At 70.4% G+C, this 56,937-nt stretch carries 54 protein-coding genes, 1 tRNA gene and 2 riboswitches (2 of these 57 only partly in view); of the genes, 28 read left to right on the top strand and 27 right to left on the bottom strand.

The window, feature by feature from the left end; translation table 11 throughout:
* A protein-coding gene (locus tag FHR32_RS22505; RefSeq protein WP_184756107.1) for a response regulator crosses the window boundary here: on the bottom strand, positions 1-435 show its 5' portion. Its footprint begins 231 nt before the window's first position; 435 of the gene's 666 nt are visible here — the first part of the coding sequence; its start codon is at positions 433-435; its stop codon lies off the left edge, out of view.
* A gap of 160 nt (positions 436-595) precedes the next feature.
* Positions 596-1,798: a sensor histidine kinase gene (locus FHR32_RS22510; RefSeq protein WP_425584195.1), complete on the bottom strand. Its 1,203-nt coding sequence runs from the start codon at positions 1,796-1,798 to the stop codon at positions 596-598.
* Positions 1,799-2,059: 261 nt separating this feature from the next.
* Here FHR32_RS22510 and FHR32_RS22515 point away from each other — a divergent pair, with 261 nt between their 5' ends.
* Positions 2,060-2,494, top strand: a complete 435-nt coding sequence (locus FHR32_RS22515; RefSeq protein WP_184756109.1) for a hypothetical protein — start codon at positions 2,060-2,062, stop codon at positions 2,492-2,494.
* 185 nt (positions 2,495-2,679) lie between these two features.
* On the opposite strand, the gene FHR32_RS22520 is transcribed toward FHR32_RS22515, so the two are convergent.
* Together FHR32_RS22520 and bcp are read right to left on the bottom strand one after the other, a co-directional pair.
* Positions 2,680-2,753 (bottom strand) — tRNA-Leu (locus FHR32_RS22520).
* 53 nt (positions 2,754-2,806) lie between these two features.
* Entirely contained in the window at positions 2,807-3,271 is a 465-nt protein-coding gene (bcp, locus tag FHR32_RS22525) for a thioredoxin-dependent thiol peroxidase (RefSeq protein WP_184756110.1), read from the bottom strand.
* Positions 3,272-3,382: 111 nt separating this feature from the next.
* On the opposite strand from bcp, the gene FHR32_RS22530 reads away from it, so the two are divergent.
* A complete protein-coding gene (locus tag FHR32_RS22530; RefSeq protein WP_184756111.1) occupies positions 3,383-3,721 on the top strand; it encodes a DUF3618 domain-containing protein in 339 nt (112 codons plus the stop codon).
* 22 nt (positions 3,722-3,743) lie between these two features.
* Here the strand turns inward: FHR32_RS22530 and FHR32_RS22535 are convergent, their stop codons facing one another.
* Complete coding sequence (locus FHR32_RS22535) at positions 3,744-4,937, bottom strand: amino acid deaminase/aldolase (RefSeq protein WP_184756112.1); 1,194 nt, start codon at positions 4,935-4,937, stop codon at positions 3,744-3,746.
* 151 nt (positions 4,938-5,088) lie between these two features.
* Between FHR32_RS22535 and FHR32_RS22540 the strand changes: the two genes are divergently transcribed.
* Positions 5,089-5,703: a DUF6286 domain-containing protein gene (locus tag FHR32_RS22540; RefSeq protein ID WP_184756113.1), complete on the top strand. Its 615-nt coding sequence runs from the start codon at positions 5,089-5,091 to the stop codon at positions 5,701-5,703.
* Positions 5,704-5,888: 185 nt separating this feature from the next.
* Here FHR32_RS22540 and FHR32_RS22545 read toward each other — a convergent pair whose 3' ends face one another.
* From FHR32_RS22545 to FHR32_RS22580, 8 genes are all read right to left on the bottom strand, one after another.
* Entirely contained in the window at positions 5,889-7,712 is a 1,824-nt protein-coding gene (locus FHR32_RS22545) for a hypothetical protein (RefSeq protein ID WP_184756114.1), read from the bottom strand.
* Between the two features lie 209 nt (positions 7,713-7,921).
* The gene (locus FHR32_RS22550; RefSeq protein WP_184756115.1) at positions 7,922-9,298 is read right to left on the bottom strand and encodes an L-serine ammonia-lyase; all 1,377 of its coding nucleotides are present in this window, start codon (positions 9,296-9,298) and stop codon (positions 7,922-7,924) included.
* A 79-nt stretch (positions 9,299-9,377) separates the two neighbouring features.
* Complete coding sequence (gcvH, locus tag FHR32_RS22555; RefSeq protein ID WP_184756116.1) at positions 9,378-9,767, bottom strand: glycine cleavage system protein GcvH; 390 nt, start codon at positions 9,765-9,767, stop codon at positions 9,378-9,380.
* Entirely contained in the window at positions 9,764-10,855 is a 1,092-nt protein-coding gene (gene gcvT, locus FHR32_RS22560) for a glycine cleavage system aminomethyltransferase GcvT (protein WP_184756117.1), read from the bottom strand. The genes gcvH and gcvT overlap by 4 nt, the downstream gene beginning before the upstream one ends.
* Positions 10,856-10,888: 33 nt before the next feature.
* Positions 10,889-10,983: riboswitch (glycine riboswitch) on the bottom strand.
* Positions 10,984-11,082, bottom strand: a riboswitch (glycine riboswitch).
* Positions 11,083-11,170: 88 nt separating this feature from the next.
* Positions 11,171-11,866, bottom strand: coding sequence for a gamma-glutamyl-gamma-aminobutyrate hydrolase family protein (locus FHR32_RS22565; RefSeq protein WP_184756118.1), 696 nt, complete (start codon positions 11,864-11,866; stop codon positions 11,171-11,173).
* Between the two features lie 141 nt (positions 11,867-12,007).
* A complete protein-coding gene (locus FHR32_RS22570; protein ID WP_184756119.1) occupies positions 12,008-12,772 on the bottom strand; it encodes a 3-oxoacyl-ACP reductase in 765 nt (254 codons plus the stop codon).
* 5 nt (positions 12,773-12,777) lie between these two features.
* A complete protein-coding gene (locus FHR32_RS22575; RefSeq protein ID WP_184756120.1) occupies positions 12,778-14,121 on the bottom strand; it encodes an aldehyde dehydrogenase family protein in 1,344 nt (447 codons plus the stop codon).
* Between the two features lie 2 nt (positions 14,122-14,123).
* Positions 14,124-15,467: a glutamine synthetase family protein gene (locus tag FHR32_RS22580; protein ID WP_312882602.1), complete on the bottom strand. Its 1,344-nt coding sequence runs from the start codon at positions 15,465-15,467 to the stop codon at positions 14,124-14,126.
* Positions 15,468-15,553: 86 nt separating this feature from the next.
* Between FHR32_RS22580 and FHR32_RS22585 the strand changes: the two genes are divergently transcribed.
* From FHR32_RS22585 to FHR32_RS22605, 5 genes are all read left to right on the top strand, one after another.
* A complete protein-coding gene (locus FHR32_RS22585) occupies positions 15,554-16,273 on the top strand; it encodes a FadR/GntR family transcriptional regulator (RefSeq protein ID WP_184756121.1) in 720 nt (239 codons plus the stop codon).
* Between the two features lie 12 nt (positions 16,274-16,285).
* On the top strand, positions 16,286-17,065 hold the full coding sequence (locus FHR32_RS22590) for a hypothetical protein (RefSeq protein ID WP_184756122.1): 780 nt from the start codon (positions 16,286-16,288) through the stop codon (positions 17,063-17,065).
* Positions 17,066-17,087: 22 nt separating this feature from the next.
* On the top strand, positions 17,088-17,735 hold the full coding sequence (locus tag FHR32_RS22595; RefSeq protein WP_184756123.1) for a nucleotidyl transferase AbiEii/AbiGii toxin family protein: 648 nt from the start codon (positions 17,088-17,090) through the stop codon (positions 17,733-17,735).
* A 472-nt stretch (positions 17,736-18,207) separates the two neighbouring features.
* Positions 18,208-18,516, top strand: coding sequence for a helix-turn-helix domain-containing protein (locus tag FHR32_RS22600; RefSeq protein ID WP_184756124.1), 309 nt, complete (start codon positions 18,208-18,210; stop codon positions 18,514-18,516).
* A gap of 88 nt (positions 18,517-18,604) precedes the next feature.
* Positions 18,605-20,134: a sensor histidine kinase gene (locus FHR32_RS22605; protein ID WP_184756125.1), complete on the top strand. Its 1,530-nt coding sequence runs from the start codon at positions 18,605-18,607 to the stop codon at positions 20,132-20,134.
* 83 nt (positions 20,135-20,217) lie between these two features.
* Here FHR32_RS22605 and FHR32_RS22610 read toward each other — a convergent pair whose 3' ends face one another.
* Complete coding sequence (locus tag FHR32_RS22610) at positions 20,218-20,388, bottom strand: hypothetical protein (RefSeq protein WP_184756126.1); 171 nt, start codon at positions 20,386-20,388, stop codon at positions 20,218-20,220.
* A gap of 137 nt (positions 20,389-20,525) precedes the next feature.
* Here FHR32_RS22610 and FHR32_RS22615 point away from each other — a divergent pair, with 137 nt between their 5' ends.
* The 3 genes from FHR32_RS22615 (at position 20,526) to FHR32_RS22625 (ending at position 25,243) form a co-directional block, all read left to right on the top strand.
* The gene (locus FHR32_RS22615; protein WP_184756127.1) at positions 20,526-22,253 is read left to right on the top strand and encodes an ABC transporter ATP-binding protein; all 1,728 of its coding nucleotides are present in this window, start codon (positions 20,526-20,528) and stop codon (positions 22,251-22,253) included.
* Between the two features lie 339 nt (positions 22,254-22,592).
* A complete protein-coding gene (gene hutU / locus FHR32_RS22620; protein WP_184756128.1) occupies positions 22,593-24,248 on the top strand; it encodes a urocanate hydratase in 1,656 nt (551 codons plus the stop codon).
* Positions 24,249-24,394: 146 nt separating this feature from the next.
* Positions 24,395-25,243 (top strand): MurR/RpiR family transcriptional regulator, encoded by an 849-nt coding sequence (locus tag FHR32_RS22625; protein ID WP_312882605.1) that lies wholly within the window; start codon positions 24,395-24,397, stop codon positions 25,241-25,243.
* 18 nt (positions 25,244-25,261) lie between these two features.
* Here FHR32_RS22625 and FHR32_RS22630 read toward each other — a convergent pair whose 3' ends face one another.
* The 3 genes from FHR32_RS22630 to FHR32_RS22640 form a co-directional block, all read right to left on the bottom strand.
* The gene (locus FHR32_RS22630) at positions 25,262-26,011 is read right to left on the bottom strand and encodes an ABC transporter permease (protein WP_184756130.1); all 750 of its coding nucleotides are present in this window, start codon (positions 26,009-26,011) and stop codon (positions 25,262-25,264) included.
* Positions 26,012-26,029: 18 nt separating this feature from the next.
* Positions 26,030-26,989: an ATP-binding cassette domain-containing protein gene (locus tag FHR32_RS22635; RefSeq protein WP_184756131.1), complete on the bottom strand. Its 960-nt coding sequence runs from the start codon at positions 26,987-26,989 to the stop codon at positions 26,030-26,032.
* Positions 26,990-27,091: 102 nt separating this feature from the next.
* Positions 27,092-27,622 (bottom strand): PadR family transcriptional regulator, encoded by a 531-nt coding sequence (locus tag FHR32_RS22640; RefSeq protein WP_184756132.1) that lies wholly within the window; start codon positions 27,620-27,622, stop codon positions 27,092-27,094.
* A 38-nt stretch (positions 27,623-27,660) separates the two neighbouring features.
* Between FHR32_RS22640 and FHR32_RS22645 the strand changes: the two genes are divergently transcribed.
* The 6 genes from FHR32_RS22645 to FHR32_RS22670 all read left to right on the top strand — a co-directional run bounded on the left by FHR32_RS22645 (position 27,661) and on the right by FHR32_RS22670 (position 33,645).
* On the top strand, positions 27,661-27,987 hold the full coding sequence (locus FHR32_RS22645; protein WP_184756133.1) for a hypothetical protein: 327 nt from the start codon (positions 27,661-27,663) through the stop codon (positions 27,985-27,987).
* Positions 27,988-28,082: 95 nt separating this feature from the next.
* Complete coding sequence (locus FHR32_RS22650) at positions 28,083-28,769, top strand: SDR family oxidoreductase (RefSeq protein WP_184756134.1); 687 nt, start codon at positions 28,083-28,085, stop codon at positions 28,767-28,769.
* 60 nt (positions 28,770-28,829) lie between these two features.
* On the top strand, positions 28,830-29,993 hold the full coding sequence (locus tag FHR32_RS22655; RefSeq protein ID WP_184756651.1) for an allantoate amidohydrolase: 1,164 nt from the start codon (positions 28,830-28,832) through the stop codon (positions 29,991-29,993).
* Positions 29,981-31,339, top strand: coding sequence for a formimidoylglutamate deiminase (locus FHR32_RS22660; protein WP_184756135.1), 1,359 nt, complete (start codon positions 29,981-29,983; stop codon positions 31,337-31,339). The genes FHR32_RS22655 and FHR32_RS22660 overlap by 13 nt, the downstream gene beginning before the upstream one ends.
* Before the next feature lie 7 nt (positions 31,340-31,346).
* Complete coding sequence (hutI, locus tag FHR32_RS22665; RefSeq protein WP_184756136.1) at positions 31,347-32,492, top strand: imidazolonepropionase; 1,146 nt, start codon at positions 31,347-31,349, stop codon at positions 32,490-32,492.
* Positions 32,493-32,706: 214 nt separating this feature from the next.
* Complete coding sequence (locus FHR32_RS22670) at positions 32,707-33,645, top strand: sigma-70 family RNA polymerase sigma factor (RefSeq protein WP_184756137.1); 939 nt, start codon at positions 32,707-32,709, stop codon at positions 33,643-33,645.
* Positions 33,646-34,081: 436 nt separating this feature from the next.
* Here the strand turns inward: FHR32_RS22670 and FHR32_RS43065 are convergent, their stop codons facing one another.
* The 4 genes from FHR32_RS43065 to FHR32_RS44630 form a co-directional block, all read right to left on the bottom strand.
* Entirely contained in the window at positions 34,082-34,522 is a 441-nt protein-coding gene (locus FHR32_RS43065) for a hypothetical protein (protein WP_221465513.1), read from the bottom strand.
* On the bottom strand, positions 34,519-35,160 hold the full coding sequence (locus FHR32_RS22680) for a PadR family transcriptional regulator (RefSeq protein WP_184756138.1): 642 nt from the start codon (positions 35,158-35,160) through the stop codon (positions 34,519-34,521). The genes FHR32_RS43065 and FHR32_RS22680 overlap by 4 nt, the downstream gene beginning before the upstream one ends.
* Positions 35,161-35,272: 112 nt before the next feature.
* Positions 35,273-35,674 (bottom strand): cupin domain-containing protein, encoded by a 402-nt coding sequence (locus FHR32_RS22685; protein WP_246466274.1) that lies wholly within the window; start codon positions 35,672-35,674, stop codon positions 35,273-35,275.
* 24 nt (positions 35,675-35,698) lie between these two features.
* A complete protein-coding gene (locus FHR32_RS44630) occupies positions 35,699-35,911 on the bottom strand; it encodes a hypothetical protein (protein WP_246466276.1) in 213 nt (70 codons plus the stop codon).
* A gap of 75 nt (positions 35,912-35,986) precedes the next feature.
* Here FHR32_RS44630 and FHR32_RS44635 point away from each other — a divergent pair, with 75 nt between their 5' ends.
* Together FHR32_RS44635 and FHR32_RS22695 are read left to right on the top strand one after the other, a co-directional pair.
* A complete protein-coding gene (locus FHR32_RS44635; protein WP_376773355.1) occupies positions 35,987-36,265 on the top strand; it encodes a hypothetical protein in 279 nt (92 codons plus the stop codon).
* A gap of 245 nt (positions 36,266-36,510) precedes the next feature.
* Complete coding sequence (locus FHR32_RS22695; protein ID WP_184756654.1) at positions 36,511-38,085, top strand: bifunctional NAD(P)/FAD-dependent oxidoreductase/class I SAM-dependent methyltransferase; 1,575 nt, start codon at positions 36,511-36,513, stop codon at positions 38,083-38,085.
* 100 nt (positions 38,086-38,185) lie between these two features.
* On the opposite strand, the gene FHR32_RS22700 is transcribed toward FHR32_RS22695, so the two are convergent.
* The gene (locus FHR32_RS22700; RefSeq protein ID WP_184756139.1) at positions 38,186-39,115 is read right to left on the bottom strand and encodes an ABC transporter substrate-binding protein; all 930 of its coding nucleotides are present in this window, start codon (positions 39,113-39,115) and stop codon (positions 38,186-38,188) included.
* A 263-nt stretch (positions 39,116-39,378) separates the two neighbouring features.
* Here FHR32_RS22700 and FHR32_RS22705 point away from each other — a divergent pair, with 263 nt between their 5' ends.
* From FHR32_RS22705 to FHR32_RS22735, 7 genes are all read left to right on the top strand, one after another.
* Positions 39,379-40,698: an ammonium transporter gene (locus tag FHR32_RS22705; protein ID WP_184756140.1), complete on the top strand. Its 1,320-nt coding sequence runs from the start codon at positions 39,379-39,381 to the stop codon at positions 40,696-40,698.
* Positions 40,695-41,033: a P-II family nitrogen regulator gene (locus tag FHR32_RS22710; protein ID WP_184756141.1), complete on the top strand. Its 339-nt coding sequence runs from the start codon at positions 40,695-40,697 to the stop codon at positions 41,031-41,033. Before FHR32_RS22705 ends, FHR32_RS22710 begins: the two co-directional genes overlap by 4 nt.
* Before the next feature lie 3 nt (positions 41,034-41,036).
* Positions 41,037-43,322, top strand: coding sequence for a [protein-PII] uridylyltransferase (locus tag FHR32_RS22715; protein ID WP_184756142.1), 2,286 nt, complete (start codon positions 41,037-41,039; stop codon positions 43,320-43,322).
* A 221-nt stretch (positions 43,323-43,543) separates the two neighbouring features.
* Positions 43,544-46,270, top strand: coding sequence for a sensor histidine kinase (locus tag FHR32_RS22720; RefSeq protein WP_184756143.1), 2,727 nt, complete (start codon positions 43,544-43,546; stop codon positions 46,268-46,270).
* Positions 46,267-46,689 (top strand): roadblock/LC7 domain-containing protein, encoded by a 423-nt coding sequence (locus FHR32_RS22725; protein WP_184756144.1) that lies wholly within the window; start codon positions 46,267-46,269, stop codon positions 46,687-46,689. Before FHR32_RS22720 ends, FHR32_RS22725 begins: the two co-directional genes overlap by 4 nt.
* Positions 46,690-46,716: 27 nt before the next feature.
* Entirely contained in the window at positions 46,717-47,079 is a 363-nt protein-coding gene (locus FHR32_RS22730) for a DUF742 domain-containing protein (protein WP_184756145.1), read from the top strand.
* A complete protein-coding gene (locus FHR32_RS22735) occupies positions 47,060-47,647 on the top strand; it encodes a GTP-binding protein (RefSeq protein ID WP_184756146.1) in 588 nt (195 codons plus the stop codon). Before FHR32_RS22730 ends, FHR32_RS22735 begins: the two co-directional genes overlap by 20 nt.
* Positions 47,648-47,695: 48 nt before the next feature.
* Here FHR32_RS22735 and FHR32_RS22740 read toward each other — a convergent pair whose 3' ends face one another.
* Genes FHR32_RS22740 through FHR32_RS22755 form a run of 4 tightly spaced genes read right to left on the bottom strand, consistent with a single transcriptional unit; the run spans position 47,696 to position 52,608 of the window.
* Entirely contained in the window at positions 47,696-48,625 is a 930-nt protein-coding gene (locus tag FHR32_RS22740; protein ID WP_184756147.1) for an ABC transporter substrate-binding protein, read from the bottom strand.
* A gap of 16 nt (positions 48,626-48,641) precedes the next feature.
* Positions 48,642-49,631: an ABC transporter substrate-binding protein gene (locus tag FHR32_RS22745; protein ID WP_184756148.1), complete on the bottom strand. Its 990-nt coding sequence runs from the start codon at positions 49,629-49,631 to the stop codon at positions 48,642-48,644.
* Entirely contained in the window at positions 49,628-51,583 is a 1,956-nt protein-coding gene (locus FHR32_RS22750; RefSeq protein WP_184756149.1) for an ABC transporter permease, read from the bottom strand. The genes FHR32_RS22745 and FHR32_RS22750 overlap by 4 nt, the downstream gene beginning before the upstream one ends.
* Positions 51,580-52,608: a quaternary amine ABC transporter ATP-binding protein gene (locus FHR32_RS22755; RefSeq protein WP_184756150.1), complete on the bottom strand. Its 1,029-nt coding sequence runs from the start codon at positions 52,606-52,608 to the stop codon at positions 51,580-51,582. The genes FHR32_RS22750 and FHR32_RS22755 overlap by 4 nt, the downstream gene beginning before the upstream one ends.
* 431 nt (positions 52,609-53,039) lie before the next feature.
* Here FHR32_RS22755 and FHR32_RS22760 point away from each other — a divergent pair, with 431 nt between their 5' ends.
* Together FHR32_RS22760 and FHR32_RS43070 are read left to right on the top strand one after the other, a co-directional pair.
* A complete protein-coding gene (locus tag FHR32_RS22760) occupies positions 53,040-55,607 on the top strand; it encodes a sensor histidine kinase (RefSeq protein ID WP_312882608.1) in 2,568 nt (855 codons plus the stop codon).
* 3 nt (positions 55,608-55,610) lie between these two features.
* Positions 55,611-56,150 carry a DUF742 domain-containing protein gene (locus tag FHR32_RS43070; protein WP_184756152.1) on the top strand — a complete coding sequence of 180 codons (540 nt, stop codon included), beginning with the start codon at positions 55,611-55,613 and terminating at the stop codon, positions 56,148-56,150.
* 27 nt (positions 56,151-56,177) lie between these two features.
* On the opposite strand, the gene FHR32_RS22770 is transcribed toward FHR32_RS43070, so the two are convergent.
* On the bottom strand, positions 56,178-56,937 hold the 3' portion of the coding sequence (locus tag FHR32_RS22770) for an SIS domain-containing protein (protein WP_184756153.1). Its footprint extends 248 nt past the window's final position; only the last 760 of its 1,008 coding nucleotides appear in the window; its start codon lies off the right edge, out of view; it ends in the stop codon at positions 56,178-56,180.

Raw genomic sequence — 56,937 nt, forward strand, 5'->3', positions numbered from 1 at the left:
CTCCGCAGACGGCAGATGCACGGCAAAACGCTCCAGCAGCCGCCGCGTCGTGCTCGGCGCCACCACCGCATCCCCGCTGTGCACCGAACGGATCGCACTGAGCAGATCCGACGGCGGCACATCCTTCAACAGGAACCCCGAAGCCCCCGCCTTCAACGCCGCGAACGCGTAGTCATCCAGATCGAACGTCGTCAGGATCAGCACCCGCGGTCTGTCACCCGCCGCGCAGATCAGCCGGGTCGCCTCCACCCCGTCCATCACCGGCATCCGCACGTCCATCAACACGACGTCGACCTCGACCCCCCGCACCGCCTCGACCGCCGCAGCCCCGTCACCCGCCTCCGCCACGACCTCGATGTCCGGCTGCGCGCCGAGCACCATGCGGAACCCCGTCCGCAGCAACACCTGGTCATCCACCAGCATGACCCGGATCATCAGCCGCTCACCGTCCCCCACCCGTGACGCCGACGGCCCCAGCCCGTCGACGACCCGCTCCCCGCACGCCCCCCGGACAGGCCATCCACCGCATGGCGACCCCTGCCCGCAGACGGCCCGACCCCCACACGGCGACCAGGCACACCACGCCAGACCCCCCTCATGCGGCCCGGCTCCGCCCGGTCTCGCCCACCGGCAACCGCGCGACCACCCGGAACCCGCCACCCGGCTGCGGCCTGGCCTCCACACTCCCCCCGAACAACGCGACACGCTCCCGCATCCCCACCAGACCATGCCCACCCGGACGCTCCGCCGCCGCCGCCCCCCGGCCATCGTCGGTCACCCGCAGAAGCAGCTCACGCACGCCGTACTCCATCTCCACCACAGCCCTGGCACCCGGACCGCCATGCTTGAGCGTATTCGTCAGCGCCTCCTGAACGATCCGATACACCGTCAGCTGCTCACCCTCCGGAAGACCCTGCGCAACCCCCGCCACCCGGAAATCAACCGGCAACCCCGACGAGCGCACCTGCGCCACCAGCTCATCCAACTGCGCCAGACCCGGCTGCGGGGCGTACCCGTCCACCGTCTCCCCCTCGGCCTCCGTCCGCAACACCCCGACCATCCTGCGCATCTCCGCCAACGCCTGCCGGCCCGTCGCGGAGATCGCCTGCATCGCCCTGCGCGCCTCCTCCGGAGCGCCGTCGATCGCGTAACCCGCCCCGTCAGCCTGAACGATCATCACACTCACGTTGTGCGCCACCACGTCATGCAACTCACGGGCGATCCGAGCCCGCTCCGCCGCCGCCGCCAACCGCGCCTGCTGATCCCGCTCCCGCTCCGCCCGCTCCGCCCGCTCCTCCAACCCCTCCAGGTAACGGCGCCGGGTGTTGGCATAGATCCCCGCGATCCACACCGCCACGACGAACACCGAAGCACTCGCGAAACTCCCAAGATCCGGATCCCTGGTGATCTGACCGAACGAGAGCGCCAGCCCCAGCTCCGTCACCAGACCCGCCGCGACCGCCCAGGGCACCGAACGCAGCGACGCCACCGCATACATCGCGATGATCACCGCCGCATTGAACGGCGTCGTCTCCACCCCCGACAGCCACTGGCAGAAGCTCACCGCCGACACGACCGCGAACACCGTCAACGGCCGGCTACGCCGCCAGAACAACGGAACCACCAGCACCACGCCCAGCGCCAGGTAACCCCGGAGAGTGAACCCGCCCTGATACAAGCTCTGATCCATGCCAAGCATGACCACCGTGCTCAGGCAGGCCAGCACGAACGGCGCCAGCCACAGGGTGTCCACAACACCGGGATGGCGCCGACTCCGGGCGCGCAAACTACCGAACACACCACCACGATACGTATCCGCAGATCATCGCCCTTCCCCCTCAAGGGGGAGCCTCATCTACGACCCAGGTCGCACACCACCCGCTGCTTACACCCTCTTTACCCTCCCTTGGGCATCATGGTTTCTGGGAGCGCCCTCCGGGGTGAGCAAAGGGAGAATGTTTGTGATGGCGGATCACAACCACGCCGGGTCGCGCGGTGAAGAGGATGCACCGCGCGACCCGGACGGCTGGGCACCCTCCGCCGGCTGACCCCCGGACCGGTGCGGTGCCATCCGCGGACCGGCGAAGACCCCCGCGCCTACGGCGACCTCACCACCACCCTGCACGCCGTACGCCGGCACCTCCGCCCCGGGGGACTCGCACTGGTCGGAGAGTGTTTCTGGGAGACACCCCCCACACCGGAGGTGCTGACCGGACTCGACGCCCGGCTCGACGACTACGCCGATCTTCCGGGTACCGTGGCCCGCGCCGAGAGCACCGGATACGCCACCGTCTACGCCCACACCAGCGAACGTGGCGAGTGGGACGAATACGAATGGTCCTGGACCGGCACCCTCACCAACTGGGCCCTCGACCACCCCGGCCCCGACGGAGACGCCGCCCTCGCCGCCGCCCGTGACCACCGTGACATGTGGCTCAACGGCTACCGCGACACCCTCGGCTCTGTCACCCTCTTGCTCCGCCAAACCGGCTGAGACACGAGGAGCCTTCCGGCGGAGCATGGGATGCGTGCGGAGAGTCCGATTCAACCGGGGGAACGCATGGATGGGGATCCTGCGAATCCTGTTGCCGATGAGCGCTGTGGCGACCGCGCGCTTATTCGAGGTGGGCTTTGGATTCGATGGCCGCCGGTGCCGGGGTGGCCACTGGTCCTTGTCTGTGGGGCCGGCGGGATTCGAACCCGCACTGTCATGATCCTAAGTCATGCGTCTCCTGCCGTTGGACTACGGCCCCGTCCACTTGGCTGGCGCCATCCTAGTTCAGATGGAGGCGCCAGCCGTACCGCATTAATCGAGGCCGAGTTCGCGGCGGAGGCGGGCTACGTGGCCGGTGGCCTTCACGTTGTAGAGGGCCCTTTCGATTTTGCCGTCGGGGCCGATGACGAAGGTGGAGCGGATGACGCCGAGCGAGGTCTTCCCGTACATCGTCTTCTCGCCGTAGACGCCGTAGGCCTTGTGGACCTCCAGGTCGGGATCCGACAGGAGGGGAAAGGTCAGGGCGTCGCGTTCGACGAACTTGGCGAGTTTGGCGGGGGTGTCCTTCGACACGCCGAGGACGACGAAGCCGGCGGAGGTCAGGGAGGCGAGGCTGTCGCGGAAGTCGCAGGCCTGCTTGGTGCAGCCGGGGGTCATCGCGGCGGGGTAGAAGTAGAGGATGACGCGCTTGCCGCGGTAGGTGTCCAGGGACACGGTGGTGCCGTCGGCGGCGGGAAGCGTGACGTCCGGGGCGGCGTCGCCTGGCTCGAGTTTCATCTTGCTCCTCTGCGGAATTGTTCCCGGGCCAACTTACCGGCCTGCCGGAAGTGTCGGGGGAAGGCCGGACCTGACAGACTGATCAATGTCAAGGGCGATGAGGGGAGAGTCATGGCGGATACCGATCCCGCGGAGTTGGAGCGGCGGATCGAGCGGACCCGCGCGGAGTTGGCCCAGACGGTTGACGCCATCGCCGATCGGGTGAGCCCGAAGAACGTCGCGAGGCGGACCGTCGCGAGGGCGGAGTCCAACGCGAAGCAGTTCCTGCTCTCGGTGGGAGACCGGGTGAGGGACGCGGTGGGGGTTACGCCGCGTCCGGTGATGGTGGGGGATGAGCCCGATGATCTGTGGGCGGAGGAGCGGCAGGATCTGGCACCGATCCTGATCGGCCTGGGGGCGGTGCTGGCGGTCAGTGCGGTGATCATGCTCTGGCGGCGCCGGAGCCGGTGATCCGGTCCGCCGGTGCCGATGTTCAGAGGAAGGTCTGGCCCTCGCCGCGGTAGGTGGGGGCCTCGTCGGTGATCTCGTCGCCGTCGATGAGGTGGAGGCGGTCGAAGCGCTCGCAGAGCTCGCCGGCCTTGGCGTGCCGGAACCAGACGCGGTCGCCGATGCGGAGGTCTTCGGCTGCCTGGCCGAGGAGGGGGGTCTGGACCTCGCCGGCGCCTTCGTCGGGGGCGTAACGGAGCCCGCAGGGCAGGTAGGGCTGGGGGAGGCGGTCGGGGCCGGGGGCGCCGGAGGCGTGGTAGCCGCCGCCGAGGACGGTGACGATGCCGGGGGCGGGGCGGCGGACGACGGGGAGGGCGAAGAGGGCGGCGGGGCGGCCGGTGAAGTCACGGTAGAAGTCGAAGAGGCGGGGGTGGAAGAAGCCTGATCCGGCGGCTATTTCGGTGATGGCTTTTTCGCGGGTGGTCTTCTCGATGCTTCCGGTGCCACCGCCGTTGACGAATTCCAGATCGGTGATCTGGGCGACGGCTCGGACGATGCGGCCCCTGCGCGTGATGAGTTCGCGCTGTGACCGGGTCTGCATCCAGCGGATGGCCTGGGTGAGGGCGGGGTTGCCCGGGGGGTTGTCGCCGACTCCGGCGATCTGGGCTTCGTAGGACATGAGGCCGACGAGGCGGAAGCCGGGGCGTTTGGCGACGTCGGCGGCGAGATCGGTGGCCTGGTCGGTTTCGCGGATGGGGGAGCGGCGGGCTCCTGCTCGAAATCTGCCACCGAGGGCGATGAATCCGGCGTCGATGTCGAGACATATCCGGATCTCGTGGCGGTCGCGGACGTCGGAGACGGCCGATTCGATGAAGTCCAGGTGGTCGGTCCGATCCACCATCACCGTGATCTCCTGGGCGGCGCGGGTGTCGGCGGCCAGGGCGGCCAGTGCCGCGCGGTCCGCGGTGGGGTAGGCGACGAGCACGTCCCGTAGTCCGGTGGAGACGAGCCAGAGCGCCTCGGGCAGGGTGAAGGCCATGATGCCGGTGAAGCCGTCCATGGCGAGGATGCGTTCCAGGACGGGGCGGGAGCGGATCGACTTGCTGGCGACCCTGATCGGTTTGCCGCCGGCCCGGCGGGCCATGGCGGAGGCGTTCGCGCGCAGGGCCGCCAGGTCGAGCACGGCGAAGGGGGGATCGAGGTGTGCGGTGGCCCTGTCGTAGCGCCGGCGGTCATCCATGACGGCAGGATAACTCCGCCGGACCGAATGTGAGTTTGGTTCATGTTGATGGCCGGGCGGTAAATTCTCCCGCCAGGACGGCCCCAAGATCGTGCAAGTGGCAGGTCGGGCCTCACGTGGGGTGCTCGCGCCGCGTAGACCTGGGCGGGTGATGAGCACTCTCCAGGACATCCTGACGAGCGCGGGCGGCACGACGGGCGAGAACCTGCACGCGATCCGCCGCCGGTCGCTGCGGTTGCTGAGGCCGGGCAGGACCCCGGCCGGTGTGGTGGTCGCCCTGACGGCGTCCCTGGCGCTGTCTGCCGCGACCGGGGCGACGGTGGGCCTGGTGACGGGTTCGTCGTTCGGGCGGATGCCGTACCGGCAGCTCGCCGCCTGGGCCGGTACGGCGAAATGGTCCGACTCCGGCCCGCTCGCCGTGGCGCTGGCCGCGACGGTGGCCGGGGTCGTGATGCTCGCGCTCGCGGCGCTGCCGGGGAGGACCCGGCTCGTGCCGCTGGAGTCCGCCGATCCACGGCTGGTGATGGGCATGACCAGGTCCGGGCTCCGCCGTACGCTGCGGGCGGCTGCCCGGTCGGTCGACGAGGTGGACAGGGCGCGGGTGCGCCTGGGGTGGCGGAACGTCGAGATCACGGTGGTCAGCGACACGGACCGGACCGGTGTCCTGCTGCGTCAGGTCGGCGCGGCGGTGGGCGACCGGATGGCGAGTCTGGGCGCGCTGTGCGGGGGCGAGGTCGTGGTACGGCTGCGCAGGCGGGGGATCTGATGAAGGCGTATCTGGGCAACCGGATCGGTCTGGCCGTCACCGGAGCGGTGCTGGCCGGGGCGGGGCTCTATGGCTTCCTGCGGGGGCACGGCAAGATCCACCAGTCACGTGAGGACCGGATCCTGGACAGGGGGCTCCCCGGCCATCTGGTGGAGCATCCCTGGATGGGCTGGCTGGCCGCGCTGCTACTGATGGCGCTGACGCTGCTGGCGATCCGGTGGCTGATGGGCGCCCTGGGGTGGGGGCGGTGGGGCAGCAGGACCGGGAGCGGTACGGCGATGCTGGGGGTTGCGATTAAAGAAGTCGAAGACCTCAGGCGCATCCACGTCAGGTCGGTCGGGGGTGACCGGCTGCGGATCGGGGTGAGCTGCGGGCCAGAGACGGACGTTGCCAAACTCGTGGCGCGGCTGAACAAGGACGCCGTCGGCAAGGTCCGCAGGACGGTCGGGGACGACGGGCTCGGCGCGGTGGTGCGCCTGCACGTCCGGCGGCGCTGACCGCCACGGGCCGGCTGCCCGTACGTCCGGCGGTTCCGGCCACGGCCGGTCGTCCGCCTGCGTGTCCGGTGGGTCGTCTGTCCGTCCGCCGGCCGGGGCGGTCTGTGTCCGCCTGCCGAAGGCCAGTCCCGCGGCCAGGCAGAGCAGCGGCAGGGCGGGCACCACGTAGCGGTGGTCGAAGGCCGCGATGAAGGGCGGCAGGACCAGCAGCATGGTTCCGGCGGCCCACGGCATCAGTACGGTGCCGCCGAGCCGCCGCCAGCGGGCCAGGACGCCGACGAGGCCGATCAGCAGGATCACGGCGATGAACGGGCCGCGCAGGGAGCCGTACGCCTGGTAGGAGCGTAGCCAGCCGGCGTACGGCTCGACGAGGGAAGGCGCGCCGGAGGCTCCCTGGTAGGCCGCCGTCAGCTCCTCGGCGGTCTTCCCCCGCGACGCGGTCCCCTTGGGGAAGGGCTTGGCCTCTGCGGGGAAGACGTAGGCGCTCTGCGGGCCGGGGGTGGGGTAGACCCTGCGGGTCCAGTCGAAGATGTGGGCCACGTCGGTCAGGCCGGCCCGCAGGAAGTCCAGGGGCTGGGCCTTGATGGCCTGCATGGCGAAGTCGCCGGCGAGCCTGTCGCGTTCGGCCCAACTGCCTTTGATCTTGTTGAGCGGCGAGTCGCCGTCCCAGATGTAGACCGGCGGGGCTTTGCGCTCGCTCACCGGGTCGGTGGGACAGAGCGCGGCCTCCGGCCCGGCGGGTCTGATCGTCGCGCAGTCGGCGAAGGTCACCGTGCGGGCCCACAGGAAGGCGTTGCCCCGGGTCAGCCCGTAGGTGCCGTGCTCGGATTCGAACCAGACGGCGTAGGCGCCCAGGCCGATCGCGGCGGCCAGCGCGGTGGCGGTGACCGCTTTCCAGCCGGCACGGCCGATCAGCAGGCAGACCAGGACCACGGCGATCAGCGGCAGCCCGATCGTCCGGGTGGCGGTCGCCGCGGCCAGCAGGGATCCGGCCAGGAGGGCGGTCCAGACCGGCGGCCGGCGGCGCCACAGCAGCAGCGTGACCGCCAGGATCGCCAGGGACTCCATCAGGAGGTCGGCCATGACGAGGTGTTCGAGCTGGATCTGGTGGACGTCCAGCAGCGCCGGCAACGCGGCGAGTGTCGCGCCCCAGCCCGGCAGGCCGCCCAGGCGGCGCAGCAGGAGGTAGACGCAGGCGGCCACGGCCAGGCCGAGCAGGTGCTGGACGACGGCCACGGCCTGGATGCTCGACAGCGGCTGCAGCGCCCACAGGAACAGCGAGTAGCCCGAGGGGCGTGACTCCATGGGGCGCGGGTCGAGGCCTCCGCCGAGGTAGACGAAGGAGTCGGCCCAGAACCACAGGGCGGGCCGGTAACCGAGCACGGCCAGGGCGCGTAGGCCGCCTCCGGCCAGCAGGGCGGCCAGGAAGAGCCAGTGGGCGCGGAGGAAGTGGAATGAGCGGTTCGCGGGGCGTTCTCCCAGCGAGTCCGCCGGGTGTGCTCCCGCTGGCACCGCAAACCTCCCGTGTCTCCGCGACAAGGCCACCCAGCATAGGCGCGGGGCCGGGCGGTCCTGTACGAAATGGTGAAGCTAACGCCAATTGACGTGTTTGTCCGCAAGGTGGCCGGCCCGCAGTCCGGGCTCCTCGGCGTGACCTCCGGGCACCGCGGCCATGCGGCGGTCCGCCGCCCCGCGGGTGCCGCCTACCTCCGTGACCCCGCTCAGCACTCGATGACGTTGACGGCCAGGCCGCCTCGGCTCGTCTCCTTGTACTTGTCGAGCATGTCCCTGCCGGTGTCGCGCATCGTCTTGATCGCTTTGTCCAGGGCGACGAAGTGCCGGCCGTCGCCGCGGAGCGCGATGCGGGCGGCGGTGATGGCCTTGATCGCGCCCACCGCGTTCCGTTCGATGCACGGGATCTGCACCAGGCCGCCGATCGGGTCGCAGGTCAGGCCCAGGTTGTGCTCGATGCCGATCTCGGCGGCGTTCTCCACCTGTTCCGGAGTGCCGCCCAGCACCTCGGTGAGCCCGGCGGCGGCCATCGAGCAGGCCGAGCCGACCTCGCCCTGGCAGCCGACCTCGGCGCCGGAGATGGAGGCGTTCTCCTTGAACAGCACGCCGATCGCCCCGGCGGTGAGCAGGAAGCGGACCACGCCCTCGTCGTCGGACTGGGGGGTGAAGCGGTCGTAGTAGGTCAGTACGGCCGGGATGATGCCGGCGGCGCCGTTGGTGGGGGCGGTGACGATCCGGCCGCCGGCGGCGTTCTCCTCGTTCACCGCGAGGGCGTACAGCGTGACCCAGTCCATGGTCTGCAGCGGGTCCTTCTCCGGGGACTCACTCTGCAGCCGCCGGTGGAGCTGGTGGGCACGGCGTCTGACCTTCAGCCCGCCGGGCAGCACGCCCTCCTTGGCGGTGCCGCGCCGGACGCACTCGCTCATGACGTGCCACAGGTTCAGCAGCTGGTCGCGGATCTCCCGCTCCGAGCGGCCGAAGGCCTTCTCGTTCTCCAGCATCAGCCCGGAGATCGACAGGCCGGTCTCCGCGCACTGGGCGAGCAGTTCGGCGGCCGTCGTGAAGGGGTGGGGAAGGATGGTGTCGTCGGGCTTGATCCGGTCGGCGCCGGTGGCGTTCTCGTCCACGACGAAGCCGCCGCCCACCGAGTAGTAGACCTTCTCCCGGATCGGTTCGCCCGTCTCGGAGAAGGCCGTGAAACGCATGCCGTTGGGGTGGTGCGGCAGCGAGATCTTGCGTTCGAAGACGAGGTGTTCGCCGACCACGAAGGGGATCTCGCGGGAGCCGTACAGGGAGATCGTCCCGGAGGCGCGCATGGCGGCCACCCGGCCGTCGACGGTGTCGACGTCGACGAGTTCGGGCTTCTCGCCGGACAGGCCGAGGAGGACGGCCTTGTCGCTGCCGTGGCCCTTGCCGGTCAGCCCGAGTGAGCCGTACAGGATCACCTCGACCCGGGTGGTCTTCTCCAGGAGCCCGTCCTGGTCGAGCCCCCGGGCGAACTTGTGCGCGGCGGCCATCGGTCCGCCGGTGTGCGAACTGGACGGGCCGATTCCGATCTTGAAGAGATCGAAGACACTGATCGCCATTGATCTGGTCCCTGCTTTCACATCGCCGTGATCATGCGCGCCCGGTGGCGCGCATGATCACGGCACGAGAGAAGAATTCTCAGGACTCGCCTGAGGTGAGTGCCGTGTACTCCTCGGCGGACAGCAGGTCGTCGGCGTCGCCCTCGAGGCGGATGCGGAACAGCCAGCCCTCGCCGTAGGAGTCGCTGTTGACCAGGGACGGGTCGTCCACGACCGCCTGGTTGACCTCGACCACCTCGCCGCCCACCGGGGCGAAGAGGTCGCTCACCGACTTGGTCGACTCGACCTCGCCGACCGCGTCGCCGGCGCCGACCGCCGAACCGACCTCGGGGACCTGGACGTAGACCACGTCACCCAGTGCGTCGGCGGCGTAGGCGGTGATGCCCACGGTGAGGGTCAGGCCGTCGTCGACGCCCGCGACCCACTCGTGCTCCTTGGTGTACTGCAGGTCCTCGGGAATGCTGCTCACTTTTTCCTCCTGTAGAAAGGCAGTTCAACGATGTCGACCGGTTCGTGATTACCCCGGATGTCCACCGCCAGACCGTCGGACAGGCCGCTGTCCACGTAGGCCATGGCGATGGGCTTGCCCAGTGACGCCGACGGCGCTCCGCTGGTGACCACGCCGGCGACGGCGCCGTCGCCGGCGACGACCACCGGGTATCCGTGCCGGGGCACCCTGCGGCCGGTCGTGACCAGTCCGACCAGGCGGCGGGCCGGCGGGACGTCCTTGAGCGGTTCCAGGGCGGCCCGGCCGACGAAGTCACCCGGCTTGTCAAACCTCACCACACGGCCGAGCCCCGCGTCGAACGGAGTGAGGTCGGCCGACAGCTCGTTTCCGTACAGCGGCATGCCCGCCTCCAGACGGAGGGTGTCGCGCGCGGACAGCCCGGCCGGCCGCAGCCCGTACGGCTCGCCGGCCTCGGTGAGCGCGGCCCAGAGCGGCTCGGCGTCGCCGGCCGCGATGAACAGCTCGAAGCCGTCCTCGCCGGTGTATCCGGTGCGGGCGACGAGGGCGTCGCGGCCGGCGACGGTGGCGGGCAGGCCGGCGTAGTACTTGAGCCCGCCGAGGTCGGCGTCGGTCAGCTCGCCCAGGATGGCGCGGGAGCGCGGGCCCTGGACCGCGATCAGCGCGTACTGCTCGGAGCGGTCCTCCACCACGGCGTCGAAGGCCGTGGCGCGCTCGGCGAGCTCGGCGGCGACCCGGGGGTAGTTGGAGGCGTTGGCGACGACCATGAACTCGTCGTCGGCCAGGCGGTAGACGATCAGGTCGTCCAGCACGCCGCCCGCCGGATCGACGATCATGGTGTAGCGGGCGCGGCCCGGCTCCAGGGCGGAGATGTAGCCGACCAGGGCGTAGTCCAGGGCCTCGCCGGCCTGGGGGCCGGTCACGAAGATCTCGCCCATGTGGGACAGGTCGAACAGGCCCGCCGCCTGGCGGACCGCGTTGTGCTCGGTGGACTCGCTGCCGTAGCGGAGCGGCATCAGCCAGCCCGCGAAGTCGGTCAGCGTCGCACCGAGGGCCTCGTGGACGTCGCGCAGCGGCGTAGGTCGGGACATGTTCGCACCTCAAGCAGGGGACAGATGAGAGCATCCTCCCCCTCTGTCATCGATGCCTGAGAGCTTCGCCCGGTTTTTACCGGACTTTCACCTTCGGCGAGGCCGCCGGGCCTGCTTTCCAGAGAGCACCTACCCGCACGGTCCTTTGCCTTGAGAGGTTCGCGGGGAGGGCTTGCTCCTTCAGGGGTCCTGGTCTGGATGTCAGGACGCTCTCCCGCACGGGATTCATCGGTGTCGTGGCCAGCCTAACCGTCCGCACCGGCCGAGCGAAATCCCATGGCGGCGTGTTCTCTCCGCCGGAGGCGACCGCACAGGTCAGGAGCGGGCCTGCCGTACGAGCTCCTCGAACAGCAGGGACTCGTCGTCGGCCTCGGGGTGCCACTGGACCGCGACGGCGAACGGGTGGTCCTCCAGCTCCACGGCCTCGACCGTGCCGTCCTCGGCGTGGGCGGTCGCGGTCAGGCCCGCGCCCAGCCGGTCGGCGGCCTGGTGGTGGTAGTGGGCCACGTCCACGCTCTCGAAACCGAGGATCTTGGCGAGCCGGCTGCCGGGGACCGGCCGTACCGGCATGCGGCCGAACCGCCCGGGGGCCGGGGCGTGCCCGCCGTGGCCGACCACGTCGGGCAGGTGCTGGCGCAGGCTGCCGCCGAGGGCGACGTTGAGGACCTGCAACCCCCGGCAGACGCCGAGGAACGGGATGCTCCGCTCCAGGACCGCCCGCGCCAGCCCGGTCTCGGCGTCGTCGCGGAACGTCCGGACGTGGCTGGTCCGCTCGTGCGGGGCCGCGCCGTACCGGGCCGGATCGACGTCTCCGCCGCCGGCCAGGATCAGCCCGTCCAGCCGTCCGGCCAGCGCGGCCGGGTCGCCCGCCGGGGGCAGGATCACCGGCTGCCCGCCTGCGCGGACCACGTGGTCCACGTAGGTGTACGGCAGGAGCGCGGTGGTCATCTCCCAGACGGTGAACTTCGCGGGCTCGACGTAGCAGGTGATGCCGATGACGGGGCGGGACATGGTCTCTTTCTCGCAGGGGTCCGGGACGTGGAGTGCCTGCCCACGTCCCGGCCCATTATCGACGGGGGCGGGTATGGCACCGGCAAAGCCGTCCATCGGGCGTCCGGGCTGCCGGGCATGACAGCGTCCGGGCTCGGCCGGTTACAGCGGCGTGACGTAGGCGCCGGAGATGCCGCCGTCCACCAGGAACTCCGATCCGGTGATGAAACTCGCGTCGTCCGACGCCAGGAACGCCACCGCGGCGGCGATCTCGGAGGCCTCGGCGAACCGGCCAACCGGGATGTGCACCAGGCGGCGCTGCGCCCGCTCGGGGTCCTTGGCGAACAGCTCCCGCAGCAGCGGCGTGTTGACCGGTCCCGGGCACAGGGCGTTGACCCGGATGCCCTCCCGGGCGAACTGGACGCCGAGTTCGCGGGACATGGCCAGCACCCCGCCCTTGGAGGCGGTGTAGGAGATCTGGCTGGTGGCGGAGCCCATCACGGCCACGAAGGACGCGGTGTTGATGATCGACCCCTTGCCCTGGCGTCGCATGTAGGGGATGGCGTGCTTGCAGCACAGGTAGACCGAGGTGAGGTTGACCTCCTGGACCCTGCGCCAGGCGTCGAGGCCGGTCTCCAGGATCGAGTCGTCCTCCGGCGGTGAGATGCCCGCGTTGTTGAACGCGATGTCCACGCTGCCGTAGGTGTCGAACGCGGTCTGGAACATCCGGATGACGTCGTCCTCGCTGGTGACGTCGGCCCTGACGAAGAGGCCGTCCACCTCGGCCGCCGCCGACGACCCGGTCGCCTCGTCCAGGTCCACGCACACGACGCGGGCGCCCTCCTCGGCGAACCGGCGCGCGGTGGCCAGGCCGATCCCGCTCCCCGCGCCGGTGACGACGGCGACCCGGTCCTGCAAACGCTGCATGGCTGTCAATCCTCCGAAATGAAGACGTTCTTGGTCTCGGTGAACGCGGACAGGGCGTCCGGGCCCAGCTCCCGGCCGAGCCCGGACTGCTTGAAACCGCCGAACGGGGTCCAGTAGCGGACGCTCGAATGGGAGTTGACGCTGAGGTTGCCCGCCTCGATGCCCCTGGCCACCCGGAGCGCGCGGCCGACGTCCCGGGTCCAGATGGAGCCGCTGAGGCCGTACCTGGTGTCGTTGGCCAGCCGTACGGCGTGCGCCTCGTCGTCGAACGGCACGACCGCCACCACCGGGCCGAAGATCTCCTCGGTGAACGCCGGGTCGGTCACCTCGGGGGTGAGGACCGTCGGCGGGAACCAGAAGCCCGGCCCCTGCGGGCACGTCCCCCGCAGGTGGACCGGGCCGGTGACGAAGGAGGCCACCCGGTCGCGGTGCGCGGCGCTGATCAGCGGGCCCATCTCGGTGCCCTCGTCGCGCGGATCACCCACCTTGACCCTCAGCACCGCCGCCGCGAGCCGTTCCAGGAAGTCGTCGTAGACCGAGCGCTCCACCAGGATGCGGGACCGCGCGCAGCAGTCCTGGCCCGCGTTGTCGAACACCGCGTACGGCGCGGTCGCGGCGGCCTTCTCCAGGTCGGCGTCGGCGAAGACCACGTTGGCGTTCTTGCCGCCCAGCTCCAGAGTGATCCGCTTGACCTGCGCGGCGCATCTGGCCGCGATCTCCTTGCCGACCTCGGTCGAGCCGGTGAACACGATCTTCGCCACGTCCGGGTGCTCGACCAGCCGGACCCCCGCCACCTCGCCCGTCCCGGGCAGGACCTGGAGCACCCCCTCCGGGAGGCCGGCCTCCCGGGCCAGCTCCGCCAGGCGCAGCGCGGTCAGCGGCGTCCATTCGGCGGGTTTGACGATCACGGTGTTGCCCGCCGCCAGCGCCGGGGCCACCCCCCAGGTCATGATGACCATCGGGAAGTTCCACGGCACGATCACGCCGACGACGCCCAGCGGCTCCTGGAAGGTGACGTCCAGCCCGCCGGCGACCGGGATCTGCCTGCCGTGGTCGCGCTCGGGAGCCCCGGCGTAGAAGTTCAGCACGTCACGGACGTTGCCCGCCTCCCAGCGGGCGTTGCCGACCGTGTGCCCGGCGCCCGCGACCTCCAGCTGGGCCAGCTCCTCGGCGTGCTCCTCCACCAGCGAGGCGAAGGCGCGCAGCAGCCGGGCGCGGTCGCCCGGGCCGACGGTGCGCCAGGAGGTGAAGGCGCGCCTGGCGCGCTCCACCGCCCGGTCCACCTCGGCGGCGTCCACGGCCCCGACCTCGGCGAGCACCTCTTCGGTCGCCGGATTTATGATCTTCACGTTCACATCCGTTCGAATCCCCGGAACAGCTCCCAGTCCGTGACCGCCGCGTCGAAGGCGGCCAGCTCGACCCGGGCGTTGTTCGCGTAGTGCGCCACGACGTCCTCGCCGAAGGCGGTGCGGGCGATCTCGGAGCCCTCCCACAGCTCCAGGGCGTCCCGGAGTGTGCGTGGCACGGTCTCCGCGTCCGAGGCGTAGGCGTTCCCGGCGAACGGCTCCGCGAGCGGCAGCCCGTTCTCGATGCCGTACAGCCCGGCCGCGACCAGCGCCGAGACGGCCAGGTAGGGGTTGACGTCGCCGCCGGGCACCCGGTTCTCGATCCGCAGCGACTGCCCGTGCCCGACCAGCCGCAGCGCGCAGGTCCGGTTGTCCACGCCCCATCTGACCGCGGTGGGGGCGAAGCTGCCCGCCACGTACCGCTTGTAGGAGTTGATGTTCGGGGCGTAGAGCAGCGTGAGCTCGCGCAGGCAGGCGAGCTGCCCGGCGATGAAGTGCCGCCCGGTCTCCGACAGCCCGTGCGGGCCGTCCCCGGCCATGACGGGCGCCCCGCCGGAGTCCCGCAGTGAGATGTGGACATGGCAGGAGTTGCCCTCGCGCTGGTTCGGCTTGGCCATGAAGGTGATCGACATGCCCTCCTGGGAGGCGATCTCCTTGGCGCCGTTCTTGTAGACGGCGTGGTTGTCGCAGCTGGTCAGCGCGTCGGCGTAGCGGAAGGCGATCTCGTGCTGGCCGAGGTTGCACTCGCCCTTGGCCGACTCCACGTACATCCCGGCGCCCTCCATGCCGAGCCTGATCCTGCGCAGCAGCGGCTCGACCCGGGCGGTGCCGAGGAGGGAGTAGTCGACGTTGTAGAGGTTGGCCGGGGTCAGGTTGCGGTAGCCACGCCGCCAGGCCTCCTCGTAGGTGTCGTTGCAGACCACGAACTCCAGCTCGGTCCCGACGAACGCGTCCCAGCCCCGCTCGCCCAGCCGGCCGAGCTGCCGCCGCAGGATCTGCCTCGGCGAGGCGGTCACGTCCGAGCCGTCCTCCCACACCAGATCGGCCATGAGCAGGGCCGTGCCCTCCTGCCACGGCACCCGGCGCAGGGTGGACAGGTCGGGCCTCATCACGAAGTCGCCGTATCCGCGCTCCCACGACGACATGGCGTAGCCGTCCACCGTGTTCATGTCCACGTCCACGGCGAGCAGGTAGTTGCAGCCCTCGGAGGAGTGCTGCAGCACCTCCTCCAGGAAGTAGCGCGCGGACAGCCGTTTCCCCTGCAGGCGGCCCTGCATGTCGACGATCGCCAGCAGCACGGTGTCGATCCGTCCCGCCCGCACCTCGTCGTGAAGCTCGCCGACGTCCACGCAGCCCTCCTTGCCGGAGCCTTATTGGGCTAATGTCAGACCATTGAGTTCCACAAGAGGATCTCTTGTCAAGGGCGGAGACGAGATTGGACGAGTCGCAGCGGCTGACGACCGTGCTGCGGCCGGTACGTGCGGGAAACGCCTTCGAGGAGACCGTGGAGCGCCTGCTCCAGGCGATCAAACTCGGTGTGGTGACCGAGAAGCTGCCGCCGGAGCGGGAGCTCGCGGTGCAGCTCGGGATCAGCAGGGTCACCCTGCGCGAGGCCATCCGCGCGTTGCAGGAGGCGGGCTACCTCACCGTACGGCGCGGCAGGTACGGGGGCGCGTTCGTCACCTACGCCCCGCCCCGTCCCAGCCGGGGAGACCTGCGCAGGGCCGTGACCGACATGGGGACCGACGACCTGGCCGACGCCCTCACCTTCCGGATGGCGGTGGAGTGCGGTGCCGCCCAGGTGCTGGCCACCGCGGAGCTGAGCGAGGCGGGGCGCGACACGCTGCGCCGGCGCCTGCGCGAGGTCAACGAGGCCGGGCCCGACGACTACCGCCGCCTCGACACGGCCTTCCATCTGGCCATCGCCGAGCTGACCGGCTCCCCGCTGCTCGCCGCGGCCTGTGCGGACGCCAGACTCCGGGTCACCGACCTGCTCAACGCGATCCCGGTGCTTCAGCGCAACATCGAACACGCCGCCACTCAGCACGAGGCGATCGTAGCCGCGGTCCTGGCCCAGGACCCCGACGCCGCGCGGCGTGCGGTGGCCGAACATCTTGAGGGCACCGCCGCGTTGTTGCGAGGGTTTCTCGCATAATCTGGTGAACCAGTGGGGGATCTCTTCGGGCAACGGATCGTGGACGCAGGACGGCTTCCGCTGTTCTGCTTCTTCGTCGCGCTGATCGTCGCCTTCGTGTTCACCCGGATCAACGTCCGGCTCATCCGCGCCAAGATCGGCTGGTTCCGCAACGTCGGCGTCGGCGAGATGCACATCCACCATGTGGTGTTCGGCGTGGTGCTCACCCTGCTCGGAGGGGTGGCGGGCCTGATCGTGTCGGGCATCTCGCAGAGCTGGTACGCCGTGACGGCGGGCATCTTCGGCATCGGCGCCGCCCTGATCCTGGACGAGTTCGCGCTGATCCTGCACCTGCGCGACGTCTACTGGGAGGAGGAGGGCCGTACGTCGGTCGACGCCGTGTTCATCGCGGTCGCGATCACCGGCCTGCTCCTGATCGGTCTGCGCCCGCTCGGGTGGGAGGGCTCCTACGGCACGCCGCCGGGCACGTGGCTCGCGACCGGGATCATCGTGGTCAACCTCGTGCTCGCGGTGGTCACGCTGCTCAAGGGCAAGATCTGGACTGGTCTGGCCGGCCTGTTCATCCCCTTCCTGCTGATCCCCGGCGCCCTGCGGCTGGCACGCCCGGGATCGCCCTGGGCTCACTGGTTCATGGCGTCCGGCGCCCGGCGTCCCCGGCCGCGGAAGATGGCCACGGCCGAACGCCGGGAGGAGCGCTGGCGCCGCCCGGTGATCCGCGCCAAGATCGCGTTTCAGGAGTTCGTCTCGGGCCGCCACGACCTCCCCTCCACTCGCCGCAGGGTCCGCCGCTGAGCGGGCGGGCATACTGGGGGGCGTGAGTGCGCTTCCATCCCGCTGGGACGGCGTCGAGCAACGGGTCCCCGGCTCCCTGACCGACCTGCGTGGTCGCCCTGCCCGGTTCGCGACCGCCGCCGAGACGCCGTTGCCCGAGGTCGCCGACGGGGTCGCCGAGGCCTTCGGGGAGGCGGGGCTGGAGGCCACCGTGGTCGAGGTCACACCCCGGATGGGCCGCCTGGTCGTGAGCGATCCGGTGACCGGGCAGAGCTGCGAGTTCGACCTGCTGAGGGAGGCCTTCCAGCGGCAGCCCGTGATCGTCGGCGACCTGTCCGTCGTCTCTCTGGACGACGCGGTGGGCCTCAAGATGCGGGCCCTGCACGAACGCAGCCTCGCCCGCGACGTCATCGACATCGCCGCCGTCTCCCACCTGTACGGCTTCCGCGAGCTCGAACAGCTCGCCCGCCTGCACAACGAGGAGTTCTCCCTCGCCGAACTGGTGATGCGGCTGGAGTTCGTCGAGCTGATCGCCGACGACGATTTCGAGGCCCACGGCGTGGACGGGCGGCGGATCGCGGAGATCCGGCGGCTCTGCCTGGCATGGGTGGAGGACATCAAGCTCCGCCGGGCCGACGAGGGCGACGCCGAGTACGGTGCCGACTACGACGACGTCCCCGACCCCGACTGACGGCGTGACGTCCGCCGGAGCATCCCCAGGCCGAGGACGGACGCCTGCCGGGTGGGGCCGGGCTCCCGGATCGAACCCGGTGGTGCGGTGGGGTTCAGCGGGGGCGGGAAGGCCCCGGCCCCTCACGGATGGGTCATCGCTGAATGGGCGGAGGTTTGAGGCCTTCGCCGGTAAGGCTTTCTCCGCCCATCTGGCCGGTGGCGCGGGACCCATTTCGATCGACGGATCCTGGCAAACAGTGGATAATCGGAAATCCTCGATCAGGTAAAGCCCGATGTCATCTCGGCATGGCCTCTGGCCTGGCCACCAGACATGAGAAGTGCTCGGCAATTCCCTGGTGTGCGGATGCGCAGGTTGAAGCATGGGGCCACCGCTGAAGCCGTGCCGCCTGTGACGCTTGTCAATGGTAAACAATGAAGGTGAGAGTAAATACGACCACCTTATTTGCCGATTTCCGTAATAAAGTCATGAAATGAGCAGTGACAAGCTTCTGGGTGAGTTCCTGCGCGCTCGGCGCGAGGTCACCACACCCCGCCAGGTGGGGCTGTCGCACTCCGGCCGCCGCCGGACGCCGGGACTGCGCCGGCAGGAGGTGGCGATGTTGGCCGCCGTCGGCACCGACTACTACGTCCGGCTGGAACAGGGGCGGGAGCGCCATCCGTCCGAGCGGGTGCTCGATGTCCCGAGGGTGCTGAACCTCGACCTCGGGCCGACCTTGGGCGCATATCGGGCGACTGCGGATGTGCGCCCCTTTGCCGTTATCGGCTCGTGCGGCGAATAGCGCAGAGGCGTCCACGCCCTATCAGATCTTCATCGCTCCGCTGACGACCTGATCGTGAGCAGCAGATATCTGAAAGGAAGACATGGTGATGCCAGTGCCGCGTATGCGCTCGATCCGGGCGCGCTACACGACCGTCGTGGCAGCGCTGTTGCTGGTCATCCTGACCACGGCCGGCGTGGGCTTCGACCTAGCGATCCGATACAAGCTGCAGGACGACATCTTCGGCGATGTCGAGCCGGTCGCCAGCCAGTGGAGTGCGGTCGCGCGCAGCGGCAGCGTGCCGCACGTGATCCCCACATCCGCCAACGTCGGCCTCGTCCAGGTGGTGGACGCCCGCGGCAGGGTCGTGGACTCCAGCAGGCAGGCGGAGGGCAGGCCGTCGATGAGCACGGTCCGGCCGCCGGCCGACAACCGGTTCCAGAGGCTGGCCGAGTGCTCCGCGCAGGGTGGATGCGTCATGATCGCGGCCATCCGGGTCTCTCCCGCGCCGGACGCCCCGGTCGTCTACGCCGGCATGGCGGAGCCGCACATCCTGCGCATGCACAACCTGGAGTACATCCTCTCCGCCAGCGTGCTCCTCCTGCTGGTCCTCGGAACCTGGATGACGTGGGGTGTGGTCGGCCGGATGCTGTGCCCGGTGGCGGCGATCCGCGCGCGGATGGCCGAGATCACCGTCAGCGACCTGAGCCTGCGGGTGCCCACGCCGCCCGGGGAGGACGAGATCGCGCTGCTGGCCCGTACCGCGAACCAGACCCTGGCCCGGCTGGAGGGAGCGGTGGAACAGCAGCGCCGGTTCGCCTCCACCACCTCCCACGAGCTGCGGACCCCGATCGCCGGGCTGCGCGCGCAACTGGAGGAGGCGCTGCTCTACCCCGGTGACGTCGATCTGCGCGAGACCGTCCGGGGCGCGCTGTCGACCACCGGCCGGCTCCAGGCGATCGTCGACGACCTGCTGCAGCTGGCCCGGCTGCGCGCCGCCGACCCGGCGCCGCCCGAGCCGATCGACCTCGGCGCGCTGGTGAGGCAGGAGGCGGCCCAGCCCGGTGGTGTGCCGGTGGATGTCCAGGCGGCCTCCGGCGTGCAGGTCCAGGGCTCCCGGATCCAGCTGATCCGGGTGATCGGCAACCTGCTGAGCAACGCGCGACGGCACGCCGACACCGCTGTCAGGGTCCGCGTCGAGTCCGTCGGCGGCCAGGCCGTCGTGGCCGTGGTCGACGACGGCGCCGGCATCGCGCCGGCCGACCGTGAGCGCGTCTTCGAACGGTTCACCCGCCTGGCCGACGGACGCCGCCGCGATGCCGGCGGCAGCGGGCTCGGACTCGCCATCTCCCGCGACATCGCCAACGCCCACCACGGGACCCTGCGGGTCGAGGACTCGCCGCGAGGCGCCCGGTTCGTCCTCCGGCTGCCGCTGTCGGGCGCCGAGCACGTGGGCGCCGAGCACGTGGACACGGAACCGGCCGTCACGGAGCGTCCTGTCTCGTGCTCCCGGGAAACCGCCGGCTGGAGGCTGTTCTGGAACAAGGCCGACCCGGGTGGACCGATCCGTAAGGCCATCCGCCTTCGGAGGTTCTGGGCCTCGTCGCGGAACGGCCGGTCAGGCGGTTGCCGGCCGTAGGAGGAACGCGGTCTCGGCGTCGTGCAGACCGCGGTTGAGGCGGGGGACCGCGAGGACGATCGCGATGGCCCGGCACCAGAGCATCAGGCCCCGGGGTCCACGTCGAGCTGGGCGACGTTCTCCCGGAGCGAGGGCCTCTCGTCGAGGCGGCCGACCGGCGTGCCGGGCTCCACAGCGTCCAGGAGCAGGGCTCCGGCCTCGACGTCCGCCCGCCGCACCCGGAAGATCCGCGAGGTGTCAACCATGATTGACATAAATGTCGTGTCAACCTATGTTGACGTCATCGACTTTCGTCTGCGAAACCGGGCCGGGCGCCCAGAACGAGTAAAAGCGCGGTAGATAGGAAAGGCGGCGACCGGGGACCGGTCACGCCGGTTCAGAGGAGTTGAAATTGGCCGAGACCGCCTCCTGGCGACTCCTGCTCGCCTCCATCCGCCCCCATCGGCGGGCCCTGCTCACCGGTGGGATTCTCAGCCTCGTCGGCTCGCTGGCCGGGCTGTCCATGCCGTTCCTGGCCAAGGTGGTCATCGACGCCTTCGGCGAGCAGCGTTCCCTGGTCGGACCGGTGCTCGGCCTGACCGCCGCCGTGCTGGTGGGGGCCGGAGTCGGCGCGCTCGGCAGATACGTGCTGGAGCGCATGGGCGAAGGCGTCGTGTTCTCCGCCCGGCGCAGCCTGGTGGACCGGATGCTGCGGCTGAGGGTGTCGGAGGTGGACCGGCTCAAGCCGGGGGACCTGCTGTCGCGGGTGACCTCCGACACCACCCTGCTCCGGGCGGTGTTCACCGACGGTGTCGTCGAGATGGTCAGCGCGGCGTTCATGCTGGTCGGCGCTGCGGTGATGATGGCGCTCATGGACGGGCTGCTGCTGCTCATCACGCTGGCGGTCCTGGCCCTGGTCGGCTCGCTCGTGGGCCTGGTCATGCCGCGTATCCGGCGGGCCTCGACGCAGGCGCAGGTCGCGGTGGGCGAGATGGGGGCGGTGCTCGACCGGGTGCTGCAGGCCTTCCGCACCGTCAAGGCCAGCGGCGCCGAGGACCGCGAGATCGCCGCGGTCGCCGAGGCGGCCCGGGAGGCACGGGACCGGGGCATCGCGGTCGCCTGGTGGACCTCCATCGCCGGAATCTCCGCGTGGGTCTCCGCGCAGCTCGCCTTCGTCGCCGTGCTGGGCGTGGGCGGCGCGCGGGTCGCGTCCGGCGCGCTGGAGGTGTCCTCGCTGATCGCCTTCCTGCTCTACCTGTTCTACCTGGTCGCCCCGGTCGGTCAGCTGATCCAGGGCGTCACCCAGATGCAGAACGGTCTGGCGGCGGTGAAGCGGATCCGCGAGATCGAGGAGCTCCCGGCGGAGGAGGCCGAGAAGGCGGACGGGGCGGTCGGCGCGGCTCCCGCGGGGGTGAGCTTCGAGGGCGTCGCGTTCCGGTACGGCGACGATCGGCCGGTGGTCCATCACGACGTCTCCTTCACGGTCCCGGCAGGCGGCATGACCGCGCTCGTCGGTCCGTCGGGGGCGGGCAAGTCCACGGTGTTCGCCCTGCTCGAACGGTTCTACGAGCAGCAGGCCGGGACGATCACGGTCGACGGGCGCGACATCAGACAGTGGCCGCTGGGCGAGTTGCGGGCCTCCCTCGGCTATGTCGAGCAGGACGCGCCGGTGCTGGACGGCTCGCTCCGGGAGAACCTGGTCTTCGCCGCGCCGGGCGTGAGCGAGTCCGACATCGGCAGAGTGCTCGCGCTGACCCGGCTGGAGGACCTGGTCGCCCGGCTCCCCGACGGGCTGGAGACCAAGGTCGGCCATCGCGGGATCATGCTCTCCGGCGGGGAGCGCCAGCGGGTCGCCATCGCGCGCGCCCTGCTGCGGCGGCCGCGGCTGCTCCTGCTCGACGAGGCCACCTCCCAGCTCGACGCGGTCAACGAGCTACGGCTCCGCGAGGTGATCGCCGAAGTGGCGAAGGAGACGACCGTGCTGGTGATCGCCCATCGCCTGTCCACGGTGACCAGCGCCGACCGGATCGTGGTGATGGAGGCGGGCCGGGTCCGGGCTGTGGGCACCCACGGCGAGTTGCTGGACGACGACGATCTCTACCGCGAACTCGCCGCCACCCAGTTCCTCTTGAGGACGTAGATCCCAGATCGCGGCCTGTGCCGCCGCATGCAAATTCGTGTGGAGCGTAACGGGATAGTTCGGTCACCGATCCCGCTGACTGGTTGGCCGTCCAGGAAAGCGGGCATTCCGGCCTGTGCGAAGCCTCTCCTTCGTCTGGGAGCGCCCATCGGGTGCTCACCGTGTCCGGTCTCCGGTCCAGTCCGTGCGGGACGGGGCAGGGTGAGGGCCGGGCCGGCAATCGGAAAAGGGGGCATCCCGGATGTTCTGTCCGGGATGCCCCCTTCCTCTGGGTTGACCGGTAGCCTCCGGGTGACAAATATGAATGCGTTCATTCAGTCCTGATGGGGAGGTTCGGTCATGACCGGCAGCCGGATTGTGCGCGCGCCGCGCGGCACCACGCTCACCGCCAAGGGATGGCCGCAGGAGGCGGCACTCCGCATGATCCAGAACAACCTGGATCCCGAGGTGGCCGAGCATCCTGAACAGCTCGTCGTCTACGGCGGTTCGGGCAAGGCCGCCCGTGACTGGCGTTCCTTCGACGCGATCACCCGCACCCTGACCACGCTGGAGGGTGACGAGACGCTGCTGGTGCAGTCCGGCCGCCCTGTCGGGGTGTTCCGCACGCACGAGTGGGCGCCCCGGGTCCTTATCGCCAACTCCAACCTCGTGCCCGACTGGGCCAACTGGGAGGAGTTCCGCCGTCTGGAGGCCGCGGGCCTGACCATGTACGGGCAGATGACGGCCGGGTCCTGGATCTACATCGGCACCCAGGGCATCCTGCAGGGGACCTACGAGACCTTCGCGGCCGTCGCCGCCAAACGGTTCGGAGGCTCGCTGGCCGGGACGATCACTCTCACCGCCGGGCTCGGCGGCATGGGCGGCGCCCAGCCGCTCGCCGTGACCATGAACGACGGCGTGGCGATCTGCGTCGACTGCGACCCCAGGTCGATCGAACGCCGGATCGAGCACCGCTATCTGGACGTGCGGGCCGACAACCTCGATGAGGCGCTGCGCCTGGCCTACGAGGCCCGCGACCAGCGCAGGCCGCTGAGCATCGGCGTCGAGGCCAACGCCGCCGAGGCGGTGCCCGAACTGCTCCGCCGGGGTGCGGAGATCGACATCGTCACCGACCAGACCTCCGCGCACGACCCGCTGATGTACCTGCCGGTCGGAGTGGCCTTCGAGGACATGGCCGCCGAGCGGGAGAAGGACCCGGCCGGCTTCACCCGGAAGGCGCGGGAGGCCATGGCCAGGCACGTCGAGGCCATGGTCGGATTCCAGGACGCGGGCGCCGAGGTCTTCGACTACGGCAACTCGATCCGGGGCGAGGCGCAGCTCGCCGGCTACAGCCGGGCCTTTGACTTCCCCGGCTTCGTGCCCGCCTACATCCGGCCGCTGTTCTGCGAGGGCAGGGGGCCGTTCCGCTGGGCGGCGCTGTCCGGATCCGCCCAGGACATCGCCAAGACCGACCGGGCCATCCTGGAACTGTTCCCGGACAACGAGCCGCTGGCCCGATGGATCCGGATGGCCCAGGAGCGGGTCCACTTCCAGGGGCTGCCCGCCCGGATCTGCTGGCTCGGGTACGGCGAGCGCCATCTGGCCGGTGAGCGGTTCAACGACATGGTGGCCTCCGGAGAGATCGAGGCCCCGCTGGTGATCGGCCGTGACCACCTCGACTGCGGCTCGGTCGCCTCACCGTACCGGGAGACCGAGGGCATGGCCGACGGCTCCGACGCGATCGCCGACTGGCCGCTGCTGAACGCCATGCTCAACGTGGCCTCCGGCGCAGCCTGGGTCTCCATCCACCACGGCGGAGGCGTCGGCATCGGCCGCTCCATCCACGCCGGCCAGGTCACCGTCGCCGACGGGACCAGGCTCGGCGCCGAGAAGCTCAACAGGGTGCTCACCAACGACCCCGGCACGGGGGTGATCCGCCACGTCGACGCGGGCTACGACGAGGCCGTCACCGTCGCGGAGGAGCGCGGCGTCCGCATCCCGATGCGCGAGTCCTGAAAGGGCCCGTGCCAGGCCCGGCCGATGCGCGAGTGGCCGCGGGGAGGCTCAGACCCGGCCCGGTGCGCGGGCGACCACGCCGGTGAGATCGAGGTCAGCGGGCCGTGGCGGGAATGCCGGCAAACGATCGAGCGGTTGGAGGGGACGTGGGTGACATACTCGACCAGCTTCTCGGGGATCGCCGGCTGTCGCCTGTGCAGCGGAGGATCGCGCGCTACCTCGACGACCACCTGGCCGAGGCCATCTTCCTGTCCAGCGTGGAGCTGGCCGACCGGGCCGGGGTGAGCCAGCCGTCGGTGACCAGGTTCGCCGTGGTGCTCGGGTTCGCGGGCTATCCCGAGCTGCGGCAGGCTCTGCGGCCCTTCGTGCTGGGTGAGCGGAACCCGTCGCGGGCCAACGACCTGCAGACCGCGATCGACGTGGAGATCGAGAACCTGCGGAACGTGCGGGACGGGCTGGCCGACCCGTCGTCCATCGTCGAGCTGGGCGCCCGGCTGGCCGGGTGTGAGCCGCTGCCGGTGCTCGGGCTGCGGGTCTCCAGTGGGCTGGCCACCACGTTCGCCTATTTCGCCCGCCGGATCCACCCCGACGTCCGCCTGCTGACCCACGGCGGCTCGGAGCTGGCCGACGGCCTGCACGCGGCGCGGCGGGCGGGAGCGGGCTGGCTGGTCGCGGTGGTCCTGCCCCGTTACCCGGCCGAGGCCGTGGCCGCTCTGAAGAGCGCCGGTGAGCTGGGTCTGCGGACCGCGGTGATCACCGACCGGCCGGACGTGCCGTTCGAGGCCGACGTGATCCTGGACGCCCCGGTCGGTGAGCGGCTGGTGTTCGACTCGCACGCGGCGCCGCTCGCCCTGGCCATGGTGCTGGTGGAGGCCATGGCGGACGCGACGCCGCTGCGGACGCAGGCCCGGCTGGAGGAGTACGAACGGATGACCGACCAGGCAGGGGTCTTCGCCGACCAGCCGGCCGGCTGCCTCAGGGAGCGGACCGAGTAGGCCCGTCTTGCCCGCCGGCTAACCGGCCAGGTGCCTCAGGGAGCGCACCGACCAGGTGAGAGTCAGCGCGCCGAGCACGATGAACAGGCCGAAGGCCACCGGGATCGTGCCGGCGGAGAGATCCCCCGCGAACAGGGAGCGACCGGCCTCGACCGAGTAGTAGAGCGGATTGAACCTGGCCACCGTCTGCAGCCACTGCGGTCCGAGGGAGACCGGCAGCATCATGCCGGCGAGCAGGGTCAGCGGCAGGGCGAAGAGCTGGACGAGCTGCGACATGCCGTTCTCGTCGCGGATCGCCAGGGCCAGGCCGTAGGAGAGGCTGGCGGCGAACAGACCGGTGGCGGCCATGAGCAGCAGCATGAGCCCGATCTCGGCAGGGCCGAGCCGCAGGCCCATCAGCACGGCCACGCCCATCACCAGGATCGCCTGCAGGACCAGCACGAGCATGTCCTTCAGCACGCGGCCGAGGATGATCGCCGGGCGCCAGGCCTGGCTGACCGCCAGGCGCTCCAGCACGCCGTTGCGGGTCTCGTTGATCATGCCGAAGCCGGTGAACAGCGAGCCGAACAGAGCGATCATCATCATCGCGCCGGGGGTGAAGATCCTCAGCGCGTCGACCAGCGTCCCGCCGGCCGTCATGCCGGTCAGCAGCGGGGCGAACAACAGAAGGTAGAGCACGGGCTGCATGATCCCGAACAGCGGCCAGACCGGGTTGCGGCGGACGTTGCCGAGCTCGTAGCCGAGAAACAGCATGGTGTGACGGAACATGGGGGGTCCTCAGGGGGTTCAGGCGGCGTCGCGGAGGGAGCGGCCGGTGTGCCGCAGGAAGACGTCGTCGAGCGTGGCCCGGTCGAGGGAGATCGACCGGATCGCCAGGCCGCCGACCTCCAGGGCGCGGAGCAGGGCGGGCAGATTGTGCTCGCCGTCGTCGAGGTAGGCGCGCAGTGTCTCGCCTTCCGTCTGGGTCTCCTTGATGTACGGCTGCGCGCCGAGGAGCTCCCGGCCGGCGGCCAGGTCGTCGAGTCTGAGTGTGACGACGTCGCCCGCGACCTCCTTCTTGAGCTTCTCCGGGGTGCCCTCGGCGACGATCAGGCCGTGGTCGATGATGACGAGCCGGTCGCATAGCGCGTCGGCCTCGTCCAGATAGTGGGTGGTCAGCAGCACGCTGGTGCCGGCGTCGCGCAGGGCACGGACCTCGTCCCACAGGTTGGCGCGGTTCTGCGGGTCCAGGCCGGTGGTGGGTTCGTCCAGGAAGACCAGCGGGGGCCGGTTCACCAGGCCGACGGCGAGGGAGAACCGCCGCTTCTGCCCGCCGGAGAGCGTCTTCGCCGGACGGTTCGCGATCTCGGTCAGGCTGAAGGTCTCCAGCAGTTCGTCCGCGCGGGTGTTCGCCTGGCTCCGGGAGAGCCCCGCGATGCGCGCGGCCAGGAGCAGGCTCTCGCGGCCGGGGGCGTTGTCGTCCACGCCGCCGGCCTGGCTGACGTAACCGATCTTCTCCCGGACCTTCGCGGCCTCCTTCACCACGTCGTGCCCGGCCACCCGTGCGGTGCCGGCGGTGGGGGCGGTGAAGGTGGCCAGCATCCGGACGGTGGTGGTTTTGCCCGCGCCGTTCGGGCCGAGAGCGGCGAAGATCTCGCCCTCGCCGACCTCCAGGTCGATGCCTCGGACGGCCTCGACCTCCTCGGACTTGCCTCGCCCGCGTCTGGCGGTGAAGGTCTTGCGCAGCCCGTGCGCTTCGATGATCATGGTTCTCCGTTTCGGGGGTCCGGAAAGCGCCGGAGGGCGTTCCCGGAGAATTCGGATATCGGGAAGACTGAACCCTCCTGCCAGAGGAGACTCAACCGGTTTTCACGGCAGTTCGCCGTTTCTGACCTTCTCGATGGTCTCGCCCACCCAGGTCAGCTGGGCCTGGAGTTGGAGGAGGTTGAGCCGCAGGCACTCGTCGATGTGCCGGGGGGCGCCGTAGGCCTGCTTGCCGCCCATCGCGCGCCGGGTCATGTCGACGGAGAACCTGAGCTGGGCGGCCCTTGCCTCCATCGCCGAGATCAGCTCGGCGGGTGACATCCGGTCCATGAAGGTGATCGCCACCTGGAACGGGTCGACGATCGGCTTGATCTCCCACCAGTTGCTCAGCAGGAGCCGAGAGAACTCCGACCGGCCGATCTCGGTGATCGCGTAGACGGTCTTGCCGCCCTTGCCCTCCTCCACCCGTTCCAGCAGGTCCTCGTCGGCCATCTTGCCCAGGCCGTGGTAGATCGAGCCGTAGGCCACGTTGGCCCAGTGGTGGGTGCCCATGAGTTCGAGGCGGCGCCGTACCTCGTAGCCGTGCAGCGGGCCGTCGAGCAGCACGCCGAGCAGCAGGACGCGAGTGGAGGACATATTCAAATTTGTAGTCAAGTTTGTATATGGTGTCAACCATGCGAGAGATCAGACGTGACGACGACGGCGCCCTGCTGGGATTCCTGCGGCCGGTGGGCGGCGTGTGGGAGCCGCTCACCGTGTTCGGCTACCCGCTGGGGGAGCCGCGCCCCGAGGAGGCCGCCTCCGACGAGGTCCATCGGTCGGGGCTGGAGGTGCTGATGCGGCCGTGGGAGTTCCTGGAGGACGGCGAGTGGTACCGGTGCGTGATCCTGGAGGCCGCCGCGGAGGAGGTCAGGATCCAGCCGAACGACCACCGCTACCCGCACAACGTCTACGCCCTGACCCTGGAGCACCCGGGACCCGCCACCTTCCGCCCGCAGTAGGGCCGGAGCCGTCGGGGGGGCAAGCCGGGCTTGAGGCCCGTGGGGCCGCCGGGGGAGCGCGGAAGCCCCCGTCGGCCCGGAGTAGGGTGAATCGCATGTCCCAACGTCCGACCGCACTGGTCACCGGAGCCTCCCGAGGGGTCGGCGCCGCCGTCGCGCACGCCCTGGCCCCCACCCACGACCTGCTGCTCGGCGGCCGGGACGCCGAGGCGCTGGCCAAGATGTGCGCCGACCTGCCGGACGCGCGGCCCTGGCCGGTGGAGCTCACCGCGGTCACCGAGGCCGACGTCGCCGGGATCGACCGGCTCGACGTGCTGGTGCACAGCGCCGGTGTGGCGACCCTGGGGCGGATCGCCGAGAGCCCCGCCGAGGTCTGGCGGCGGACCATGGAGGTCAACGTGATCGCGGTGGCCGAGCTGACCCGGCTGCTGCTGCCCGCGCTGCGCGCGGCCTACGGCCAGGTGGTGCTGATCAACTCGGGGGCCGGGCAGCGGGCCAACCCGGGCTGGGGCTCCTACGCGGCCAGCAAGTTCGCGCTGCGCGCCTTCGCCGACGCGTTCCGGCTGGAGGAGCCCGATCTCCGGGTGACCACGGTCTACCCGGGACGGGTGGACACCGACATGCAGCGCGGTGTGCGGGCCCAGGAGAGCGGGATCTACGAGCCGGAGAAATACCTGGCCCCCGAGTCGGTGGCCAGGGCGGTGGTCGCCGCCGTGACGGCCTCACCCGACGCCCACATCACCGACATCACCGTCCGCCCGACGGCGGGGCCCGTGCGCTGAGGGCGGCGCCGGGTCGCCAATGAATGGCTCCATTCACATAATGGAGGGGTGTTCGACGAGATGTGGGGTGCCATCGCGCACCTCGGACGTGATGCCCGGACCCGGGGCTACCTGCGTGACGCGTGGTCGTCCGCCGATCTGGAACTGCGGGAGTGGTTCCGTCAGGAGGCCGCCAGACGGAGCCTCGACCTGAGAGAGGACCGCAACGGCAACCTGTGGGCCTGGTGGGGAGACCCGTCGGGCAGACCGGGCGTCGTCACGGGCAGCCATCTCGACTCGGTGCGCCACGGCGGCGCCTTCGACGGGCCGCTCGGCGTCGTGTCCGCCTTCGCCGCCGTCGACGCGCTGCGGGCCAGGGGCTTCGAACCCGCCCGCCCGCTGGGGGTGGCCTGTTTCACCGACGAGGAGGGTGCCAGGTTCGGCGTCCCCTGCATGGGCTCCCGGCTGCTCACCGGCGCTCTCGACGCCGACCGGGCACGTGGCCTGACCGACGACGCGGGCGACTCGATGGCCGAGGTGCTGCGCCGGGCCGGACGCGACCCGGGCGAGCTCGGCCGCGACGACGAGACCCTCGGCCAGGTCGGCGTCTTCGTGGAGCTCCACGTCGAACAGGGCCAGGAGCTGGTCCACCGGGAGGCGCCCGTCGGCGTGGCCGCGGCCATCTGGCCGCACGGCCGCTGGCGCTTCGACTTCCACGGCCAGGCCAACCACGCGGGCACCACCCGGCTGGAAGACCGCGACGACCCGATGCTGCCCTTCGCCCGGACCGTGCTGCACGCCCGCCAGGCCGCCCAGCGGGAGGGGGTGGTGGCCACCTTCGGCAAGGTCCGCGTGTCGCCCAACAACGCCAACGCCATTCCGGGGCTGGTCAGCGCCTGGCTGGACGCCCGGGGCGGCGACGAGGACGCCGTCCGGGACCTGGTCTTCGAGCTGGCCGACTTCTCCGGGGCCGAGGTCAGCGCCGAATCGTGGACCCCCGTCGTCGACTTCGACGAGGCCCTCACGGGACGGATCGCCTCGCTCCTGGGGGGCGTTCCGGTCCTGCCGACCGGGGCCGGACACGACGCCGGAATCATCGCCTCCGCGGGTGTGCCCAGCGCGATGGTGTTCGTTCGCAATCCAACGGGAATCTCTCACTCCCCGGACGAACACGCCGAGGTGTCTGACTGCCACGCGGGCGTCGCCGCCCTCACGACCACTCTGGAGGAGCTGTGCCGGAGCTGAACTACTGGTGTGAGCTCGCCTGGCTCCCGCCCGGCGAGGTCGTCGCGGGGGTGCTCGTCCGGGTTGAGGGCTCCCGGATCGCGGAGATCACCCCCGGTATGGCCGACCCGCCCGCGGGAGCCGTCCGGCTCGACGGGCTGACCGTCCCCGGACTGGCCAACGCGCACTCCCACGCCTTCCACCGGGCCATGCGGGGGGTGACGCAGCGGGAGAAGGGCAGCTTCTGGACCTGGCGTGAGCAGATGTACGGTGTGGCCGCGACGCTGAACCCCGACTCCTACCTCAAGCTGGCCAGGGCCACGTTCGCAGAGATGGCGCTGGCCGGGATCACCGCCGTCGGGGAGTTCCACTACCTGCACCACGGGCCGGGCGGCACACCGTACGACGACCCGAACGTCATGGGCCACGCGCTCATCCAGGCCGCGCGGGACGCCGGGCTGCGCATCGCCCTGCTGGACGCCTGCTACCTGAGCGGCGGCTTCGGCACCCCGCTGGGAGGCACCCAGCTCCGCTTCGGAGACGGTGACGCCGACAGGTGGGCCGTGCGGGTAGAGGCCCTCGCCGACGCCTACCGGGGGGTCGAGGACGTGGAGATCGGTGTGGCCGTCCATTCGGTCCGCGCGGTCCCCTGCGAGCAGATGCCCACAGTCAGCAGGTTCTCCCAGCACCACGCGTTTCCGATGCACGTCCACGTGTCCGAGCAGCGCGCGGAGAACGCCGCCTGCGTGGAGATGCACGCCGCAGGCCCGGTCCGGGTGCTGAGCGAGCACGACGTGCTCGGTCCCCGCTCCACCGCGGTGCACGCCACGCACGTGTCCGACTCCGACATCGCGCTGCTCGGCCAGTCGGGCACCCACGTCTGCATGTGCCCGACGACCGAGCGTGACCTGGCCGACGGCATCGGCCCGGCCAGGGCGATGTCCGAGGCGGGTTCGCCGATCACCCTCGGTTCCGACAGCCACGCGGTCGTCGACCTGTTCGAGGAGGCCCGCGCGGTCGAGTTGAACGAGCGGCTGGCCACCGAGCAGCGCGGCCACTGGACGGCCGCCGAGCTGCTCCAGGCCGCGACCGCCGCCGGGCACGCCTCCCTGGGATTTCCCGACGCGGGCATGCTCGTACCGGGCGCGTGGGCGGACCTGGTGTCGGTACGACTGGATTCGGTCCGTACGGCGGGCGCGTCCCACAGCGGAGCCCCGGAGATGGTGGTCTTCGCCGCGACGGCCGCGGATGTGCACTCGGTGGTGTCGGGCGGCAACCGGGTCGTGGCGGAGGGCCGGCATACGCTCGGGAACGTGGGCGCGCTGCTCGGCGAGGCGATCGCCGAGGCGCGGGGAGAGAAGGAGTGAGCGGCCGGTGAGTGTGCTCTTCGAGAGGATCGGGCTGCTCTACACCGGTGATCCGGAGCGGGAGGAGATCGAGGACGCCGCCCTGGTGGTCGAGGACGGCCGGGTGGTGTGGACCGGAGCCGCCGGCGAGGACCCCGGAGCCGACGAGCGCGTGGACGTGGGCGGGCGCTGCGTGATCCCCGGCTTCGTCGACAGCCACGCCCATCTGGTCTTCGCCGGCGACCGCACGGCCGAGTTCGCCGCCCGCATGTCGGGGGAGCCCTACACCGCCGGGGGCATCCGCACCACGGTCGCCGCGACCCGTGCGGCCACCGGCGATCTCCTGGCAGGCAGGACGGCCGCCCTGGTCGCCGAGATGCTCGCCCAGGGGACCACCACCGTCGAGATCAAGAGCGGCTACGGCCTGACGGTGGAGGACGAGCGCCGTTCCCTGGAGATCGCCGGACGGTTCACCACGGAGACGACCTACCTGGGCGCGCACGTCGTGCCACCCGGCACGTCCGCCGACGACTACGTCCGCACGGTCACCGGGGAGATGCTCACAGCCTGCGCGCCGTACGCCAGGTGGGTCGACGTGTTCTGCGAGCGCGGCGCGTTCGACGCCGACCAGAGCAGGGAGATCCTGTTCGCCGGGGTCAAGGCCGGGCTGATGCCGCGGATCCACGCCAACCAGCTCGGCAACGGTCCCGGTGCGCGGATCGCCGCCGAGGTGGGCGCCGCCTCAGCCGACCACTGCACCCATCTGACCGACGACGACGTCCTCGCGCTGTCCTCGGCCGGGGTGGTGGCCACCCTGTTGCCCGGCGCGGAGTTCTCCACCCGCTCGCCGTACCCGGACGCGCGTCGCCTGCTGGACGCGGGGGTGACCGTCGCGCTGGCCACCGACTGCAATCCCGGCTCGTCCTTCACCTCGTCCATGCCGTTCTGCCTGGCGCTGGCGGTCCGCGAGATGCGGATGACGCCGCTGGAGGCGATCAGGGCCGCCACCCACGGCGGAGCCAGAGCACTGCGCCGCGACGATGTCGGCACGCTGAGAGTGGGGGCCCGCGGTGACCTGGTGGTCCTGGACGCCCCCTCCTACGTCCATCTGGCCTACCGGCCTGGCGTACCCCTGGTGGACCAGGTCTGGCGGGAGGGCCGCCGCCTGGTTTGAAACCCCGCCGGGCGGGAAGACCGCAATGCCTGTGACGTTGCGTTCGGAGTCATCCTCCTTAGGGAGGAAATTCAAAACCGTTCTTCGGGCGTACTTCTTTAGGGAATCTTTGCGCTGATCCGGGCGTTGGTCAGGTAAGCGACATGTGCGCAGGCGCGGGGCCTTGAACGAGCGTGCGGACATGTCATAAGCAGGCGGAGCGAGGTGCCATCGGATGGCAAGGCCGACGGGGAATCGGACGCAGGATCAGCAGGTCTCTGACCGGGACCTGCTGGGGACCTACCTGGCTGAGATCGGGCGGGTTCCCCTGCTCACCGCAGAGGAGGAGGTCGAACTCGCCAAGCGGATCGAGGCGGGCCTCTTCGCGGAGCAATTGCTGGACGGCGGACTGGCGGAGCCGCGGATCGCGGACGCCGCCGATGAGGAGCTTGAACGGCTGGCTGTTTCGGGGCAGCGGGCCAAAGATGAATTCATCCAGGCCAATCTACGTCTTGTGGTGGCGGTCGCGCGCAAATACTCCGGACGGGGAATGCCGCTGATCGATCTGGTCCAGGAGGGAAACCTGGGCCTGGTGCGGGCGGTCGAGAAATTCGATTACCGGCGGGGCTACAAGTTCTCCACATATGCCACCTGGTGGATCCGTCAGTCCGTGGGCCGCGCGATCCACGAACAGGCCCGGCCGGTCCGGCTGCCCACCCACGCGGGTGAGCAGATGACCCGGCTGATGCGGGTCCGGCGCGACATGCTGGCCGAGCTCGACCAGGAGCCGACGGACGCCGACCTGGCCGCGGTGCTGGAGCTGCCGATCGAACGCGTCCGTGAGCTGCGCCGCTGGGCGTCCGACCCCGTCTCCCTCCAGCTCGGCGTGGGCGACGAGGACGAGACCGAGCTCGGTGACATGATCGCCGACGAGACGTGGGCCGACCCGGAGCAACAGGCCATGGACATCCTGGAGCGTGAGCGCCTGGAGCAGTGGCTGACAGGGTTGGAAGGCCAGACCCGTGAGATGCTCCGCTGGCGCTACGGGCTGATGGACGGCCGCGAGCACACGCTGACCGAGGTCGGCGAGCGCTACGGCATCGGCCGTGACCGCGCCCGCCGCATCGAGCGCGACGCGCTGGCCCGGTTGCGGAAGATGGCCATGGCCGCCTGACCTTCCGGCCTTGACACGTTTCCGGCACGGCTCACCTGGGCCGTGCCGGAACTGTTATTCGGTCCGTTCGGTCGTTCAGGTCTGTGGGGTTGAGGGTTTCTCGCTGTTCGCGCTGCGGTGGGCAGGTGTTCCGGCCGGCCGTCGCGGTTGCCGTCCGGTGTTTCAGGCCTCCGGCCTGGCGGGCGCGGTGGTCGCGCTTTTTTATAAGCCGGCCGGAACACCTGCCCACCTCCGCGCCAGACTGCTCCGCCGTACGGCGTGCGGACCGTAGTTTCTTGCTTTCGGACCGCCCATCGGGCTCTTTGACGCTGAAGCGATCCGTGCGGGGCCGTTCAGGGTTGATCGCCGTAGCCGGCGCGTGCCTCTCCGACCAGTGCAGGGCCGAGCGCCGCAGGGGCCGGCGACCGTCCGTCCGCGTCGGCCCGTGTCCGGTGGTTCACTCCAGGTGGGCGGCGCAGCCAAGCTGCTCGCCGACTCTGTCGAGGAGATCGCCGGTGTTCTTCCGGAGGCCGGCTCTGAACCCGATGAAGAACCGGTTCGCCAGGGGCACTCCCCAGCGGCCCCGTTGCGCCACGTTGAAGACTCGATGGACGAGACGGGTCCCCAGGGGGTGAGGCTCGATGAGGTATTCGCCCCGATACCACCAGCCGCCCTGAAGCGCGAGAAGGTTCTTCCGCACCTCGACGGTCATCGTGTGGCCCGCGAAGTGAGCCGTGAACCGTTCCGGGCCGCCGGACAGGTTGCCCTGGTGGGAGCCGTTCAGCAGCCACAGGTTGTCCGGGCCGATCGGGCCGGGCCGTGCGGCGAGCAGGAGGTCCGCCACCCGGTCCGCAGGAGCCTCGATCACGCCCGTCACCTCGTGGAGCGGGGACTTCATCGCTCCTCCTGAGAAGTGGAGTGCGGCTGCTCCTCACCAAGAAGGTCGGTCAGCAGGCCGCTTTTCGAAGAGTCGGACCATCCGAGCTCGCCCGACTCCAGGCGTGCGATCACTCCATGCACCCAGTCGAGCTCCGCCGCCCGGAGGGCGCGCTCGCACTCCACTTCGAGCATGAGGATCGAGGGCAGACCACTGGCGGTGAGCGCGCTGATGTGGGCGTCGCAGGCCACCACCCCGCCCTTCAGGGTGGCGGCCCGCGTCCGCAGGCACCGCCCGGCCTCCCCAGGTGGCAGACAGCCGATGAGGGAGATCGCCGCCAGGAACACGCGGCTGTCATGGTCCGGCTCCTCCAGCAGGCGCCGGAGGCGGCTCTGAAGCTCCGCCGTGCCCTCGGCCGTGATCTCGTACACCGTGCGCTCGGGCCGGCGGCCTTCCCTCGTTGTCTCGACAGGACTGATCAGCTCCTCCCCGGCCAGCCGGTCCACCGCGTGGTAGAGGCTGCGGGGCAGGCCCGTGACGTAGTCCTTGTGCGTCTCGACGATGAGCCGGTGCAACTCGTAGGGATGGCTGGGCCGTATGGAGAGCAATGCGAGCACGGTCAGCCCGACCAGGTCGCGATGGGTCCGTCGCAGTGTCATCGCCCTCCCTGTCATGCAATCTTCTCTATTGCAGTTTGCACTAAAAATGTCGCGCAAACAAGAACGTCGGGCGCACCTGCCGGGCATGGAGGATGAGACGCCCGAGCGATCCTCAGGCCCCGCTCTGGCCTTCGGCCCGCTTCTCCAGGCGGGTGCCGTTGCGCAGCGTGATGGACATCAGGTCGCTCGGGCCGTCCAGCTCCAGGCGGTGCCAGCGGCCGCGCGGCACGATGAACACGTTTCCCGCCTTCAGAGTGGTCGCCTCTTCCGAACCGGGGCCCTCCGGGCGCAGGAAGATACGCACTCCGCCGGCCAGCACGCACACCGCCTCCTCGGCTCCGGGGTGCATCTCCCAGTAATCAGGGTGAACGTCCTCGTCGGTCTCGACGTGGAAGGTCGCGACCGTCCATCCGTTCAGTTCGCCGTGCATCTGACGTTCCTCGGCCTGGACCCGTCCGTTGTCATACAGGCGGATCGCAGAGTGGAACAGGTCGATGGGAGAGGTCTTCATCATGGATTTCCCTGAGTATCGAGGCGGTCAGCGTGACGTGGCCGGAGCGGCGAGTTCTTCCGGTCGCGCGCCGGTGCCGGTCTGCGGGCCGGGGCGGCCCTTGGGCAGGACGGTCAGCGCCACGGCCACCGCGATGGCCAGCAGGATGCCGGAGATTCCCAGGCTCAGCGCGTAGCCGTGGGTGAGGACCGTGGGATCGGTGCTCAACCCGGTGCGCCGGCCCGCGACGGTCGTGAGCACCGCCAGGCCGATACAGCCGCCGATCTGCTGTCGGCCTCCGCGCTCTGGTTCCCGGAGAACGTCATCGACTCCGCCGTGAAGTGTGGCCTGACATCTGAACAGGGCGTTCACGCCTACCGGGCCATCTGGTACTACACCGCGGGAGAGATCATCATCCGCGCCGCCGCCGCCGCCGCCGCGCGCCGCCGCCGGGACGCCGACCGGCCGACCTACCGGGACCAGATCTTCGCCGACCTGGACCCGCAGGTCCTGCCGCGGCTGGCGTCCCTGGGTGGCCGCTGGAGTTCCCTGACCGCCGAGGACACCTACAGGCAGGGCCTGATCGCCCTCGTCAACGGACTTCTCGGTCCTTAGCGCCGGTCCTCGCAGCATGGAGACGGACCGGCGGCTTGGGCGTCGAGGAGCCGGTGGCGGGCGTCCGCGGTGCCGTCGGCGAGCTGGCTCGGCGTCGTGCCGCGTCGCTTGCGCGGGGCGCGGCCCCATGGCCGCCGGGGCCGCAGCCTCATCGTTTGCCATATCGGCAAATTAACTTGCCGGATCGGCGGCCACGCCGCACCGTGGACGCAGACGACGAGTAGAGGGAGCGCACGGTGGACGAGATGTACGACGTGGTGGTGGTGGGCGGCGGCGCGGCCGGGCTCAGCGGGGCCCTGGCGCTGGCGCGAGCGCGGCGGTCGGTGCTGGTGGTGGACGCCGGGGAGCCGCGCAACGCCCCGGCCGGGCACGTGCACAACTACCTGGCCCGGGAGGGCACGCCGCCCGCCGAGCTGGTGGCCGCCGGGCGCGATGAGCTGACCCGATACGGCGGCGAGATCGTCGCCGGGCGCGCCGAGGCCGCGGTGAAGGAGGGCGACGGGTTCCTCGTGACGCTGGACGGCGGGCGCGGCGTGCGGGCGCGGCGGCTGCTCGTGACGACCGGGCTCGTCGACGAGTTGCCCGACGTGCCCGGGATTGCCGAGCGGTGGGGGCGCGACGTGCTGCACTGCCCGTACTGCCACGGGTGGGAAGTCCGCGACCGGCGGATCGGCGTGCTGGCCACCGGGCCGATGGGCCTGCACCAAGCGCACCTGTGGCGGCAGTGGAGCCCGCACGTGCTGCTCCTGCTGCACGGCACCCCGCCACCGGGCGTCGAGGAGGCCGAGCGGCTCGCGGCTCGCGAGATCACCGTCGTGGACGGCCCGGCCGCGGGGCTCGAAGTGGCCGGCGACACGTTGACCGGGGTAAGGCTGGCCTCGGGCGAGGTCGTCACGCTCGACACGGTGGTCGTCGCGCCCCGGTTCACCGCTCGCGCGGGCGTGCTGGAGTCGCTCGGGCTGAAGCCGGTCGACGTGGAGATGGGCGGGCACGTCTTCGGCAGTCAGGTCCCCGCCGACTCGACCGGGGCCACCGACGTGCCCGGTGTGTGGGTGGCGGGCAACGTGGCCGACGTGCGCGCCCAGGTGATCTCGGCCGCTGCGGCGGGCCTGAACGCCGGTGCGGCGATCAACGCCGACCTCATCGCCGAGGAGACCCGCGACGCCGTCGACGCGTACCGGCACCGGATCGACACGATGTTCGAGGAGGCCGCCTGGGAGGAGCGCTACCGCGCCAAGCCGGCGATCTGGAGCGGACGCCCCAACCCGCAGCTCGTCGCCGAGGCCACCGGGCTGACCCCGGGCCGGGCGCTCGACGTCGGCTGCGGCGAGGGCGCCGACGCCGTCTGGCTCGCCGGGCGGGGCTGGCAGGTGACGGCGATCGACATCTCCGCCACCGCACTCGAGCGCGCGGCCTCCCACGCTGCGGACACCGGGGCGGAGGTCGCCGCGCGTATCAGCTGGACACACGGGGACCTAGGTGACCGGGTGCCCGCCGAGGGCGCGTACGACCTCGTGTCGTCGCAGTTCATGCACCTGCCCGGCGAGCAACGCCGAGTGCTGTTCGCCCGGCTGGCCGCCGCGGTGACCCCGGGCGGCACCCTGCTGATCGTCGGGCATCACCCGTCCGACCTGCGGACCACGGCCCACCGGATGCACTTCCCGGACATGATGTTCACCGGCGAGGATGTCGCGGCCTCCCTCGACCCCGCCGCGTGGGAGGTGCTGGTCGCCGAGGCCCGGCCACGCGTCGTGGTCGGCCCCGAGGGAGGCGACATCACCATCCACGACGCCGTCCTGGTCGCGCGCCGCCGCGGGTGAACCGCCCCGGTAGCCGTTGAGTCACGCACCGGCCGGACACCACCCGACCGCCGGGGCATCACGCCCGAGAAGGGCACATCGGCCGTAACCGCCTCGTCCACTACGGCTTCGCGTACTTCTCCAGGTCGTCGAGGATCTTCCCGGCGGCGGTGACGCCGATGCCGGTCATCCAGGTCTCGTCGTCCACGTTGTGAGCCTTACCGTCCTTCACCACCGGCAGGTTCTTCCAGAGGGGGCCTCCGGTGACCGTGGCCTGGCTCTCCGCGGCCTGGGCGCCGTAGGCGCTGTAGAAGAGCACGTCGCCGTCGGCCTGGGAGAGGTTCTCCTGACTCAGCTCGCCGAACCGCTTGTCCTGGGCGGTTGCCAGCCGCTGCGGTTCGGGACGGCCGAAACCGGCGTCGCCGACAACGATGCCGCTGAACGACTCGGGGCCGTACATCCGGATCTGCGCGGGCATGAAGCGCACGATGCTCACGTTGACCGCGCCGGAGCCGCCGAGAGATCGTGCCCGGGACCGGTAGTCGGCGAGGAGCTTCTCCGCCTGTGCCTTCCTGCCCAGCGCGTCGGCGTCGAGGAGCAGGTTCTCCTTCCAGGTGATCCCGACCTTCTCGGTGAACACGGTGGGGGCGATCTGGCGGAGCTTGTCGTAGAACTGCTCCTGCCGGAACTTCGTGCCCAGGATCAGGTCCGGCTTGAGCGCCGCGATGGCCTCAAGGTTGGGTGCCTGAAGGGTGCCGACCGGCTTGGTGGCGTTCAGGGCGGATCCCAGGTATTTCGGCCATGCCTGATTCTCGGACGCCTGTGCGGCGCCGACCGGTGTGAGGCCCAGGGACACCATGGTGTCGAGCTTGTCCGTATCGAGCACGATGACCCGCTTGGGAGAGTCGGGCACCTCCGTCTCGCCCATCGCGTGCTTGATCGTGCGGGTTGGACCCTCGGTGGCCTGGTCGCCGCCGGAGGAGCCGCAGGCCGTGAGGGCGAGAGCGGACAGCAGGACGGCGGCCGCGGCCCTGGCCATACGGATGGTCATCGATTCCCCTTAGGAGTTTAGGTAAGGCATACCTAAGGGTAGTTGTGGTCATCTGCAGGTCAAGACTCGCCCTGCCCGAAACACCCCCGAAACACCGTGTGGCCGAGATTCACAGATGCGAAACACGCAGGGTTGTGACCTGAAACGGCAGAAGAAGACGCTTTGGCGCAACGTCAGTGCGCGGCCGGTCGACGGAGCCCAGGAAGCGTTCACTGCGACCGTGAAATCGGCCACACGCCATTTGTAAGGGAGGGTCGCGTCGGATGAAGATCGATGGCGGCACCACTGCCTGGATGCTCACAGCCACCGCACTGGTGTTGCTGATGACTCCCGGGCTCGCGTTCTTCTACGGGGGCATGACCAGGGCCAAGAGCGTTCTCAACATGATGATGATGTCGTGGGTCAGCATCATCGTCGTGACGATCGCCTGGGTTCTCTACGGTCACTCACTGGCCTTTGACACCGCCGGCGACGGCACGGGCATCGTCAACAAGCTCATCGGCGGTCTTGACAACCTCGGCCTGGCCGGGATGGTGGAGACCGCGACGAAGGACGACGGCACGGGCATGCCGAGCCTGGTCTTCTCCATGTTCCAGATGACCTTCGCGATCATCACCGTGGCCCTGATCAGCGGCGCGCTCGCCGACCGCGTCAAGTTCGGTGCCTGGGTCGTCTTCGGGCTCGTCTGGGTGAGCCTCGTCTACTTCCCCGTGGCCCACTGGGTGTGGGGCGGCGGCTGGCTGAGCAGCCTCGGCATCGAGGACTTCGCCGGAGGCACGGTCGTCCACATCAACGCCGGCGCCGCCGCCCTGGCGGTCGCGCTCGTGATCGGCAAGCGCGTCGGCTGGGGCAAGGACCCGATGCGGCCCCACAACCTCACGCTCGTTCTGCTGGGCGCCGGTCTGCTGTGGTTCGGCTGGTTCGGTTTCAACGCCGGCTCCGAGCTCGCCGTGGACGGGACGACCGGTCTGGCGTTCATCAACACCCAGATCGCCACCGCGGTCGCCGCCGGCGCCTGGCTGCTGGTGGAGAAGCTCCGCGACGGTCACTCCACCAGCCTCGGCGTGGCCTCGGGCGCCGTCGCAGGTCTGGTCGCCATCACCCCGGCCTGCGGTTTCGTCGACCCCTGGGCGGCGTTCGTCATCGGCGCGATCGCCGGCGTCGTCTGCGCCTACGCGGTCGGCCTGAAGTACAAGCTCGGTTACGACGACTCCCTCGACGTGGTCGGCGTCCACCTGGTCGGCGGTGTCGTCGGCGCGGTGGCGCTCGGTTTCGTCGCGGCCTACCCGTTCGCCGACGGCCAGGAGAAGGGGATCCTCGTCGGGGGTCCGCTCTCCCAGCTCGGCGTGCAGGTGCTGGGGCCGGTCGCGGTCGGCCTCTACTCCTTCGTCGTGTCGTGGATCATCGCCAAGGTCATCGACAAGACGATGGGCTTCCGGATCAACACCGAGGAAGAGATCACCGGCATCGACATCACCTCCCACGCCGAGACCGGTTATGACCTCGGCACCATCCACTCCTCGGGCGTGGCCGCCGTCAACGGTCCGGTCGTCGCCCCGGCGTCCAAGAAGGTCGACGCATGAGACTCATCACCGCGGTCATCAAGCCCTTCAAGCTCGATGACGTGAAGGCAGCCCTGGAGCAGTTCGGCGTCAAGGGCATGACGGTCAGCGAGGCCAGCGGGTACGGCCGCCAGCGCGGCCACACCGAGGTCTACCGGGGCGCCGAGTACCAGGTGGACCTGGTGCCCAAGGTCCGGCTTGAGGTGCTCACCGAGGAGGAGGACGCCGAGGACGTCATCGACGTCATCGTCAAGGCCGCGCAGACCGGCAAGATCGGTGACGGCAAGGTCTGGTCCGTTCCGGTGGACACGGTGATCCGGGTCCGCACCGGAGAGCGCGGACCCGAGGCGCTCTAGCCGGTGAGAGGCGACACTCGCTCGTACGCCGCGGCCCGTAAGGAACGGGCCGCGGACATCGACCGCTGGCTGACGGACCTGCTCCGGAGCGCCTGTGGCACACCGTACGGGCGCACTGGAAAGAACGGGGATCCCAGAAGCACCGACGAGCGCGGCGCCCTCAGCGGCGTCGCGCTCGTCGCGGTGGGAAGCCTGGGCCGCGCGGAGCTCGCTCCGGGCAGCGACCTGGACCTGGTCCTCCTGCACAACGGCCGTGACGACGTGGCCCGCATCGCCGACCGCATCTGGTATCCCATCTGGGACTCCGGAGTCGGTCTCGACCACTCGGTGCGGACCGTGGACGAGGCGGCCATGGTCGCCAGGGGCGACCTCAAGGCGGTGCTCGGGCTGATCCAGGCCCGCCACGTGGCGGGGGATCCCGAGCTGACGCGGGCGGCGCGCGAGGTCGTGCTGTCGGAGTGGCGGTCCGACTCCAAGCGCCGGCTGGGTGAGCTGCGCGACGCCACCGACAAGCGCGCCGAGGCGAGCGGCGAGCTGTCGTTCCTGCTCGAACCCGATCTCAAGGACTCGCACGGCGGGATCCGCGACGTGCAGGCGATGCAGGCCGTGGCCGCCGCCTGGGTCGCCTCGGCTCCGGGCCCCCGGGTCCGTGAGGCCTACGAACTCCTGCTCGACGTACGGCATGCCCTGCACCTGGTGACAGCCAGGGGAGCCGACCGCCTGGTGCTCCAGGAGCAGGACGCGGTCGCCGGAACGCTGGGCCTGCTCGATGCCGAGGCGCTGATGCGCAGACTCGCCGAGGCAGGGCGGACCGTCGCGCACGCCTTCGACGCCACCTGGCGCACCGTCGACCGGCTGCTGACAGGTCCCACGCCGAGGGGTCGCCGCCCGCTCGCCGACGGTGTCGTGGAGCACGGCGGCGAGGTCGTGCTCGCCCGCGGGGTCAATCCGCGCAAGGACCCGGCGCTCGTGCTCCGCGCCGCCGCGGCCGCGGCGGAGGCGGGACTGCCTCTCGCGCCCGCCACCGTGAACGCGCTGGCCGCGCAGTCCCCGCCGCTCCCGGTCCCGTGGCCGGATGACGCACGGGACGCGCTGGTCGCGCTGCTCGGCGCGGGGCGTGCGGCGGTGCCGGTCTGGGAGGAGCTGGACCAGGCGGGGGTGCTGGTCCGGTTGCTGCCCGACTGGGAGCGGGTGCGGCACCGCCCGCAGCGCAACCCCGTGCACCGCTACACCGTGGACCGGCACCTGATCGAGGCCGCCGCCGGGGCCGCCTCCTTCACCCGTGAGGTGTCCCGGCCCGACCTGCTGCTCATCTCCGCGCTCCTGCACGACATCGGCAAGGGCTGGCCCGGTGACCACTCGACCACCGGCGCGGTCGTGGCCCGTGACATCGGCACCCGGATCGGCCTGTCCCCGGCGGACGTGGACACCCTGGAGACCGTGGTCCGCCACCACCTCCTGCTGCCCGAGACGGCGACCCGCCGCGATCTGGACGATCCGGTGACGATCTCCCGGGTGGCGCAGGCCGTCGGCTCGCGCGAGGTCCTCGAACTGCTGGCCGCGCTCGCCGTGGCCGACGGCAACGCGACCGGACCGGCGGCCTGGAACTCCTGGAAGGCTTCCCTGGTCGCCGATCTGGTCCGCCGGGTGCGCTCGGTCCTGTCCGGCACACCGCTGCCCCCCGCGCCGGCGCTCTCGACGGCCCAGGCCTCCCTCGCCCGGCACGGTGGCGGCGCCATACGGGTCAACGGGGGAGCGGTCACCGTGGTCGCCCCCGACAGGGCGGGGCTGCTCTGGCGCGCGGCCGGAGTACTGGCCGCGCACCGGATGGTGGTCCGTGCCGCCTCGGCCGCCTCGGCGGGATCCACCGCCGTCATCGAGTTCTCCGTGGTCCCCGAGTACGGCTCACCGCCCGACCCGGCGACGCTGGAGGCCGACCTGCGGCTGGTTCTGGCCGGCCGGCTCGACATCGAGCAGCGCCTGGCCAGGAGGACCAGGTCCCTGCGGCCGGCTCGCGTGCCGGTGGCTCCGCCACGGGTCACACTTGTAGACGACGCGTCCAATACGGCGACCGTCGTGGAGGTGCGCGCTCACGACCGCCCCGGACTGTTGTGGCGGATCGGTAGAGCTTTTGGGGACTGTGGTCTTGACGTACGAGCCGCGCGTGTGGAGACTCTCGGCGCAGAGGTGGTGGACGTCTTCTATGTCGTGGATCGGGTCGGACGTCCTCTGACTGATGAGGCTCAACGGACACAGGTACGGGACCACGTGCTCGCAGCCTTGCGATAACTACAGGAAATCGTTCTCTTGTCACCTTCGTAACGATTAAGTCCGGTTTGTCGGCTATGCCGATTGCGTCCCGTGACCTTGTGGTCTGATATTGACCACATATGTCGTGACGGTGAGGGGTAGCGAGAGCGGTGACGACGGCGACATCCGAAAGCGGCGGTGCTTCGGCACGCGACCGTGGCAAACGGCCTGCTGCCCGATTCGGTCTGCGTAACTGGCGTGTGCGGTCGCGCCTCACGGCTCTGATCCTGGTGCCGACCGCGGTGGGTGTCCTGCTCGCCGGCACCCGTGTGGTCGCCTCCATCGACAGCGTGGCCGGCTACCAGCGGACCGCGTCGGCGGCCGAGTACTCCGGCGACATCCGCGACCTGGCACAGGCGCTCGGCCTGGAACGCGACCGGACCGCGTGGGCCTCACTCCAGACCTCGAACAAGGGGTTGAAGAGCAGCGCCGAGGCGCAGAAGAAGACGGTCGACGCGCTGGTGAGCAAGGTCCGGCTGGACCTGGAGGCGATCGACGAGTCCTACGGGGCCCGGGTGGCCAAGGCCGCCAAGGACGTGGCCTACCAGCTCTCCGGCCTGAAGGAACTGCGCCAGCTGTTCGGGACGACGCAGGCGGAACGGTACGCCTTCATGATCTCCCCGTTGCTCCAGCTCCATGAGGAACTCACGCTGGTCAGTGACGACACGGAGATCACCGGCAACATGCGCGCGCTCAGCGCGCTGGCCTACGCCAAGGAGGAGGTCTCCAAGGAGCGGGCCCGCCTGCTGGCCGGCTACTACGCGCCCTCGCTGATCAACGCGCAGGAGATCGAGAAGTTCATCGCCTCCCGGTCGCGCCTGGAGGAGTACAAGGCGAACTTCGGCGTCGAGGCCGGTCCGGAGAGCAACCAGCTCCTCGTCAAGGCCATGATCGACGAGAAGATGCACCGGGCCGAGCTGACCAAGTCCAGGGCGATCGTGCTCGCCAGCGACCCGCGCAACACGGGCCGCCTGCTCTCCGACTTCAACCAGGTCAAGCAGTGGTTCTCGGACAACAGCGCGGTCCTGGACGCGATGCGGAAGGTCGAGACCAAGGTCGCCGGAGACGTGATCAACCGGGCCCGCGAGCTGGAGGACACCGAGCAGCGCAACGCGATCATCGCGTCCGGGCTCATCCTGCTCCTGCTGCTCCTGATCCTCGGCCTGACCATCCTGATCGCCCGGTCGATGGTCCTGCCGCTGCGCCGCCTGCGCGCCGAGGCGCTGGACGTCGCCGGATTCACGCTTCCCGAGGTCGTGCGCAAGCTCCGGGTCTCCGGAAACTCCCAGACCCCCGACATCGACCCCATCTCGGTCGACACCAAGGACGAGATCGGGGAGGTCGCCAAGGCCTTCGACGAGGTCCACCGGCAGGCCGTACGGCTGGCAGCCGAGGAGTCCGAGCTCCGCTCCAACATCAGCGCGATGTTCGTCAACCTGTCGCGCCGTACCCAGACGCTGGTGGAGCGGCAGATCTCGCTGATCGACGGCCTGGAGAAGGGCGAGGAGGACGGTGGCCGCCTGGCGGACCTGTTCAAACTCGACCACCTCGCCACCCGCATGCGGCGCAACTCCGAGAACCTCCTGGTTCTCGCCGGGCACGAGCCGACCCGCAGGCGCAGCCAGCCGGCCAAGCTCGTCGACGTCGTGCGCGCCTCGCTGTCGGAGGTCGAGGACTACGAGCGGGTCCAGATCAAGGTGCACCGCACGATCTCGGTCGCCGGAAGCGCCGCCAACGACATCGTCCACCTGGTCGCCGAGCTGGTGGAGAACGCCATCCAGTTCTCCCCCCGGGCCAGCCAGGTCGTGGTCTCCAGCAGCATGATCGAGGGGGGTGGCGCGCTGCTCGCGGTCAGCGACCCCGGCATCGGCATGACCACCGAGGAACTGATCGAGACCAACCGGAGCCTGGCCGACCCGCCCGTCGTCGACGTCTCGGTGTCGAGGCGGATGGGTCTGTTCGTGGTCGGCCGGTTGGCCCTGCGTCACGGCATCCGCGTCCAGCTCCGCCCGCAGGAGGCCGGCGGCCTCATCGCCATGGTCCTCTTCCCGCCGGAGCTCATCGTCGAGGAGGTCCAGCCGCCCATCACCCCGTCGTGGGACACCGAGTCGCAGGCCCGGCAGCCTTCCGGCCAGGCCGCCTCCTTCGCCCAGAGCTCCTTCGCCCAGAGCTCCTTCGGGCAGACCTCGTTCGGGCAGGCCTCCGAGCCGCAGACCTCCTCGTTCGGGTCCACGTCGTTCCCCGCCCTCGGCCGGCGGCAGGGCGAGCCCGGTGCCGCGGCGCCGGCGAGCGAGTTCCCCCTTCCCAAGCGTCCGGTCCCGGGTACGAACGGCGCCGGGAGCGTTCCAAACTCCGGCTTCTCAGCCTGGGGGCAGTCCTCCGACGAGGACCCGGCGACCGCCTCGATGCCGGCCGTACGGGTCTCCCCACTCGAATCCGAGCAGGAGGAGTTCCTGCCGATCTTCGCCTCCATCGAGTCGGCCTGGTTCCGCCGTGCTGATGATTCGGAGGGCCGCGAGGCGGGGGAGCCCGCGCGGCACGCGGCACCCCTGCAGCCCGGCCCGCTCGATCCCGTGATCGAGGCCCCCACGCCGGTGAACGGCATGCCGGTCCGCGGACCGGATCACGAGCCGGTCCGCGAGCCGGACGACTGGCAGACCGACGCCGACGCCGGGTGGCAGGCCGCCCGGGCGGCGAGCGATCCCGCCCTCGGCGGGATCACCTCGGCGGGTCTGCCCAAGCGGACCCCCAAGGCCAACCTGGTGCCCGGTGCCGCGGCCGGCGTGCCGTCCAGCCCGATGCCGTCGCTCTCGCCCGAACGGGCCCGTAACCGTTTGTCGAGTTTCCAGCAGGGGGTACGGCGGGGCCGTGCCGAACTGAACGAAGACCCCGCCAGGAGCCTGGTGGGCAATGAGGAGGGCTCGTGACGACTCTCAGCCATGAGGCGCGTAAGTTCGACTGGCTGATCACCGAGTTCGTCCGCGGCACCCCCGGGGTCGCGCACGCGGTGTGCGTCTCCGCGGACGGGCTGCGGATCGCCAGCTCGGAGGGTTTCCCGGACGACCGGGCCGATCAGCTGGCCGCGGTCGCGGCCGGCCTGCTCAGCCTGACGGTGGGCGCGTCCCGCGTGTTCGAGGGCGGGGCCGTGACCCAGACGGTGGTCGAGATGGAGCGCGGCCTGATGCTGGTCATGGCGATCAGCGACGGTTCCGTGCTCGCCGTACTGGCCTCTCCCGACTGCGACATGGGCCTTGTCGCCTACCAGATGACCCTGCTCGTGGACCGGGCCGGCCAGGTGCTCACCCCGGCCCTCCGGGCTGAACTGCAGACCTCCCGGGGGCGGTAGTGACCGAGCTCTTCACCGGAGAGGGACGTGCTCGGGCGTGACGGAACCGGGGACGACGAGCCCCTGTTCCGTCCGTACGCGGTAACCGGTGGTCGTTCCGAGCCCCGGTATCACATGGCGATGGAGACCCTGGTCTCCTCCTCGTTCATCAGGGATGAGGAGTTGGTCCTGCTCACTCCCGAGCAGGATGCCATCATCAGGCTCTGCCGTGCGTTCCGGTCGGTCGCCGAGATCTCGGCGCTGCTGAGGGTCCCGCTCGGCGTGGCTCGCGTGCTGGTGGCGGACATGGCCGATGAGGGGCTCGTCCGTCTCCACCAGCCACGCCTCGAACAGGGACAACCGGATCTCAACATGCTCGAAAGGGTGCTCAGTGGACTTCGCAGGCTCTAACCAGTCCGGCCTGACGTCGACGAAGATCGTCGTCGCGGGTGGGTTCGGCGTCGGCAAGACCACGTTCGTGGGCGCCGTGTCGGAGATCCTCCCGCTGACCACGGAGGCGGTGATGACCGACGCCAGCGCCGGCATCGACGACCTCGGTCTCACTCCGAACAAGGTGACGACCACGGTCGCGATGGACTTCGGCCGGCTCTCGCTGGACCGTGACCTGATCCTGTACCTGTTCGGCACGCCGGGCCAGCACCGGTTCTGGTTCATGTGGGACGACCTGGTCCGCGGCGCGCTCGGCGCGGTGGTCCTGATCGACACCCGGCGCCTGGCCGACGGCTTCCCCGCGATCGACTACTTCGAGGAGGCCAAGCTCCCCTTCGTGATCGGCGTCAACGGCTGGGACGGGCAGTTCCAGCACACGGAGGAGGAGGTGCGAGAGGCCCTGGCCCTCGCACCCCACGTGCCCATCGTGCGCACCGACGCCCGCTCCCGTGACTCCGTCAAGGGCACGCTGATCACGCTGGTCGAGCACGTCCTGCGGGTCCGGTCGGCCTACGGCACGTCGGTCTAGACCCCCGTACGGCCTGCGCCGCCGGCGGTCACGGCGGCGGGCCGCAGGTCAGCCGGGCACCCAGTCCTTCCACACGATCCTGTTCGCGTCGATCCATTTCCGTGCCGCCTGGTCGGCGCTCAGGCCGTTGTTGGTCATGTCGTCGGCGACCGCGTTCTGCTGGTCGTTCGTCCACGCGAAGTTGCGTACCAGTTCGTAGGCCCTGCCGCCGGTGTCGGCGAACCTCCTGCTCACGATCTTGTCGAGCAGGTAGGGCGGGTAGTCGCACGCGATCTTCTTGGTGTCGATGTCGCAGCCGATCGCGTAGGGGGGCAGGTTGATCTTCGCCAGCTTGACCCGGGTGAACAGCCACTGGGGTTCGTAGAAATACATCAGCAGCGGGGTGCGCTGCCGGGTCGCCCGGGTGGCGGCCTTTATCAGGGCCTCCTCGCTGCCTGCGTAGACGACTCTGTAATTGAGCCCGAGATTGCGGACCAGCGCCTCGTCGTTGGTGACGTAGGAGGCGTCCCCGTCAAGAAGCTGACCGAAATTTCCGGATTTGGCGGTCTTGAATAGGTGGGCATATTTGTTGAGCCGCCGCCAGTCGGTGATATCCGGGTACCGGTCGGCCATCCACTGCGGGACATACCACCCGATTGCCCCTTTATTTCCGTTTCTTCCGGCGGAGACGGCGACCTTCTTCTCCTCGATGTAGGTCTTCTTCTCCGCCTCGCGGCCCCAGTTCTCGACGATCACGTCGACCGTGCCCTTTTCGAGGCCCTCCCAGGATTCGGCCTCGTTGAGTTCCACCCGCTGCACCCGGTAGCCGAGCTCCTGCTGGAGAAGCCGTCCGAGTACCGCGGCGCTGGCCTCGTAGCCCGCCCATCCGTTGATGGCGATCTTCACGGTGCCGCCGGCCGGCGCGGGCTCCTCCTTCTCGCCGCTGCACGCGGTGAGAAGGAGGAGCGCCGCGGCGACCCCGGCGAGTTGTCGTCTCACAGGATCGGCCGACCGGTTACCGGGGGATCCAGGAGGCCCAGACGGACGGGTTGGCCTCGACCCACTTCTTGGCCGCGTCCTCCGGGGACATGCCCTTGTTGGTGATGTCGTTGGCCACCGTGTTCTGCGCCTCGTTGGTCCAGGAGAAGTTCTTGACCAGCTCGTAGGCCTTGCCGCCGGTGTCGGCGAACCTCTTGCTCACGATCTTGTCGAGGTCGAGTTCGGCGTAGTCGCAGGCGACCTTCTTGGGGTCGGCGTCGCAGCCCTCGGTGTAGGGGGGCAGGTTGACCCGGACGAGCTCGACCTGGCTGAACAGCCAGTGCGGGTCCCAGAAGTAGAACAGCAGCGGTTTCTTCTGCTTCTGGGCCTGGGTGGCGGACTCGATCAGCGCCGCCTCGCTGCCCCCCACGACCACCTTGTAGTCCAGCTTCAGGTTCTTGATGAGCGCCTCCTCGTTGCTGACGTAGGAGGGGTCGCCGAAGAGAAGCTGGCCCTTGCCGTCCGACTCCGAGGTCTTGAACAGGCTCGCGTACTTGTTCAGGCTCTTGTAGTCGGTGATGTCGGGGTGCTCATCCGCCATCCATTTGGGGACGTACCAGCCGATGACGCCCTTGTTGCCGGTGGAACCCGCATCCACGGCGACCTTCTTCTCCTCGATGAAGGTCTTCTTCAGGTCGTCGTGGCCCCAGTTCTCCACGATGACGTCGACGTCGCCGCTCTCGAAGCCCTCCCAGGAGACCTGCTCGGCGAGCTCCTTCTTCTCGACCTTGTAGCCGAGCTTGCTCTCCAGCAGATACGCGATCACCCCGGCGCTGGCCTCGTATCCGGCCCATCCGTTGATGGCGATCTTCACGGTGCCGCCCGAGGCGGGAGCCGACGATCCGGCGCTCCCGGACGGCTGTGCCGAACTGGTGCCGGTCTCCACCTTGGCGCCACCGCAGCCCGCGGCGGCCAGCCCAAGCGTCAGGACACCGGCGAGCAGGCTGAGCCTGCGTCCGATCCTCATGCGAACCTCTTCTTTCTGGGGGAAGGGCGCCCATCGGCGCCCTGCGTGATCCGGTCGAGCATGATGCCGAGCAGCACCGTGGCGACCCCGGCGGTGAAGCCCATGCCGAAGTCGGTGCGCTGGGAGAACCCGGAGACGACGTCGTAGCCCAGCCCGCCGGCGCCGACCAGCCCGCCCACCACGACCATGGCGAGCGTCATGACGATGCCCTGGTTGGCGGCGAGCAGGATCGCCCGGCGGGCCATCGGCAGCTGCACCTTCCACAGCAGCTGCCGGTCGGTGGAGCCGGACGACCGTGCGGCCTCCACGACGACCGGCGACACGTTTCTGATCCCGTCCTCCACCAGCCGGACGACCGGCGGAACCGCGTAGATCACCGAGGCGAAGATCGCGGTGAACCGGGTCGCGCCGAACAGCGCCAGCGCGGGCAGCAGGTAGACGAACGCGGGCATGGTCTGCGCGGCGTCGAGCAGCGGTCGTTGCACGGAGGCGAACCGGGGCGAGCGTGCCGCCGCGATGCCGGACACGAGACCGACGGCCAGCGCCAGCACCACCCCGACCAGCACGGTGGTGAGCGTCTCCATGGTGTGCTGCCAGAGCCCGAGCAGCGCCGTGGCGAGCAGGCATCCCACGGCGGTGACGGCGGGCCGCGGTCCGCCGGTCCGCCACGCGACCGCGAGCACGACCGCGGCGACCAGCCACCAGGGAGCGGTGGTGAGCACGGTCTGCAGGGGGTTGAGGAACGTCTCGGTGGCGGCGTTCCTGACCGCCTCGGTCACGCCGTACCAGGAGAACTTGGCCCAGTTCACGGCCTCGTTCACCGGCTCGGCGAAGCGGAGCACCCACTCCTGGGGGAACTCGGCGGGCAGGAGCCAGGCCGCGACCCCCGTGACGAGCAGGATCACCGACGTGACGGCGGGCCGGAGCCGGGAGGAGAAGGACCCGGCCGGCGCGGGCCCACGCGCCGCGGCGGCCATGGTGATCCGGTCCAGCACGACCGCCATGGCCACGATCGCGATGCCCGCCGGGAGCATGATGCCCACATTGGCCCGGGAGAGTCCACGGATGATGTCGGAGCCCAGTCCCGGGGCCGCGATCAGGGCCGCGATCACCACCATGGACAGCGCCATCATGACGGTCTGGTTGACGGCCAGCCCGATCGTGGCACGCGCCAGCGGGATGTGGACCTTGCGCAGCGTCTGCCAGCGGGTGGCGCCGAGCGCCGTGGAGGCCTCCACGGGTGTCGCGGGGACCTGCTCGATGGCCAGCGCGGTGATCCTGATCGCGGGAGGGATCGCGTAGATCATCGTGGCGATCGTCGCCGAGGCGTTCCCGATCTGGAAGAACAGCACCATCGGTGACAGGTAGGCGAACGTCGGCATGATCTGCATGACGTCGAGGACGGGGGTGAGCAGGCGGCGCAGCCGTACCGAACGCCCCGCCCACACGCCCAGGGGCAGGCCGACCAGCAGCGAGAGCAGGACCGCCGCGAGCACGAGCGCGAGCGTGTCGACGCCCGCCTCCCACAGTCCCAGCACCCCGAGCGAGCCGGAGCCCAGGACGGCGACCAGGGCGATCCGCCACCCGCCCGCCAGCCAGCCCAGCGCGCCCGCGGACCCGACCACCCCTGCCCAGCCGAGGCCGTGAAGCACCAGGTTGAAGGCGTCGTAGAGCCCACCGACGGACAGCCGCACGTAGTTCACGAAGAACAGGAAGATCGGGCTCTCGTTGCGGTTGGCGTCCACCCAGTCCCGTACGTCGTTGACCGCCCCGAACTGCGCGGCGTCGTCGTCGTGGGGGAGGAGCGCGGTGCCCCGGAACACCAGGTAGGCGGCCACGGCCACGGTCACGCCGGCGAGTGGCGCCACCCAGGGGGGCAGCGGTGCCGTCCTGGAGCGGGGCGCGGGCGGGGCCACGTGCGCGGGGGAGGCGGAGGCCGGTGGGGAGGTCATGTGCCGGCCATCGCCGCGAGGATGTCCAGGCGGTCCACCACGCCGAGCAGCTCCCCGTCCCGCATGACGCGGATCGGCCGGGCCGATCCCATGGCGGCCGGTACCGCGTCGCGGATGACGGTGGACGCCGGGAGCGCGGGACCGTCGAGGGGGTCGTCCTCCAGCGGGGGGCGGCAGATCCAGCGCAGTGAGAGCACCTCGCTCCTGGGCACGTCCTTGACGAAGTCGGCCACGTAGTCGTCGGCGGGGGCGCCGACCAACTCCTCGGCGGTACCGAGCTGGACGATCGCGCCCGCCCGCATGATCGCGATGCGCTCGCCGAGCTTGAGCGCCTCGGACAGGTCGTGGGTGATGAACACCATGGTCTTGCCGACCTCGCGGTGCAGGCGGATGACCTCCGCCTGCATGTCCCGGCGGATCAGCGGGTCCAGGGCGCTGAACGGCTCGTCGAAGAGCAGCACCTCGGGGTCGACGGCCAGCGCCCTCGCCAGGCCGACCCGCTGCTGCATGCCGCCGGAGAGCTGGTCGGGGCGGGCGTCGGCGGAACCGTCCAGTCCGACCAGCGAGAGGATCTCCCGGGCCCGCCCGTGCCGTTCCGCCCGCGAAACGCCCTGGACCTCCAGCCCGTAGGCCACGTTGTCGAGGACCTTGCGGTGCGGCAGGAGGCCGAAGTGCTGGAAGACCATGCTGACGTGGTGCCTGCGCAGCTCCCTGAGCTGGGCCGGCGAGGCGGCGCGCACGTCCTGGCCGGCGATGGAGATCTCTCCCGCGGTCGGCTCGATCAGCCGGGTCAGGCAGCGGACCAGAGTGGACTTGCCACTCCCGGACAGCCCCATCACGACGAACACCTCGCCGGGCCGTACCGCGAAGCCGACGTCCCTGACGGCGGCGACGCAGCCGGTCCGGTCGCGGAGGGTGGCCGGGTCGAGCTGGGCGTCGGGGCTGCCGAGGACGCGCTCCGCCCCGGGGCCGAAGATCTTCCACAGCCCGCGGACCTCGATCGCGGCGCCGTCGGATGGGGCCACTGTCTCCTCCAGAGTTCGGCGCCCGGATATGGCGAGGCTACGGACGTAAGGAGTCAAGATATGGGGGAAATATCGTGAATCACAACGATGTGATCTTCTGGAGGCCGTTGCGCTTCCGTGGCGTTACCAGCCGCTCGTTCCGATGGAACGATGCAAACGGCCATATGGACATGAGAAATACTTAATAACGCCATATGGATGTCCGTAATTGGGGGCTCCAGCTCGCAAATGGAGCTCCAGCTTCCCGCTCTCCTGACTCATAAGTAACCATTTGTGGATCTATGTTCGATTGGCCCTGTTGGTTGAGATGTGCTCGAATTACCGAGGACCAAGAGAATCCGGCCGGCGGTTCATCCACCGAGAGGCAGCGTTCGGTGCGTACACACAATGTCTGGGGAACGGAGAGCCGGTTCCGCCTGCGGAACTGGCGGGTGCGGCCTAGGCTGGTCGCGCTCATCCTGGTCCCCACCGCCGCCGCGGTGTTGCTCGGCGGAGTCCAGGTGTTCGCCTCCATGCGGGCCGCTGCTGACTACCAGCAGGTCAACGACCTGGCCAGACTCTCGGACCATCTCGGCGAGCTCACCCACGAGCTGGCCGGGGAACGCGACCGCACGGCCTGGTTCATCGCCCTCGGCCGCCCGGAACGCCAGGTGGGGGCCGTACGCCGGCAGATGGACGCGGTGGACACCGCGACGAAACACGTCCGCGACAGCGGCGCTCTGCTCCAGGGGGTGGTGAGCGGCCGCACCAGGGACGAGGTGGAGACCATGCTCGCCCGGCTGGAGGACCTCGCCCCGCTGCGGGAACAGGCGCTGAAGTCGACGCTCCTGCCCGACGCGGCCCTCGACGCCTACTCCCTGGTGATCGCCGACCTGCTCTCCCTCCACGACGAGCTCGGCAAGGGCGGCGCCGATGACGTGCTGTTCGGCCAGGCGCTGACCCTGAACGCCCTCGCCCGCACCAAGGAGGCCGCCTCGCTCCAGCGAGGGCTGCTGTCGGTGGTGCTGGTCGCCGGCCGGTTCGAGCAGGAGCAGCTGGAGAAGTTCCTCGGCGCGCTCTCCGCCGAGCGCAACGGACGCAAGACCTTCGCCGCCGAGGCGGACAGCGGGCAGCGCCGCCTCTTCGACGAGACGGTCAACGGCAGGACCGCCGACAGGGCGGAGTTCCTGCGTGAGCTGGTCCTGCTCCGCGCGGCCTCCGGGGCCTCCCTGAAGGGGCTGGACCTGAGCACCAAGGACGACGCACGGGAGTGGTACGACGCGGAGACGGTCACGATCGACCGGATGCGGGACGTGGAGAAGCGCCATGCCCAGGACATCGTCGAGCGTAGCCAGGAGCTCGGTGACGCCGAGCAGAACCGGGCCCTGCTGGTCGCCGGGTCGGTCGCCGGCCTGCTGCTGGCCGTGCTGCTGATCACCACAGGGGTGGCGCGCTCGCTGGTCAGGCCGTTGCGCAGGCTGCGCAGGGAGGCGCTGGAGGTCGCGGAGGAGCGGCTGCCCGCGTACGTCCAGCGGGTCCGCGAATCCCGCGACGGCGAGGTCGCCGCCGACATGCCGCCGATCGGGGTCATGTCCCGCGACGAGATCGGTGAGGTCGCCAGAGCCTTCGACGAGGTTCACCGGGAGGCGGTACGGCTGGCGGGTGACGAGGCCAGGCTGCGGACCACGGTCAACGCGATGTTCGTCAACCTCTCGCGCCGGAGCCAGACGCTCGTGGAACGCCAGCTCACCCTGGTGGAGCGGCTGGAGCGCGGCGAACGCGACGACCAGCGCCTGGCCGACCTGTTCAAGCTCGACCATCTCGCCACCCGTATGCGCCGCAACAGTGAGAACCTGCTCGTCCTCGCCGGTCAGGAAGTGGCTCGACGCTGGCGGCAGCCGGTCGAGCTGATGGACGTCGTCCGCGCCTCGCTGTCGGAGGTGGAGAACTACGACCGGGTGACGACCCGGGTGCAGTCCGAGGTCGCCGTCGCGGGTCCCGCGGTGAGCGACGTGGTGCACCTGCTGGCCGAGCTCGTGGAGAACGCGGTCTCCTTCTCTCCGAAGGACAGCCAGGTCATGGTGTCCAGCAGCCGGATCGACGGCGGTGGCGTGATGGTGTCGGTGACGGACCAGGGCATCGGCATGACGCACGACGAGATCACCCAGGTGAACTGGCGGCTGGCCAATCCGCAGCCCGCCGACGCCTCGGTCGCCCGCCGCATGGGCCTGTTCGTGGTGGGCCGCCTCGCGCTCAAACACGGCATCCGCGTCCAGCTCCGTCCCCAGGACACGGGCCTGGCCGCCATGATCCTGCTCCCCGAGGAGCTCCTCGCTCCCCTGCCCGCCCCGCCCCAGCCGGCCGGACTGCCCCAGCCCGCCGGGTCGTCCCGCACGCTGGGGGTCCCGTCTCCTGCGGCGTCCGTCCTCGCGGCGCCCGCCGGGCAGGCGGCCGTGCCCCCGCAGGCCGGATCCCGGTGGGCGACCGGGCCGAACGTGTGGAGTCCTCCCGCGGAGCGACCGCGTTCTCCCCTGCCGGAAGGAGACCGGTTCCCCCCGCCGCCCGGTGGGCTGCCGGAGCACCGTCCGAACCCACCGGTGGCGGCGGGCGCCGCCGGAGCGCTGCCCGCCCCGGACGGTGAGGAGGACTTCCTGCCGATCTTCGCCTCGGTGGAGTCGGGCTGGTTCCGCATCGGCACCCTCGATCCCGCCGGAGCGGCCGGACAACCCGCCGAGTCCGATCCCACCGCCTCCACCGCCTGGTCCTCTCCCGCGGACACCGGCTGGCAGGCCGCCCAGGCGGCGAGTGCCCCCGCACACGGCGGGACGACCACGTCGGGCCTGCCCAGACGTACCCCCAAGGCGAACCTGGTGCCCGGTTCGGTGAATCCGCCCTCCGGACCGCCCCAGCCACAGCAGCCGGTGGCCCCCGTCTCGGCGGAACGGGTCCGCAGCCGGATGTCGAGTTTCCAGCAGGGCGTGCGCAAGGCCCGCAACGAGCTTCCGAACCGGGAGAGCTGAGCCGTGCCGGGCGGATACCGCGACGGCGGGCAGAGGCCGGAGGACGGTTACGGCCCACCCTGGAACGGACATTCCGGGTACGGCGGGCCGCCCGGCGGTGGGACCTCACCGGGCGGGTATCCCGGGTACGGCGGATCGCCGTACGGTGACTCCTCGGGCGGAGAGCATCCCGGATCCAGCGGACTGCCGTACGGCGAACAGCACGAGGAGGAGAGCTCGCTGGTCCGGATGTACGCCGTCACCGGCGGCCGGACCACCCCACGCACCCAGCTGGCAATGGAGGCCCTGGTCTCCTCGGCGACCTCGGAGCAGCTCGGTCTGTCCTACATCCGCGAATACCGCGCCATCAGCGAACTCTGCCGCCAGATCCGTTCGGTCGCGGAGATCTCCGCGCTCCTGCACATCCCCCTCGGCGTGGCCCGCGTCCTGATCTCGGACATGGAGAGCGAGGGCCTCGTCCGCGTCCACCATCCCCAGATCGACCAGGACGGCCCCGGCCCCCAGCTTCTGGAACGCGTCCTCAGCGGGCTGCACCGCCTGTGACCGCGGCGGGCCGGCCGGCTCCGGTCCTCAGGTCCGCTGGGCCAGCCACCACTGCGCGGCGACGAGTTCGGCGACCAGGGTCTCGGTGAGCAGGGCGACGCCGGGATCGTCGTCGTGGAGGTAGCGGACGGCGGCTCGGGCGCCCGGCAGCTCACCGCCGACGGTGAGCACGGTGGAGCCGCGCTCGCCGATCCAGTCCATCGCCTGGCTGTCGTAGCGGGAGCCGGGGAACAGGATGGCGCGGTAGTCGAGGGTCTTGGTCAGGTAGACGTCCACGTGGGACCAGTCACCGGTCTCGCAGGCGTCGGCGGCGCGGCGGGGGCCCTCGCGGAACATCAGGGCGGACTGCTGGGCCGAGGACAGGCGCTCGGCGGGGGCGATCGTGTAGACCCCGGCCGGGCCGTCGAGCAGGGTCATCGCCTCCTCCAGCCACTGGCTCCGGCGGTCCAGCAGATCGGCGGTGGCCTCGGCCGTGCGGCGGAGCAGGCCGGGCACGTCCAGGCCGGGTGCGTCCAGGCCGGTGCCGGAGACGCCGGACGCGGTGCCGCCCGCGCCGGTGAGACGGTTCCGCAGGGCCAGGAGCAGGCCGAGCGTGTGCTGGAAGGTCCGGCAGGACACGCCGCCGCGCTCCTCGCCGGCGAGTATCGGCACCACCAGGTCGGCGCCTTCGGTGATCGCCGAGCCGGGCCTGTTGGTCAGCGCCAGCACGAAGGACCGGCCGTGGTGGCGGGCGACCGCGTCGAGGGTCTCCCGGCTGCCACCGGTGGCGGAGACCGCGACGACCAGG

The organism is Streptosporangium album (assembly GCF_014203795.1).
GTDB classification, from domain to species: domain Bacteria; phylum Actinomycetota; class Actinomycetes; order Streptosporangiales; family Streptosporangiaceae; genus Streptosporangium; species Streptosporangium album.

Excerpts from the sequence above, each read along its gene's own strand:
- bcp (WP_184756110.1), bottom strand. The coding sequence starts at position 3,271 with ATGAAACTCGAGCCAGGCGACGCCGCCCCGGACGTCACGCTTCCCGCC.
- FHR32_RS22530 (WP_184756111.1), top strand. The coding sequence starts at position 3,383 with ATGGCGGATACCGATCCCGCGGAGTTGGAGCGGCGGATCGAGCGGACC.
- FHR32_RS22535 (WP_184756112.1), bottom strand. The coding sequence starts at position 4,937 with ATGGATGACCGCCGGCGCTACGACAGGGCCACCGCACACCTCGATCCC.
- FHR32_RS22540 (WP_184756113.1), top strand. The coding sequence starts at position 5,089 with ATGAGCACTCTCCAGGACATCCTGACGAGCGCGGGCGGCACGACGGGC.
- FHR32_RS22550 (WP_184756115.1), bottom strand. The coding sequence starts at position 9,298 with ATGGCGATCAGTGTCTTCGATCTCTTCAAGATCGGAATCGGCCCGTCC.
- gcvT (WP_184756117.1), bottom strand. The coding sequence starts at position 10,855 with ATGTCCCGACCTACGCCGCTGCGCGACGTCCACGAGGCCCTCGGTGCG.
- FHR32_RS22565 (WP_184756118.1), bottom strand. The coding sequence starts at position 11,866 with ATGTCCCGCCCCGTCATCGGCATCACCTGCTACGTCGAGCCCGCGAAG.
- FHR32_RS22570 (WP_184756119.1), bottom strand. The coding sequence starts at position 12,772 with ATGCAGCGTTTGCAGGACCGGGTCGCCGTCGTCACCGGCGCGGGGAGC.
- FHR32_RS22600 (WP_184756124.1), top strand. The coding sequence starts at position 18,208 with ATGAGCAGTGACAAGCTTCTGGGTGAGTTCCTGCGCGCTCGGCGCGAG.
- FHR32_RS22605 (WP_184756125.1), top strand. The coding sequence starts at position 18,605 with ATGCCAGTGCCGCGTATGCGCTCGATCCGGGCGCGCTACACGACCGTC.
- FHR32_RS22610 (WP_184756126.1), bottom strand. The coding sequence starts at position 20,388 with ATGTCAATCATGGTTGACACCTCGCGGATCTTCCGGGTGCGGCGGGCG.
- hutU (WP_184756128.1), top strand. The coding sequence starts at position 22,593 with ATGACCGGCAGCCGGATTGTGCGCGCGCCGCGCGGCACCACGCTCACC.
- FHR32_RS22630 (WP_184756130.1), bottom strand. The coding sequence starts at position 26,011 with ATGTTCCGTCACACCATGCTGTTTCTCGGCTACGAGCTCGGCAACGTC.
- FHR32_RS22635 (WP_184756131.1), bottom strand. The coding sequence starts at position 26,989 with ATGATCATCGAAGCGCACGGGCTGCGCAAGACCTTCACCGCCAGACGC.
- FHR32_RS22640 (WP_184756132.1), bottom strand. The coding sequence starts at position 27,622 with ATGTCCTCCACTCGCGTCCTGCTGCTCGGCGTGCTGCTCGACGGCCCG.
- FHR32_RS22645 (WP_184756133.1), top strand. The coding sequence starts at position 27,661 with ATGCGAGAGATCAGACGTGACGACGACGGCGCCCTGCTGGGATTCCTG.
- FHR32_RS22650 (WP_184756134.1), top strand. The coding sequence starts at position 28,083 with ATGTCCCAACGTCCGACCGCACTGGTCACCGGAGCCTCCCGAGGGGTC.
- FHR32_RS22655 (WP_184756651.1), top strand. The coding sequence starts at position 28,830 with ATGTGGGGTGCCATCGCGCACCTCGGACGTGATGCCCGGACCCGGGGC.
- FHR32_RS22670 (WP_184756137.1), top strand. The coding sequence starts at position 32,707 with ATGGCAAGGCCGACGGGGAATCGGACGCAGGATCAGCAGGTCTCTGAC.
- FHR32_RS43065 (WP_221465513.1), bottom strand. The coding sequence starts at position 34,522 with ATGAAGTCCCCGCTCCACGAGGTGACGGGCGTGATCGAGGCTCCTGCG.
- FHR32_RS22680 (WP_184756138.1), bottom strand. The coding sequence starts at position 35,160 with ATGACACTGCGACGGACCCATCGCGACCTGGTCGGGCTGACCGTGCTC.
- FHR32_RS22685 (WP_246466274.1), bottom strand. The coding sequence starts at position 35,674 with ATGATGAAGACCTCTCCCATCGACCTGTTCCACTCTGCGATCCGCCTG.
- FHR32_RS22695 (WP_184756654.1), top strand. The coding sequence starts at position 36,511 with ATGTACGACGTGGTGGTGGTGGGCGGCGGCGCGGCCGGGCTCAGCGGG.
- FHR32_RS22700 (WP_184756139.1), bottom strand. The coding sequence starts at position 39,115 with ATGACCATCCGTATGGCCAGGGCCGCGGCCGCCGTCCTGCTGTCCGCT.
- FHR32_RS22705 (WP_184756140.1), top strand. The coding sequence starts at position 39,379 with ATGAAGATCGATGGCGGCACCACTGCCTGGATGCTCACAGCCACCGCA.
- FHR32_RS22710 (WP_184756141.1), top strand. The coding sequence starts at position 40,695 with ATGAGACTCATCACCGCGGTCATCAAGCCCTTCAAGCTCGATGACGTG.
- FHR32_RS22745 (WP_184756148.1), bottom strand. The coding sequence starts at position 49,631 with ATGAGGATCGGACGCAGGCTCAGCCTGCTCGCCGGTGTCCTGACGCTT.
- FHR32_RS22750 (WP_184756149.1), bottom strand. The coding sequence starts at position 51,583 with ATGACCTCCCCACCGGCCTCCGCCTCCCCCGCGCACGTGGCCCCGCCC.